Source organism: Promicromonospora kroppenstedtii, assembly GCF_044389675.1.
GTDB lineage: Bacteria > Actinomycetota > Actinomycetes > Actinomycetales > Cellulomonadaceae > Promicromonospora > Promicromonospora kroppenstedtii.
Map to the genome: position 1 here is coordinate 113246 of NZ_JBIRYI010000010.1, position 57671 is coordinate 170916.

Consider the following 57671-nt stretch of genomic DNA (forward strand, 5'->3'; position numbering starts at 1 on the left):
CGGCAAGGGCTGGCGCGCCCGCGTCGGCCTGGGCCCGCGCCCCGGCTCCGTCGACGTGCGGCACGGCCGCCCCGGCGTGATCGCCGACCCGGACGCCGCGATGGGCTGGTACATCATCTTCGGGTCGGTCCCGATCGTGGTGCTGGGCCTGCTGTTCCAGGACTACATCGAGACCACGCTGCGCAACCTGTGGATCACGGTGTTCACCCTCGCGTTCTTCGCGATCCTGCTGCTCCTGGCCGACATCTACGGCCGCCGGGAGCGCGAGCTGACCACCCTGACCGGCCGCAGCGCCATCGGCTTCGGCTTCGCCCAGGCCCTCGCGCTGGTGCCCGGCGTGTCCCGCTCCGGTGGCACCATCACCGCCGGCCTGGCCATGGGCTTCACGCGCAAGGCCGCCGCGGACTACTCGTTCCTGCTGGCCATCCCGGCGGTGCTGGGCTCGGGCTTCTACCAGCTCGTCAAGACTCTCGGCGAGCCGCTGCCCGCAGGATCGCCCGGCTGGGGCGCGATCCTGCTGGCGACGGTCGTCGCGTTCGGCGTGGGCTACGCGGTGATCATCGGGTTCCTCAAGATCATCGGCAACTACTCCTACAAGCCGTTCGTCTACTACCGGCTCGTGCTCGCGGGCGTGGTCGTGTACCTGCTCATGTCGGGCACGATCGACGCGACCGGCGGCGTCGCGTAGAACACACCGTCCGGCGCCCTGACATGGTCAGGGAGTGTCACAGGCTGCCGTTATCGTTGGTCGCGTGCACGCCTGGCCCACACCCCAAGTCCCGCAGCTTCCCGCCCCTGAGGCCGTCGCCCCGGTGCGGGTCCACGACTCGTCGACGGGTGAGCTCGTGGAGGCGGCGCCGGGACCCCGGGCGCGGCTGTACGCGTGCGGCATCACGCCGTACGACGCCACTCACATCGGGCACGCCAACACCTACGTGACGTTCGACCTGCTGGTGCGGGCCTGGCTCGACGCCGGCAAGGACGTCACCTACGCCTCGAACGTGACCGACGTCGACGACCCGCTGCTGGAGCGTGCCGCGGAGACGGGCATGGACTGGCGCGAGCTCGCCGCCTCCCAGATCGCCCTGTTCCGCGAGGACATGACGGCGCTGGGCGTGGTCCCGCCCGCCACCTGGACGGGCGCCGTCGAGTCGGCCCCCGACGTCGCGCGGGCCGTGGCCGCGATGCTGGAGTCGGGCGCGGCCTACCGTGTCTCGCTGGAGCCGGGCGCCGGTGGGTCGACGCCGGAGCTGGGCGACGTCTACGCCGACCTCACTGCCGACCCGCGCTTCGGCGCCGTCGCGCACCTGGACCGGGCCGAGGCCCTGGCCACGTTCGCCGAGCGCGGCGGCGACCCGGACCGCGAGGGCAAGAAGGACCCGCTGGACCCCCTGCTGTGGCGGCGCGAGCGGCCGGGCGAGCCGTCGTGGGACGGCGGCCCGCTCGGGTCGGGCCGGCCGGGCTGGCACATCGAGTGCGCGGTGATCGCACGCGACGGGCTCGGCCTGGCCGACGGCGAGCGGTTCGACGTGCAGGGCGGCGGGTCGGACCTGCTGTTCCCGCACCACGAGATGTCGACCTCGCACCTGCGCGTGCTGTCCGCCGCGGGCGACGGTGGCGAGGCGGCCGGCGCCCGCACGCACGTGCACGCCGGCCTGGTGGCCTACCAGGGCGAGAAGATGAGCAAGTCGCTCGGCAACCTCGTGCTCGTCTCCCGGCTGCGTGACGACGGCCACGACCCGATGGCGATCCGCCTGGCCCTGCTGGCGCACCACTACCGCACCGAGTGGGAGTGGGACGAGACGTCGCTGCCGGCGGGCGAGGCGCGGCTCGTGCGGTGGCGCGACGCGGTCTCGGGCAACGGTGGCCCGGCGGCCACGGAGACCCTTGCCGCGGTCCGCGCGGCCCTGGCCGACGACCTCGACGCACCGGCCGCGCTGGCCGCCGTCGACGCGTGGGCCGAGCGTTCCCTGGACCCGACCCGGGACACCTCGGCCGACGAGGAGGGCGCCCCCGGCATCATCGCCCGGACGGTGAACGCCCTGCTCGGAGTACGTCTCTGACCCGTCGGGAAGGCGATTTCGACGCGGTTTCGGTGAGGTAGGCCAGAACCGCGTCAAGCGCTTACCGGGTTAGTTTTGACCCCTGCTTCCGTTTGCATTTAACCCGGGGCAGGATGGGGAGCATGACGGAGTACGAGGAAGACTTCACGGGTGAGACCCGGGTCACCGTCACCACGACGCCCCGGTGCAGCACGCGATACCGAGTGGTACGTAACGGGCCGGGGTACGCTCCGGTCTACGACCGCGTCGAGGACGCCGCAAGGTGTCTCGAGACATGGGTGGGCTTCCACGGGCCGGACGCCGGAGTGCGGATCGAGCCCATCTCCAGCAGCGCGTGAGCGTCACGCCGACCTGAGAACGTCAATGGCCTGGGCCCGTCAGGGCTCAGGCCATCGTTCGTCCCGGTGGTGCCGGGGGCGAGGATGGCGCGGGCGGCCGGTGCCCTGGTCCAATGGACCATGGACGCAACAGAGCTTCGTGCCCGTCAGGCACCGCTGAAGGACAGGTATCGCGCCGAGCCTCGCGCGGCGGTCACCCCGCTGCGCGCCTCGGCGACATTCGCCGACGGCGGCATCACGGCCACCGTCGGGACCTGGGCAGGGCCCGTGCGTGCAGGGCTCCACAGCGCGACGGGCGGGGACGGGACGGACGCCTGCAGCGGCGACATGCTCCTTGAGGCCCTCGTCGCCTGCGCCGGCGTCACGCTCCGCAGCGTCGCGACGGTCATGGGCGTCACCATCCGGTCGGCCACGTTGACCGCGACCAGCTCGTTCGACGCACGGGGCACGCTGGGGCTGGACCGGGACGTGCCCGTCGGCGTCGCCCAGGTCACCATCGCGGCGGACCTCGAGACCGACGCCGACGACGCGACCCTGCAGCGGCTCGGCACGTTGGCGGAGCGGTACTGCGTCGTCGGCCAGAGTCTCCGCGTACCGCCGTCGATCGTCGCCCGCCGGGTTCCCGCTCGGGCATAGCCGGGGCCCGGGCGGCCGACCGGGGGGAGTCGTCCCGGAGCGTCAGAGCCGCTCGGGCCCGCTGTCCTTGCCGCCGCCGTCCCGGCGGCGCAGGTAACGCTCGAACTCGCGCGCGATGGCGTCGCCGGACGCCTCGGGCAGCTCGGCGGTGTCCTTGGCCTCCTCGAGCTGGGCAACGTACTCGGAGATCTCCGAGTCCTCCGACGCCAGCTCGTCCACGCCGTGCTGCCAGGCCGCCGCGTCGTCGGGCAGCTCGCCCATCGGGACGGTCTCGCCCAGGATCTCCTCCACGCGGGTGAGGATCGCGAGCGTCGCCTTGGGCGACGGCGGGTTGGCCACGTAGTGCGGCACGGCCGCCCACAGGCTCACCGACTGCAGGTTGCGCTCGGCGGCCTCGTGCTGCAGCACCCCGACGATGCCCGTGGGCCCCTGGTAGGTGTTGGCCTCGATGTCGAGGACGGACTGCAGGCCCACGCTGTCCGAGGTCGCGGTCATCGGGATGGGCCGGGTGTGCGGCACGTCGGCCAGGAGCGCACCGAGCGTGATCACGGTGCGGACCCCGAGCTCGTCGGCCACGCGCAGGAGCTCCTCGCAGTACTTGCGCCAGCGCATCGACGGCTCGACGCCGTGCACCAGCACCACCTTGCGCTCGCCCACCTGCGCGACCGAGATCGTCGTCGTCGGCCAGGTGATGGAGCGTTTCCCGTCGTCGTCCAACGAGATGTACGGGCGGTTGACCTGGAAGTCGTGGAACTCCTCCGGGTCGAGCTCCGTCACCTTCTCGGCGCCCCACACCTCGGCCAGGTGCGTCAGCGCCGTCGTGGCGGCGCTCCCCGCGTCGTTCCACCCTTCGAAGGCAGCCAGGAGCACGGTCTGGCGAGGCGAGGCCTGCTCCGGCTGCTCGTGATGCGCGTCGGTCATCCCCCCACCCTAGGGTGTGCGGCGCTCGACGTGACCAGGGGCACGGCCGCGTTCGCGGACGGGCGAATCAGAACACCGGGACGCCGGCACGCAGCGCACCGCGCACCTGGACCTCGACCCCGCGCCAGGTGCCGGACCAGAGCGTGTAGCCCGGGTTCAACATGCGCTGGTCGATGGCATGCTCCAGGCCCAGTGCCCGCGCGATGCTCTCGCCGTCGTCCAGGTGCCACGGCTGCAGGCACACACGCTCGGGCGTGACCGTCAGCACCTCGATCCAGTCCGCGCGGACGTGGCGCAGCAGGTCGATCACATCGCCAAGACGTTCTGTGACCGACTGCGAGGCAATGGGGTTCACGAGGCTCTCCGGGACACGGGATCGGACAGGTGGACTGACTGGTACCACCATGCGACGGACGCATGGGACGTGCCATCGGCAGCGCTCGGGACGTTTCGGTGATAGATACGTCCCTCAGGGGGTGACACGTGAGAAACCAAAGACTGGTCGCGGCGATGAGCCAGGCGGGCCTGAGCCAGGTACGGCTCGCGGCCGCTGTGGGCGTCGACCCGAAGACCGTGGAGCGCTGGGTGGCGCAGGGGCGTACCCCGCACCCGCGCCATCGCGTCGCGGTCTCCGACGCGCTGGGCTGCGACGTCGCGGCCCTGTGGGGCGACGTCGACCGCGCGGAGGCGGCCGCCCAGGAGATCGTGGGCGTGTACCCGGCGCGGCGCGCCGTGCCGTCCGGTACGTGGCGGGCGTTCCTCGCCGGCGTCGAGCAGCGGTTCGAGATGCACGCGTTCGCGGCGACGTTCCTGCCGGATCAGACGCTCGACCTGACCACCGAGATCGTCACCATGGCGGAGCGCGGCGTGCGGGTGCGGCTGCTGCTGGGCGACCCGGACGGCGAGGCCGTCGCGGTCCGCACCCGGGAGGAGGGCGGCACGGGCCTCGCCGGCCGGATCGCGCTGGTGCTGGCCTACCTGGCTCCCGCGCTCGGCACGCCGGGCGTCGAGGTGCGGCTGCACGACCAGACGCTGTACGCCACGACCTTCCGGTTCGACGACGACCTGCTGGTCAACACGCACGTCTGGGGCTCGCCCGCCGGGGCGAACCCGCTGCTGCACCTCAAGGACGGTCCCGAGGCGTCGATGGCGCCGGCCTACCAGGCAGGCTTCGAGCGGGTCTGGAACGCCGCGCCGCCGCTGACGGTCTGGCCGCGGACGGAGGACCCGGACAGGGAGTCGTGATGTCTCGGCGCGACTACTTCGACGACCCGGCCGCGCCGGCGGTGAACTCCGTGGTCCCCTCGGTCACGGTCGCCGTGCGCGACGACGGCGGCCGCCTGCTGCTCATCCACCGGACCGACAACGACCTGTGGGCGCTGCCGGGCGGGGGCATCGACCCGGGGGAGACGGTGCGGCAGGCCGGCGTCCGGGAGACCGAGGAGGAGACGGGATACCACGTGCGGATCACGGGCCTGGTCGGGATCTACACCGATCCCCGGCACGTGATCGTCTACTCGGACGGCGAGGTCCGCGCGCAGTTCTCCATCTGCATGCGCGCCACGGTTACCGGCGGCAGCGCGCGCATCTCGCGCGAGTCCAGCGAGGTCGTGTGGCAGCCCGTGGACAGGCTCGGTGAACTGGAGATCCACCCGTCGATGCGGCTGCGCATCGACCACGCGGTGGACAGCACGCGCACCGAGCCGTTCCTGACCTGACGCCGCTCCTTCAAGCGAGCCGCATACGGTCGTCGACCGTGGACACGATGTGCCGCAGCTGCGGCTCGGCGCGGTGGATGCTGCGTGAGACGAGGTGCCCCGGCGCGTAGCGGTCGTAGATGCACTCGAGGCGCTCGTCGATCGTGACGGTACGGCCCGTGGCCGAGGTGGTCATGTCGCAGTAGGTGAGCAGGTCGAGCAGCTCGCCGTCCGTGGGCGGCGGGAACTCACCTCGCAGGTGCGCGTCGAGGTGCCGCTCGCCCGCCTCCGTGAGGGCCGAGGTATGGTGCGCCACCAGGCTCGTCAGCGCGTCGGAGGCGCCGAGGCGGCGTAGGTAACGGGCGCCGTCGAGCTGGTGCAGGCCGGTGTCGCGGGCTGCGGCGGCGTAGCCGATGTCGTGCAGGTAGGCCGCCGTGACCAGCAGCTCGGGCAGGCCCAGGGCGTGGGCCACATGCTCCGCGCGCCGTCCCACGCCGAGCGAGTGGGCGAGGCGGTCGGTGCTCGGCTCGAAGACCTCCACGAGCAGAGCCTGCGCGCCCGCGGGACCGAGGTCCCGCGGGGTGGATCCTTGCATCGCTTCACCGTAGGGCGCGGGGCCGTGCACGGCGCGCCGGGCGGCGGCCCGCGCTGCGCTGCGTGCGGTGAAGAGGGCGGCCAGAGAAGGCGTTCTGGTCTCGATCATGTGCTCTCCCCCTGCGTCGTCGTCAGAGCTCTGGGCGACCCTTCGTGATCCACTCCCGCACGAGCGCCGTCGCCCGCCGGTGGCCGGCCAGCGCCTCCTCCCGGGTGGCGTGCAGCTCGGCGTGCTGCTCGGTGCAGTCGAGGCGCTCGTCCTCGGGGAGCACGCCGTCCGGGTCGAGCCGTTCGACGAACACCATCGTCTCGTAGATCAGCGGGGTGTGGTCGTGGTCGTCCTCGAGTGGTGCGGTGGTGTCGATCCCGGTCCAGACCGTGGACACGTGATAGATCCCGATGTGGTCGCGGGCGATGTGCGCGGACCCGGCCCCGAGCCGGAGCACCGACCACTGGTCCTGCGTGATCGGGTTGCCGTCGAGGTCGTAGTACATCCGCTGCGAGAGTCGCTCGAAGAAATCGGGTCCGAACACGGTCTTTCTCCCCCTTGGGCCGGTACCGGGACTCGGCGGCCGAAACCGTCGATCGTGGGCCAGCATCGCCCAGGATGTCGATACGCGCGCGGCGGAGGTGTGGTGGATCCGCTGGTCGGGGACGGATCGTGTGCGTCTGCCGGGGCGAGGGTGTTTTCCCAGCGCACAGGCCTGGAACTCCGTTATCGTCGCGGACCGTGACCAGGCGGCGGCAGGGGGACGGGACACGCGGGACGCTCGAGCACCTCACCGGGACGGTCCGCGAGCTGACGGCGCGCGGCGGGGCCGGTGCGGCCGGTACCGACGGCGCGCGGGGTGACAGCGCGCGCGGGGGCGGGCTGGACGGCTGGCGCGTCGCGGACTGGCATGCCGCGCTCCTCGACGTCCCGCTCGACGAGCGGGCGTACGCCGACCGGTTCCGCGTCTCGCGCGAGCGCGAGATCGAGCTGCTGTGGGACTGGTGGACGGCGCGGGACGCCGCCGTCGTCACACCGCGCACGGCCGGCTTCCTCGGGTACTACCTGCTCACGCTCGTCGCCATGCACTGCTCGGACCGGATGCGGTTCCACGACGACGCGCCCTGGGAGCTGGCGGTCGCCGGACGGCCTGCCGCGCAGGTCAGCGGCGCGCTCGTGGCCGACCCCGACGTGCGGCGCGCCCTGGCCGCGCTCCACGACCCGGGTGACCAGCGGGCTGGCGCCGGGCGCTCGGACGCCAGGCGGGCAGGCGGGACGTCCCGGGCGGCCGCGGAGTGGGCCGCCCTCGACCTGACGAGCCTGCGCTTCCACCGGCACGGCACCACCTCGATCATCCTCACCGGGCGGGTCGCGAAGCCGTCCCAGGGCCGCACGGCGACCTTCGCGCTGAAGTGCGTCATCCACCCGTACCTGACGATCCCGGCGATCGTCGACGCGACCCGCGGGTACCAGGCCGTGCACGGACAGCTGGACACCGACCAGCCGTCCCCGGCGGTGCCCGTCTGGGCCAGCCACGACAGCTGGATCCTCATGGACCTGGTGCGGGGCCGGACGCTGGGGGAGTACCTGGCCCACCGGGCAGCCGGGCAGCCCGCCCCGCCGGCCCGGGAGATCAACCGTCCCGTGGACACCCCGGCCCTGCGCGACCTGGGCAGCGCCCTGCTGAGCGCGCTCGCGGACCTCGAACGCCACAAGGGACGGCACGACGACCTCACGCCGTCCAACATCATCGTCCAGGACGAGCAGCCCGGGCAGGTGCGGCTGCGGTTCGTCGACCTGGGCGTCAACCACCTGCACGCCCGCTCCATCACCGGTCAGGGGCAGGGCGAGGGGGTGTTCGCGGCGCCCGAGGTGCGGCGCGACGGCGTCGGCCACCCGCTGGCCGACCTGTACTCGCTGGGCGCGCTGCTGATCGCGATCGCCGGGCTCCCGCACAACCCCGACGGCACGGTCCCCGACCAGTTCTACGTCGTGTCCGTCGGCCTGGCCCGGCTCCTGGAGGACCTGACCGACGCCGACCCCCGGCGCCGCCTGCTGGTCACGCCGGTCGACCCGGCGAGACCGCGGTTCGAGCAGATCGGCCGGGTGTTCGCCGACGAGGTCGCGATCCTCGAGCAGGACGGCCGCGAACGGCCCCGCACCACGCTGCAACGGCTGCGCGACCTGTCGCCGGGGGCCGGCACCGTGGCCCGCCAGCGACGCAAGCTCCAGGTGCGCACCGGCCAGGTGCGCGACGCCACGAGCGCCGCCCACCTGCGGCAGGCCCGCCGGCTGCAGCGCTGGGCCTGGCTCTTCGCCGTCCTGATCTGGTCCGCGACCGCCCTGGTCATCACGTGGTGGTCGCGCGACCTCGGACTGTCCTGGCAGGCCAAGTGGTTCGAGATGGCGGACGAGGTGTTCGGCCGCTCCGGGGCCGGCCTGGTCCTCCTCGACGACGTCCGCGCCGCCGACTACCCGATCCCCGACCCCTGGGGAAACCTGCCCGTACGGCTGGTGACGCTGACCTTCGCGCTGGTCTGCGCCCGGCTGTACCTCAACGTCTTCGCCGAGCTGAGCACCGTGTGGGCCCTGCCGCGCGACCGGCGGCACCGGCTGCGGGCCGTCACCGCGGAGGCCGGCCTGCGCTCCCTGGCCGTCCTGCCGCCCCTCTACGTGGTGCTGCCGACGCTCGTGGAACGCGACTGGTGGCCCCTGTTCACCTTCGTCGGCCACGTCACCTTCGCCGTGGTGGTCCAGGCATGCCTCTGGTTCGCCTGGGCCACCAACGCGCGTGCCCGTGCGGCAGGGCTCTCGTCCGTGCCCCGCGGCGAGATCGCCACGCTCGGCCGGCTGGCGGCCTGGCAGCCCACCGTGGCCGTCTACCTGGTCCCGATCATCGGCATCGGCACCCTGCTCTCCCTGGGGCTCGTGCAGGACGTGCTGGTCTACGCGTCGTTCGTCAGCCTGATCAACCTGGGCATCTTCTACCCGAAGAGCGCGGGTACCGACGCGCCGTACATCCGCGCGGGCATGAACCGGGCGGCGCTCGCGGCAGAGCGGCTGGAGCACCTGCAGCGTCGGGGTGTCTGAGCCGGCGAAGCGGATCAAGGGCGGTATCGGGTGATATGCCCGTTAGTTCCGTCACGGATCACACCGATCGGCGCGCGCAACACCTGTAGTCCGGGTGACGATGAACTAATGCTCAACCTGCGAAATCACCGGGTCATGCTCTCGGCCGTCGGTGCGCTCGTCGTCGCCGGCGCCGGCAGCGGCATCGCCTGGTCCGAGGCCGAGCGCACCAGCGATCCCGCTGACGTGCTGCTCGACGCCGTGGAGCACAGCGAGTCCACGATGCGCGACTACATCGACGTGATCAGCGGCCGGTTCGACGAGATCGAGGCCACGTCCGACACCGGCGAGAAGGAAGAGCTCGCCGCGGACCTCATGACCGACGTGCCCGACCTCGCCGAGGAGGCGCGGTCCGGGGTCCTCGGCGCCAAGGAGGAGGCCCGGGCGGTCTCGCTGCCCGACGGCGGCCGGCTCGACCTGGCCCGCGACGCCTACGTGGCGCACATGGACGCCTGGATCGCGGAGTACGACCGGGCGATCGTCGCCCCGGCGAGCGTCGTCGAGATCGAGCCCCGGGTGAACCAGACCTTCGACGAGGCGGTCGCGGCGTTCGACCGCACGGACCTGGACGCCGACCAGGAGGACCGGGCCGCGGAGCTGCTCGCGGACTGACCGAGCCTGCCGGCCGGCGGGAGCGCCCGGCTCAGGCCCGCCAGCTCATCGGAGACTGCGTGAGCGCCGCGTCCGCGACCCGCTTGGCGACGTCCGTGGTCAGGGCCGCGTACGACGAGTCGATCCACTCCTGCACCCCGTCCTGGCCGCCGTGCCGGTACTCGACGGCCTGGACGAGGCACTCCAGCTTGTCCGCGTCGCGGGCGCAGCGCGCCTCCGGCGTCTCCTGCGCCTCGAACTCGGTGACGGCGTCCAGGACGGTGGTGGCAGCGGCTTCCGGCAGGGGAACGACCTGGTCGCGCGTGACGGCCACGTTGTCCGGCTTGGTGAGATACGGCCTGGCCGTGTGGGGCAGATCCGTGATGCGGGTCTCCTGCGAGTCGTGCCACAGCGCGAGGTAGGCGGCGCGGGCCGGGTCGGCCCCCTCCTCGGCGGCCAGGAGGGCGGCGAGCTGAGCCACGCGCAGGCTGTGCTCGGCCACCGACTCCGGGTCGCGCACGCCGACCTGCCACCAGCCGGCGCGGCGCAGGCGCTTGAGCACGCCCATCTCGTAGGTGAAGGCTGCGATGCCGGAGGCGGCGGTGTGCGTCATGGCGCTATCGTCCGGCATCCGCCGCCCGTCCGTCTCCCGCCGGTTACCTGCCGTACGACGGAGGCACTTAGCATGTGCCGGTGCCCCGCGAATCCTCAGGTGCCCTGCCCGCCGCCGTCCTGTTCGACATGGACGGCACCCTCGTCGACTCCGAGGCCTACTGGATGCGCGCGGAGCACGAGATCGTCGTCGCCCACGGTGCGACCTGGACGCACGAGGACGCGCTGGGCGCCGTCGGGCAGGCGCTGCTCACCACGGGCGGCATGTTGCACGACGCCGGCGTCCCGCTGGAGCCGGCCGAGATCGTGGCCTGGCTCGTGGCTCGGGTCAACGAGCAGCTGCGGGAGGCCGTGCCGTGGCGCTCCGGCGTCCTGGAGCTGCTGGGGGACCTGCGCTCCGCCGACGTGCCCTGCGCCATCGTCACCATGTCCTATCGCAGCCAGGCCGAGGTCGTGGCCGACGGCGCGCCCGCCGGCACCTTCACCCACCTGGTCACCGGCGACGAGGTCACGCACGGCAAGCCGCACCCCGAGCCCTACCTGGCGGCAGCCGAGCTGTTCGGCGTGCGCGCCGAGGACTGCGTGGCGATCGAGGACTCGGGCCCCGGGATCACGTCCGCGCTCGCGTCGGGCGCCCGCACGCTCGGCGTGCCGGCCGAGGTGCCGGTGCCGCCGCGCCCGGGCCTGAGCCGAGCCACGTCGCTCAAGCAGATCGACCTGGAGGTGCTGCGCCGGATCGCGTCCGGTGAGGTCGTCGACCTGCTCGGCACAGGGGACCTGCCCGGCTGAGGTCGGCCTGCCGCGCAGGGGAGACCTGCGCGACTGCGCGGCGCGAGGCCGCGCGCCTCAGCCCGTGATGCCGAGCCGCAGCGCGACCGCGCCCTCCGGGACCTCCGGGGGCGTGCCACCGAACTCCGGGCAGATCGCCTGGTGCGCGCACCAGCCGCACAGCTTGGACTTCCGCGGCTTCCACTCGCCGGTCCGGGCGGCGTCCTCGATGCCGGACCAGATGGCCCGGATCTTCTGCTCGGTGTGCACCAGGTGCTCGGTCGTCGGCTCGCCGCGCAGCACCTGGCCGTCGCCCAGATACACGAGCTGGAGCATCTTGGGCAGCACCCCGCGCTCCCGCCACAGCACCAGCCCGTAGAACCGCATCTGGAACACGGCCGACGTCTCGTAGCCGGGTCGTGGCGACCTGCCCGTCTTGTAGTCGACCACGCGCAGCGCGCCGTCGGGCGCCACGTCCAGCCGGTCCACGATGCCGCGGAGCAGCGGGCCACCGTCGAGCTGCGACTCGACGAGCAGCTCACGCTCGGCGGGCTCCAGCCGGTTCGGGTTCTCCAGCGTGAAGTACGTGCCCAGCAGCGAGCCCGCCCCGGCCAGCCAGCCCGCGCGGTCCTGCCCGTCCGGGCCGATCCCGTCGGTGAACAGCCCCGCGTACCGCTCGTCCGCCTCCAGCAGCCGGTCCCACTCGCCCGGCAGCAGGTCGTGTGCCGCGGCCAGCGTGCGCTCGCCCAGCGGGGCGTCGTACAGCCGCTCCAGCACCGAGTGCACCAGCGTGCCGCGCGCTGCCGCGGCGGACGGCGGCTCGGGCAGCCGGTCCACCGTCCGGAACCGGAACAGCAGCGGGCACTGCATGAAGTCGTTGGCACGCGACGGGGACAGGGCCGGCGGTCGCGAGGGCGCGCGCACGGCGGTCGCGGCGTCGGCCGCCTCCGTGGTCGCGTCCGGCACCAGGCCCTGGGTCAGCTCCGTCGTCGTCATGCCCCAACCCTAGGGGCGGCCACCGACATCCCCCGGGAGTTGTCCACAGCGTGCCGTCACCCGCACGCCCCGCGGCCGGTTAGGTTTGTCCGGTGACCACCTCGGAGCCCGCCTCCACGCCCGCACCCGCCCCGGAACGTTCGAAGGGTTTCGTCATCGGACGCGTCGCCGGCGCACCCGTGATCGTCACGCGGTCCTGGTTCCTCGCGGCCCTCGTCCTGACCATCCTGTTCGTGCCCGCCATCGAGGCGCGTGCGCCGGGGCTCGGCGGGGGCGTCTACCTCGCCGCGTTCGTGTTCGTGCTGCTCCTGTTCGGGTCGGTCTTCCTGCACGAGGTCGCGCACGCGCTGGTCGCCAGGGCGCGCGGCCAGAACGTGACCGAGCTCGCCGTCACGCTCTGGGGCGGCCACACCGCCTATACCGGCGGACTCGGACGCCCGCTCGACGGCTTCCTGGTCGCCGTCGTCGGGCCGGTGACGAACCTGGTGCTCGCGGCCGGGTTCGGGTTCGCCTACCAGTTCGCGAGCCAGGCTTCGCCGGTGCAGAACCTGCCGACCGTCCTGCTGGGCCTGGCGGCCATCTCCAACGCCTTCGTCGGGGTGTTCAACCTGCTGCCGGGACTGCCGCTGGACGGCGGGCAGATCCTCGAGTCGCTGGTCTGGGCCGTCACGGGCAAGCGTTCGACGGGCACCATCGCGGCCGGCTGGGTGGGCCGTGTCGTCGCCGTCGGCGTGCTGCTCTGGGCGTTGGTGCTGCCGCTCGTGCTGGGCGCTCGGCCGAGCCTCACCAACGTCCTGTGGTCGGCCCTGATCGGCGCGTTCCTCTGGGCGGGGGCGGGCGCTGCCATCACCAACGGCCGCCGGCGGGAGGCCGTCGCGGCGCTGTCCGCGGCGGGGCTCGCGGTCCCCGCGCTCACCGTCTCGCTCGGCGCCACGCTCGCCGAGGCGCTGTCCGCGCGGACGGCCGCCGTTGCCGGCGGCATGCCCGACGCCGCGGCCCACCGCCTGGTCGTGGTGGGACAGGGCGGCGTCCCGGTCGCGGTGCTGGACGACGACGCCGTCGCCGCGGTGCCGCCCGCCGCGCAGCACACCACCCAGGTCGACGCCGTGGCGGTGCCGTTCGTGCGGGGCAGCGAGGTCGACCCACGGATGTCGGGGACCGACCTGCTGAACCACCTGGCCGCGCGGTCGGGCGGCGCCCGGCTGGTCCCGGTCGTCGAGCAAGGCCGGGTCACCGGGGTGCTCGACCTCGCCGACGTCGCCCGGGCGGTGCGGGGCACCTAGACTGGTCGGTCGTGACCACACCCACCGATGCCCCTACCGCCACCGGCGCCGAGCTGCGCCGCGGCCCGTTCCGAGTGGGCGACAAGGTCCAGCTGACCGACCCCAAGGGCCGCCTCCACACCATCACGCTGCAGCCCGGCGGCACCTTCCACACCCACAAGGGCTACTTCAAGCACGAGCAGATCATCGGGCAGCCAGAGGGCTCGGTGGTCGTCAACACGGCCGAGATCGAGTACCTCGCGCTGCGCCCGCTGCTGGCCGACTACGTGCTGTCGATGCCGCGCGGCGCCGCCGTCGTCTACCCCAAGGACGCCGGGCAGATCGTCGCCATGGCCGACATCTACCCGGGTGCCCGGGTGGTCGAGGCCGGCGTGGGCTCGGGCGCGCTGACCATGTCGCTGCTGCGCGCGGTCGGCGACGCCGGCCACGTGCACTCGATCGAGCGCCGCGAGGACTTCGCCGCGATCGCCCAGGGCAACGTGGAGACCTTCTTCGGCGGGCCGCACCCGGCGTGGAACCTGTCCGTGGGCGACCTCGCCGACGTGCTGCCCGAGGTGGCCGAGCCGGGCACCGTCGACCGCGTGGTGCTGGACATGCTTGCCCCGTGGGAGAACGTCGACGCCGTCGCGACCGCGCTCGCGCCCGGCGGCGTCCTTGTCTGCTATGTGGCCACCACGACCCAACTTTCGCGCACAGCAGAAGACCTCCGTGCGGACGGCCGGTTCGCCGAGCCCGCGGCCTTCGAGACGATGGTCCGCGGGTGGCACCTGGAGGGTCTCGCGGTCCGCCCCGAGCACCGGATGATCGGGCACACCGGCTTCCTCATCACGACCCGCCGCCTGGCCGACGGCGTGGTCCCGCCCGAGCGGAAACGGCGTCCTGCCAAGGGTGCTTACCCCGTGACGGCCGAGGCCGAGTGGTCGCCGGAGGAGCTCGGCGAGCGTGCGATATCGGACAAGAAGATCCGAAAGGTCCGACGTGACCTCGGTGTTGCACCCGACACGGAGAACCCCCCTCCCGCGTGAACGGGCTGTAACGATCGGGTACCCCGGACGTCTCAAACGGGTGTTCTTACTCCCGGAGTGTCAGTGACTGTGCTTAGAGTGCTGTTCTCGGAGGCGTTTGCGTCATATGGTCGCCTCCCGGGCCCTACGAGAGGGGATGTCATGACCGAGAACACGTCAGGATACAACCATCCCGAGCACGAGTCTTTGCCAAGCCGCGACTACGAGCGACAGATCGCCCTCCTCTCAGCAAAGAACGAACGCCTCGCGGAAGCCCTCCGCGCGGCGCGCGATCAGATAGTCGAGCTCAAGAAACAGCTCGACGACCTGGCCAAGCCACCGGGTACCTACGCCGTCTTCCTCGGAGCGCACTCCGACGGTTCGGTGGACATCTCGTCGGCCGGCCGCAAGATGCATGTCTCCGCCAGCCCCAGCCTGGACGTCACGCGGCTGCGGCCGGGCCAGGAGGTCAAGCTCAACGAGGCGATGACCGTGGTCGGCGCGGGCGAGTACGAGCGCACCGGTGAGCTGGTGACCGTCAAGGAGATGCTCGGCGGTGACCGCGTGCTCGTGGTGGGCCGTGCCGACGAGGAGCGCGTGGTGCGTCTCGCCGGCTCGGTCATGGACGCCCCGCTGCGCGTGGGGGACTCGCTCACGGTCGACACCCGCAGCGGCTTCGTGTTCGAGATCGTGCCCAAGTCCGAGGTCGAGGAGCTGGTCCTCGAGGAGGTCCCGGACATCGAGTACGAGGACATCGGTGGTCTCGGCCCGCAGATCGAGGCGATCCGCGACGCGGTCGAGCTGCCCTTCGCGCACCCCGACCTGTTCCGGGAGCACGGGCTGCGCCCGCCCAAGGGCGTGCTCCTGTACGGCCCGCCCGGCTGCGGAAAGACGCTCATCGCCAAGGCCGTGGCGCACTCGCTCGCCGGGATGGTGGCGCGGGCCAACGGGGGCAACCCCGAGGTGAAGAGCTTCTTCCTGAACGTCAAGGGTCCGGAGCTGCTCAACAAGTACGTCGGTGAGACCGAACGGCACATCCGCCTGATCTTCGCCCGCGCCCGGGAGAAGGCCAGCCAGGGGATGCCCGTCGTCGTCTTCTTCGACGAGATGGAGTCGCTGTTCCGCACCCGCGGCACCGGCCTCTCCTCGGACGTCGAGACCACGATCGTGCCCCAGCTCCTCGCCGAGATCGACGGCGTGGAGCGGCTCGACAACGTCATCGTGATCGGCGCCTCCAACCGCGAGGACATGATCGACCCGGCCATCCTGCGCCCGGGGCGGCTCGACGTGAAGATCAAGATCGAGCGGCCCGACGCCGAGGGGGCCAAGGAGGTCTTCGGCAAGTACCTCACCAAGGAGCTGCCGATCCACGCGGACGACCTGGCGGAGTACGGCAACAACGTCAGCGAGGCGCTGGACGGCATGATCACCTCGGTCGTGGAGCGGATGTACTCCGAGGACGAGGAGAACCAGTTCCTCGAGGTCACCTACGCCTCGGGGGACAAGGAGACCCTGTTCTTCAAGGACTTCAACTCGGGCGCCATGATCCAGAACGTGGTGGACCGGGCCAAGAAGAACGCGATCAAGGACTTCCTGGCCACGGGGCAGAAGGGCATCCGCGTGGAGCACCTGCTGACGGCCTGCGTCGACGAGTTCAAGGAGAACGAGGACCTCCCGAACACGACCAACCCCGACGACTGGGCGCGGATCAGCGGCAAGAAGGGCGAGCGCATCGTCTTCATCCGCACCATCGTGCAGAAGAAGGGCGAGGGCGCCACGCCCCGCACGATCGACACCGTCCAGAACACCGGCCAGTACCTCTGACCACACAACCCGGGCAGGTCCGCGTCCGTCGAACGGGCGCGGACCTGCCCGACCATCTGGACTACTCCGGCATAGGGTGGTGGACGTGAGCGTGCGTCGTGTGATGGGCATCGAGACCGAGTACGGAGTGCTGCAGCCTGGCCGGCCCCTGGCCAACCCCATGCTGCTGTCGAGCCAGGTGGTGACCACCTACCGGGCCATCTCCACCCGCGCCGAGGGGGCGGGCGGCAAGGCGCGCTGGGACTACGACGACGAGGACCCGCTGCAGGACGCGCGCGGGTTCCACCTCGACCGTGCCTCGGCGCAGCCCTCCATGCTGACCGACGACCCGGCGCGACCCGCGCCGTCCGGCCCCGTCACGGGGCAGGTGCCCGTCGTGGAACCCGGCCTGCCGGGCCGTGGCCGCCGCCGGCCGGGCTCGACCCAGGAGGTCGAGCGGCCCGCCGCCGACGAGTACGACGACCCGAGCGCCGCCAACGTGATCCTCACGAACGGCGCCCGTCTCTACGTGGACCACGCGCACCCCGAGTACTCCTCGCCCGAGGTCATGACGCCCGAGGACATCGTGCGCTGGGACGTCGCCGGCGAGCGGGTTATGCTCGCCGCGCTGCGGGAGCTGTCCGGCTTCCCCGGCAGCGAGGTCGTGCTCTACAAGAACAACGTCGACGGCAAGGGCGCCAGCTACGGCACCCACGAGAACTACCTCGTGGACCGCGCGCTGTCGTTCACCACGCTCGCCGAGCTCATCACCCCGTTCCTGGTCACGCGGCAGGTGTTCACCGGCTCGGGCCGGGTCGGCCTGGGCGCCACGAGCGGCACGCCCGGCTTCCAGATCTCGCAGCGCGCGGACTACATCGAGGCCGAGATCGGCCTGGAGACCACGCTGCGCCGTCCGATCGTCAACACGCGTGACGAGCCCCATGCCGACCGGCAGCGCTGGCGGCGCCTGCACCTGATCCTCGGCGACGCCAACCTGATGGAGGTCCCCACCTACCTCAAGACGGGCACGACGTCGCTGGTCCTGTGGGTGCTGGAGCACCTGGACGAGCTGGCCGAGGCCGGCGTGGACGCCCGCGGCGAGCTGGGTGCCCTGCGCCTGGCCTCGCCCGTCAGCGACGTCCAGAAGGTCTCGCGCGACCTCGACCTGACCGCGGCGCTCGACCTCGCCGACGGCCGCACCATGACGGCGCTCGAGCTCCAGGGCGAGGTCGCCGACGTCGTGCGGCGCTCTCTGAAGGTGCTCGGCACCGACCCGGAGTCGGACGCCGTGCTGGACCGCTGGGCCTCCGTGGTCGAGCGGCTCGGCACGGACCCGGCCGAGTGCGCGCGCGAGGTGGAGTGGGTCGCCAAGCTGCGTCTGCTGGACCGCCTGCGTTCGCGCGACAACCTCGAGTGGGACCACCCGCGCCTGCACGCGATGGACCTGCAGTGGTCCGACGTGCGTCCCGAGCGCGGCATCTACCACCGGCTGCTCGCCAAGGGTGCGGTGGACCGCATCGTCGACGAGGAGTCCGTCGCGCGTGCGGTCCAGCACCCGCCGGCGGACACCCGGGCCTACTTCCGGGGCGAGGTGATGGCGCGCTACGGCAGTCAGATCTCCGCCGCGAGCTGGGACTCGGTGATCTTCGACGTCGACGGTGCCCAGGCGCTGCAGCGCGTGCCGATGCTCGACCCGACGCGCGGCACCCGACGTCATATCGGCGCCCTGCTCGACGCGAGCCCCGACGCGGCGGCACTGCTCGCCGGACTCTCCGGGCGAAGGTGAGCTTCGATGTCGGTGTCTGCCTCTAGGGTCGAACCTAGGGTCAACACCAAGGCTCAGGGCCTAGGCTGCAAGACCAGCGTTACGTCAGAGAATCACCAGGAGGCGATCATGGCCGGTCAGGAAAGAATCAACCCGTCACACGAGGACCGCACTCCCGACGACGACGCCGACACCCCGGCTGCGGCCGCTGCGGCACCGCAGAAGGACGACGACGAGGTCGACGCCCTGCTCGAGGAGATCGACGAGGTGCTGGAGACCAACGCCGAGTCGTTCGTGCGCGGATTCGTCCAGAAGGGTGGGCAGTGAACCTGAACGCAGACAACTTCGCAGGACGACTCCCGGACGCCTTCCTGCGTCCGGGATCGTCGTCCTTCGTGGATTTCCTGGCCGAGTACGCCCCCGACCGCCTGCCCGGGAACCGGAGCGTGCCCGCGGGCGTGACCGACCCGGCGACCCTCTCCCCGCACGCCACCACGATCGTGGCGGTGACCTTCGACGGCGGCGTCCTGCTGGCCGGTGACCGGCGCGCCACTGCCGGCCCGATGATCGCCAGCCGCAGCATCGAGAAGGTGTTCCCGGCCGACGAGTACTCGGCGGTCGGCATCGCCGGTTCCGCCGGCATCGGCCTGGAGCTGGTCCGGCTGTTCCAGCTCGAGCTGGAGCACTACGAGAAGATCGAGGGCTCGCTGCTCTCGCTCACGGGCAAGGCGAACCGCCTGGCCACGATGCTGCGCGGCAACCTGCCCATGGCCATGCAGGGCCTGGCCGTCGTGCCGCTGTTCGCGGGCTACGACCTGGACAAGGGCACGGGCCGGATCTTCAGCTACGACGCCACCGGCGGGCGCTACGAGGAGCACGAGCACCACGGCGTGGGCTCGGGCTCCCTGTTCGCCCGGGGTGCGCTGAAGAAGCTGTGGCGGCGCGGGATGGACGCGGACGCCGCGGTCCAGGTCGCGGTCGAGGCGCTGTACGACGCCGCGGACGACGACTCGGCCACGGGCGGCCCGGACACCGTGCGGGGGATCTTCCCCGTGGTGGCCACCGTCTCCGTGGACGGCTACCAGCGGATCGAGGACGCGGAGATCTCCCGCGTGGCGGAGCAGATCGTGGCGCAGCGCCGCGAGAGGGGGTCGATCGCATGAACATGCCGTTCTACGTCTCGCCCGAGCAGCTGATGAAGGACCGGGCGGACTTCGCCCGCAAGGGCATCGCCCGGGGCCGGTCCGTGGTGGTGCTCGCCTACGACGGCGGCATCGCGTTCGCCACCGAGAACCCCTCGCGGGCGCTGCACAAGATCTCGGAGATCTACGACCGCATCGCGTTCGCGGCCGTGGGCAAGTACAACGAGTTCGAGAACCTGCGGGTCGCCGGCGTGCGGTACGCCGACATGCGCGGGTACTCGTACGACCGGTCCGACGTGACGGCCCGTGGCCTCGCCAATGCCTACGCGCAGACGCTCGGCACGGTCTTCATCACCGAGTCCAAGCCGCTCGAGGTCGAGATCGTCGTGGCGGAGGTGGGCGCCACGGCCGCCGACGACCAGATCTACCGGCTCACCTACGACGGCACCGTGGCCGACGAGCACGGCTTCGTCGTCATGGGCGGCCAGGCCGAGCAGCTCGGCCGCCGCGTCAAGGAGGGCTGGCGCGCCGACCTGACGCTGGGGGAGGCGCTGCGGCTCGCCGTGGCGGCGCTCGGCTCGGGTGACGGCTCCACGCCGCGCACCATCGAGGCGGCGCAGCTCGAGGTGGCGGTCCTGGAGCGCGACCGCCCGCGCCGGGCGTTCCGGCGGCTGAACCGGCAGGTCCTGGCCGATCTGCTGGCCGAGGGCGCCCCGGCGTCGTCGGACGAGGCTCCCGTGGACGACCTCCCGCCCGCGGACGACCTCGCGACCGGCTCGGCGACGCCGGGCCTGAGCACGGCGGACACCATTCCCCCGGAGAGTCCCGCGGACGAGCCCGCCGAGGACTCCCCGGCAGATGACTCCCCGGCGAAGGAGAAGCCGGACGAGGGGCCGGGCGCGACCGGCACCTCGCCCGGCGCCGACGAATAAACCAGGTTCCGCGAACGGGAGGGGAATCCATGGACCGCAGGATCTTCGGTCTCGAGACCGAGTACGGCGTCACGTGCGCCGCCGACGACGGGCGTGGCCTGTCGGCCGACGAGGTCGCCCGCTACCTGTTCCGGAAGGTGGTGGCGTGGGGCCGTTCCTCGAACGTGTTCCTGAGGAACGGCTCCCGCCTCTACCTCGACGTCGGCTCGCACCCCGAGTACGCGACGGCGGAGTGCGACGACGTGCGGCAGCTCGTCTCGTACGACCGGGGCGGCGAACGCATCCTGGAGGGCCTCGTGGCCGACGCGCAGCAGCGTCTGGAGCACGAGGACCTGCCTGGACGCATCCACCTGTTCAAGAACAACACCGACTCGGCGGGCAACTCCTACGGCTGCCACGAGAACTACCTGGTGCGGCGGTCCGGCGACTTCTCGCGGCTGTCCGACGTGCTGGTGCCGTTCCTGATCACCCGCCAGATCCTGGTCGGGGCGGGCAAGGTGCTCTCGACACCGCGCGGCGCGGTGTTCTGCCTCTCGCAGCGCGCCGACCACATCTGGGAGGCCGTCTCCAGCGCCACCACCCGGTCCCGGCCGATCATCAACACACGCGACGAGCCGCACGCGGACGCGGAGCTGTACCGCAGGCTGCACGTCATCGTGGGCGACTCGTCGATGGCGGAGCCCACCACGATGCTCAAGGTGGGCACCACCGACCTGGTGCTGCGCCTGGTCGAGGCAGGGGTCCCGATGCGGGACCTCACCCTGGAGAACCCCATCCGGGCCATCCGGGAGATCAGCCACGACCGCACGGGCAAGCACGCCGTGACGCTCGCCAACGGCCGGACCATGACCGCGATCGAGATCCAGTCGGAGTACTACGAGCGAGCCCGCGAGCTCGTGGAGGCCAACCTCGAGGTCACCCCGGTGGTCAAGCAGGTGCTCGACCTGTGGGAGCGTGGGCTGCGCGCCCTGCAGGCCGAGAACCTGTCCCTCGTGGACCGGGAGCTGGACTGGGTCATCAAGCTCAAGCTGATCAAGCGGTACCAGGAGAAGCACGACCTGGGGCTGGACGACCCCCGGATCGCCCGCCTCGACCTGGCCTACCACGACATCTCCCGCACGGAGGGCCTGTACAACCTGCTCGCCGCCCGCGGCATGGTGGAGCGGGTCACCACGGACCTGGAGGTCTTCGAGTCGACGGCGCTGCCGCCGCAGACCACCCGGGCCAAGCTGCGCGGTGACTTCGTACGGGCGGCGCAGGAGGCGCGGCGGGACTACACGGTCGACTGGGTGCACCTCAAGCTGAACGACCAGGCGCAGCGCACCGTGCTGTGCAAGGACCCGTTCAAGAGCGTGGACGACCGCGTGGAGCGGCTCATCGAGAGCATGTGAGCACCGAGCGCACGTGACGGTGCCCCGGGACCGGCCGCCGGCCGGTGACCGGGGCACCGCCGTTCCCGGACCGTTGTCGCAGCATGGGAGACTTACGCGAGTGAGCTCCTGGGTACGCGTCCTCGTCGGCGGTCTTGCGGCAGCCGCGGTGACCATGACCACGGCGTGCACGCCGGCATCGCTCCCGGTCGAGGTGGGCCCGGCCCCGACGTCCTCGGCGTCGCAGGCGCCGCTGCAGGTCACGGGCGGGAGCGACGCCCCGCCGACGCTCGAGTACGAGAAGCCGTTCGAGGTCGTGGAGCCGGGCTCGCGCATGGTCTGGCCCGGCACCGGCGACGTGCTGGAGCGGGACGACCCGGTGCTCCTGAACCTGTACGCGCAGGACGGCCGCGACGGAACGGAGCTGCAGAACACGTTCCGCACCGCGCCCGCGGCGTACACGATGACCGAGAAGTCGCTCGGCAACCACCTGTTCGCGGCGCTCGAGGGCCGCCGCGTCGGCACCCGCCTGGCGCTCATGGAGGAGCAGGACGGCGTCCCGGTGCTGCTGGTGGTCGACGTGCTGCCCGCCCGGGCGTCCGGCACGGAGGGCGTGCCGCCGGGCAAGGAGCTGCCGCAGGTGCGCCTGGACGACCTGGGCGCCCCGACCGTCCGCATCCCGCGTGGCGTCGATCCACCGACCGACCTCGTGGTGCACCCCTTGCTGCGCGGCTCCGGGCCGCAGGTGCGGGCCGGCCAGATCCTCACCGTGGAGTTCACCGCCGTCCGCTGGAGCGACGGCGAGGTGGTCGACACCACGTGGACCGAGGACACCCCGCCCCAGTCCGCCGAGATCGGCATCGGCCGGCTCGTCGACGGCTGGGACCAGGGGCTCCTGGAGCAAACCGTCGGGTCCCAGGTGATGCTCGTCGTCCCGCCGGGGAGCGGGTACGCCAACACCAGCAGCAGCCTCGCCGGCGAGACAATGGTGTACGTCGTCGACATCCTCGACGCGCACAAGGCCGTCGCCGAGGACGAGGAAGCACCGAAGAAGAAGGAGGGCTGATGTCCGTCGCGATCCGTGTGATCCCGTGCCTGGACGTCGACGCGGGCCGAGTGGTCAAGGGCGTCAACTTCGCCGACCTGCGGGACGCCGGCGACCCGGTCGAGCTCGCCGGCCGGTACGACGCCGAGGGCGCCGACGAGCTCACGTTCCTGGACGTGTCCGCCTCGTCGGGCGACCGGCAGACCATGGTCGACGTCGTGCGCCGTACCGCCGAGCAGGTCTTCGTGCCGCTCACGGTGGGCGGCGGTGTCCGCTCCACGGACGACGTCGACCGGCTGCTGCGCGCGGGCGCCGACAAGGTGGGTGTGAACACGGCCGCCATCGCGCGCCCGGAGCTGATCGCCGAGATCGCGCAGCGCTTCGGCTCGCAGGTGCTGACCCTGAGCGTCGACGCGCGCCGTGTCACCGGCGACGTGACCACCGCCTCGGGCTACGAGGTCACCACGCACGGCGGCCGTCGAGGTACCGGGATCGACGCCGTCGAGTGGGCCGAGACGGCCGCCCGGCTCGGCGCCGGCGAGATCCTGCTGAACTCGATGGACGCCGACGGCACCACGGCCGGGTTCGACCTGGAGATGCTGCACGCCGTGCGCGAGCGCGTGCACGTGCCCCTGGTCGCCTCGGGCGGCGCGGGCACGCCCGAGCACTTCGTCGAGGCGGCCCGGGCGGGCGCGGACGCCGTCCTGGCCGCGTCGGTCTTCCACTTCGGCAAGCTCACCGTGGGCCAGGTCAAGGACGCGATGCGCGCCGCCGGCCTCGACGTCCGCTGAGGCGCCACCCGGGACTTCCTTGACCTCGACCTGAGTTGAGGTCTTAGCGTCGGTGACGCCGAGGGGTGACGCCCTCGGCGTAAATCCGTCGAATCGATTCCCTCGCCATGAGAAAATTGCGGGGTCCCCCCAGGAAGCGAGGTCTTGCCGTGCCCCCAGAAGCCCCGCGACCCACCCCGATGGCCCTACAGGGCTCTCGTGTGCGCCGCTCGATCTCGGTCATGTGGCGCGGTATGCGCGCCCACCCCGGCATCTACGTGCTGGCCGTGGGCGCTTCCGGCCTCTTCGGCGCGCTCACCGTCGCCGTCAGCCGCGCGGTCGGCTGGGCCACCGACTCCGTCGTCGTTCCGGCCATCGGCGGCGACGAAGCCGCCCAGGACCGGGTCTGGCTCGCCGGCCTCGTGCTCGGCGCCGTCGCCCTCTCGCTCGCCCTGTCCGTCGCCGGCCGCCGCATCTGGGCCGGTTTCGGATTCGTCGGCATCCAGGCCGACCACCGCACCACCCTGACCCGGCAGTACCTGCGGCTGCCCGTCTCCTGGCACCGCTCGCACCCCGCCGGCCAGCTCCTGAACCACACCACCTCCGACACCGAGGCCGCCACCGGCGTCTTCAACCCGCTGCCGTTCGCGCTCGGCGTCGTGGTCATGATCGGCGTCTCCGTGGGTCTGCTGGTGGCGATCGACCCCTGGCTGGCGCTCGCCGCCCTCGCGATCATCCCGGTCACGATCGCCGTGAACGCCGTCTACCAGCGGCACATGTCCCCGGCCGTGACCCGGGCGCAGCGGCTGCGCGGCGACGTGGCCGACGTCGCCCACGAGAGCTTCGAGGCGGCGCTGCTGGTCAAGGCGCTCGGCACCGAGGACCGCGAGGAGGGCCGCTTCGGTGCCCGCACGCAGGAGCTGCGCGCCGCGAACGTGCGGGTCGGCATCGTCCGCTCGCTGTTCGACCCCGTGATCCAGACCCTGCCGTCGATCGGCACCCTCCTGGTGCTGGCCGTCGGCACCTGGCGGATCGCCGCGGGCGCCGTCGAACCGGGCGACCTGGTGACCGCCGCCTACCTGCTCACGATGATGACCGTGCCCGTGCAGGCGTTCGGCTGGGTGCTGGGCGAGCTGCCGCGCGCCCTGGTCGGCTACGAGCGCATCGCACAGGTCGCCGACGCGACCGGCGCCCTCGAGCACGGCGACGCCCGCCTGCCGCGGGACGCCGGCCGCACCGGCATGTCCGTGCGCCTGGCCGACGTCGGCGTCGACGTCCCCGCGATCAGCGGGGCCCGCGGCCGCTCGATCACGCTGCTCGACGGCGTGGACGTCGCGGTCGAGCCGGGCGCCACGGTCGCCGTCGTCGGCACCACCGGGGCGGGCAAGACCACCCTGGTGAGCCTGCTGGCCCGACTCTCCGATCCCACGCGCGGGCAGGTGCTGCTCGACGGCGTCGACGCCCGCACCCTCGCCGACGGTGAGATCCCGGGGCAGGTCGCACTCGTCACGCAGACCACGTTCATCTTCGAGGACACCGTGCGCGGCAACGTCACGCTCGCCGACCCGGGCACACCCGGCACGCCGTCCGACGACGAGGTGTGGGACGCCCTGCGGCTCGCCCGCCTGGACGAGACCGTGCGCGAGATGGCCGGTGGCCTCGACGCGCCCCTCGGCGAGCGTGGCGCCAACCTCTCCGGCGGGCAGCGGCAGCGCCTCGCCATCGCGCGTGCCCTTGTGCGGGCCCCGCGCCTGCTCGTGCTCGACGACGCGACCAGCGCCGTCGACCCCCGCGTGGAGCAGGAGATCCTGCGCGGCCTGGCCGCCGGGACGGGCACGACGGCCGGCGCCGAGGAACCTGCCGCCGCCGGACCCGGCACCACCGTGATCATGGTGGCGTACCGCATGTCGTCGGTGGCGCTCGCGGACCGCGTGGTCCACGTCGACGGCGGCCGCGTGGTCGACGTCGGGACGCACGACGAGCTCATGGCGCGCGACCCCGGCTACCGCGAGCTCGCCACGGCGTACGAGGCCGAGACCGAGCGCCGCGAGCAGGAACGGGCCGACGAGGCCGCCGCCGGAAAGCTGGACGACGAGCTGGAAGAGGTGTCCCGATGACCGCGGTGACCGACGAGCCCGACGTGGCCGACGTGCCCGAGGACCTGCTCGACGCCGACGGCGCGCGCATCGAGTCGGCCAGCGGCCTGGGTGTCCTCGCGACCCTGCGCCGTGGCATCGAGATCAGCCCGGAGATCACCAAGGGCCTCTGGATCACCCTGCTGCTGGCTTCGCTCGCGGCCGCCGGGCGCGTGGTGGTGCCGCTCGCGGTCCAGCAGACGATCGACGTGGGCGTGCTGGCCGACGGCGGTCCCGACGTCGGCCAGGTGGTCCTCCTCGCGTCGCTCGCGGCGGGAGCGCTGGTGCTGGCCGCGCTGTGCGCCGCGCTCGTCAACGTGCGCCTGTTCCGCTCGGCCGAGGCGGGCCTGGCGACGCTGCGCGTCAAGGCGTTCCGGCACGTGCACGACCTCTCGACGCTCACGCAGAACACGGAGCGCCGCGGCGCCCTGGTCTCGCGCGTGACCAACGACGTCGACACGGTCTCCCTGTTCGTGCAGTGGGGCGGCATCATGCTGCTCGTCAGCGTGCTGCAGGTGCTCGTGGCGACGGGCCTCATGCTCGTCTACTCGCCGATCCTGACGGCCGTGGTCTGGATCGCGTTCATCCCGATGTTCCTCGTGATCCGGTTCGGCCAGAAGTACGTCAACCGCGCGTACACGCTGGTGCGTGAGCGGGTCGGGGCGATGCTCGGCGCGATCTCCGAGTCGGTCGTCGGCGCCGAGACGGTGCGGGCCTACGGCGTGGCCGAGCGCACGGGGCGGCGCATCGGCGCCTCCGTCGAGGCGACCCGCACCGCGCAGGCCCGGTCCCAGATCCTGGTCGCGGCGACGTTCTCGTCGGGCGTGCTCATCTCCAACCTGGTGCTGGCCGTCGTGGTGGTCGTGGGCACGTTCCTCGGGGTGGGCGGCGGGCTGAGCGCGGGTGAGCTCGTGGCCTTCCTGTTCCTGGTGCAGCTCTTCACCGGTCCGGTGCAGATGGCCACCGAGATCCTCAACGAGCTGCAGAACGCCGTGGCCGGCTGGCGGCGCGTCATCGCCGTCATCGAGACGCCGGTGCAGGTGGCCGAGAAGCCGGGCGCGGCGACCCAGGAGCGCGGGCCGGCGCACGTGACGCTGCGTGACGTGCGGTTCGCCTACCCGGGCGGCCCCGAGGTGCTGCACGGCGTGACGCTCGACCTGCCGCCCCGCACCAAGGTGGCCGTCGTCGGGCAGACCGGCTCCGGCAAGACGACCATCGCCAAGCTCGTCACCCGGCTCATGGACCCGACGGCGGGCGCCGTGGAGCTGGACGGCACCGACCTGCGCGACCTGTCGTTCGCCTCGCTGCGCGAGCGCGTGGTGCTGGTGCCGCAGGAGGGCTTCCTGTTCGACGGCACGGTGCTGGACAACGCGGCCTACGGCCTGCGTGCCCCGCTCGAGACCGGCGACCACGAGGCGGACGGCGGGCACCGCGCCGCGGTCGAGCAGGCCTTCACCGAGCTCGGGCTGGCCGACTGGGTGGCCGACCTGCCCGACGGGCTGGACACGGCGGTCGGCCAGCGCGGCGAGGCGCTGTCGGCGGGGGAGCGGCAGCTCGTCGCGATCGCCCGCGCCTACCTCGCACAGCCCGACCTGCTGGTGCTCGACGAGGCGACGTCCGCCGTGGACCCGGCGACCGAGGTCCGGATCGCCCGCGCCCTGGACTCCCTGACCGCCGGCCGGTCCACGATCACCATCGCGCACCGGCTCTCCACGGCCGAGGCCTCCGACCTCGTCGTCGTGGTGGACCAGGGCCACGTCGCCGAGGTCGGCCCGCACGCCGAGCTGGCCGCCGCCGACGGCATCTACGCCCAGATGCACGCGAGCTGGGTCGCCCAGACCCGTTAGCCCGGCTCACGTTCCGGTACCGGATCCGGGCCGGCGGCGGACATCACACCGCCGTCGGCCCGCGACGTGGCAGGATTCTCAGGTGCCCGAAGTTCTCGACCCCACTCTCTCCGCCCGGCTCAAGCGGGACGACGCCGGCCTGGTCGCCGCCGTGGTCCAGCAGCACGACACGGGCGAGGTGCTCATGGTCGGCTGGATGGACGACGAAGCCCTGCGCCGCACCCTCACCGAGGGCCGCGTGACGTTCTGGTCCCGCAGCCGCCAGGAGTACTGGCGCAAGGGCGACACCTCCGGGCACGCCCAGTACGTCAAGGCCGCGAGCCTCGACTGTGACGGTGACGCCGTGCTGGTCCAGGTGGACCAGATCGGCGCGGCGTGCCACACGGGCACGCGCACCTGCTTCGAGGCCGGCGGCGACCTGGGCGCGGCGGTAGGCGTACCCGACCAGCGACACGAGGAGACCCGGTGACCCAGCTCGACACCCACGAGGCCCGCACGGCGACCGCACCCGCCGACCTGCCGTGGGGTCGCAGCTGGCCGAGCCTGCCGGAGTTCCGTGAGATGGCCGCCGACCGCCGGGTGATCCCGGTGGTCCGCCCCCTGCTGGCCGACGACGCCACGCCCGTCGGGCTCTACCGGACCCTCGCCCAGGGCCGGCCCGGCACGTTCATCCTGGAGTCGGCGGAGTCCGACGGCGTCTGGGCGCGCTGGTCGTTCGTCGGCGTCGCCTCGCGCGCGACCCTGACCAGCGACGGCGGCCAGGCCGTGTGGACCGGTGACGTGCCCGTCGGCATCCCGACCACCGGCGACGTCGTCGACGTGGTCGAGGCGGCGCTCGCGGCGTTGCGCACGCCCGGCGTGGCCAACCTGCCGCCGCTGACCGGCGGCCTGGCCGGCGTGCTCGGCTGGGACATCGTGCGGCACTGGGAGCCCACGCTCCCCGCCACGGCCCCGGACGAGACGGGCGCCCCCGAGCTCGCGCTGTGCCTCGCCACGGACCTCGCGGTCGTGGACCACCGGGAGGGCACGGTCTGGCTGGTCGCCAACGCGATCAACGCCGACGCCACCGACGAGCGCGTCGACGAGGCCTACGCGGACGCCGTCGCCCGGCTGGACGCCATGGAGGCCCGGCTCGCGGCCGGCGGCCCGCGGGTCACGTCCGTCGTCGTCGAGGACGCGCCCGAGCCGGAGCTCGAGTTCCGGTCCACGCGCGAGGAGTTCGAGGACGCCGTGCTCGCCGGCAAGGAGGCGATCCGCGACGGCGAGGTGTTCCAGGTGGTGCTGTCGCAGCGCCTCGACCTGGACTGCCCCGCAGATCCGCTGGACGTCTACCGGGCACTGCGCACCATCAACCCCAGCCCGTACATGTACTACTTCCACCTGGCCAAGCCCGACGGCGCCGAGTTCGCCGTGGTGGGCTCCAGCCCGGAGACCCTCGTGAAGGTGGACGACGGCCACGTCACCACCTACCCGATCGCCGGCTCCCGACCGCGTGGCGCCCACCCCGAGGAGGATGCCGAGCTGGGCGAGGAGCTCCTGGCAGACCCCAAGGAGCGGGCCGAGCACATCATGCTGGTGGACCTGTCGCGCAACGACATGGTCAAGGTGTGCGAGCCGACCAGCGTCGAGGTGGTCGAGTTCATGAAGGTGCGCCGGTTCAGCCACATCATGCACATGTGCTCCACCGTGGTGGGCCGCCTGCGGGAGGGTTTCGGCGCCCTGGACGCCCTGCGGGCGACCTTCCCGGCGGGCACGCTGTCCGGGGCGCCCAAGCCTCGGGCGATCGCCCTGATCGACGAGCTGGAGCCCGCCTCCCGCGGCATCTACGGCGGCGTCTGCGGTTACTTCGACTTCGGCGGCAACATGGACATGGCCATCGCGATCCGCACCGCGTACATCGCGGACGGCCGCGCCAGCGTGCAGGCCGGCGGCGGCATCGTGGCCGACTCGGTGCCCGCCCTGGAGTACGCGGAGTCGCGCAACAAGGCGGCCGCGGCGGTCCGCGCCGTCCAGCTGGCCTCCCGGCTCGCGCCGCTGCGCACGGTGACGACGCGGACCGGAGGCGACAAGTGACCCGCACCCGTACCGTCCTCGCGCTGCTCGTGCTGGGCGCGCTCACCTTCGGCACGGGCTCGCCGACCTGGATCACCACGACGGTGGCCACGGCGCTCGAGCCCGAGGTGGCGGTCGCCGCGTCGGGCACCTCGGCCGCGCCCGGCGTCGGCGCGGGCGCCCTCGTGCTGCTCGCGGCAGGCATCGCGTGCGCGCTGACCGGGCGGGTGGCCCGGTACGTCGCCCTCGTGGTCGCGGCCGCGGCCGGCGTGCTCGTGGTGACCAGCACGCTCGTCGTCGTCGGCGACCCGACCCCCGCCGCGACCAACGCGGCGTCTGCCACGAGCGGCGTCACCGAGCTGACCTCGCCCGTCGTGCTGACCGCCTGGCCGTGGGCCGCGGTCGCGACGGGCGTGCTCGCCGTCGTCGTCGCGGTCTGGGCCGGCATCGCCGCCCGGGGCTGGACGGCGACGTCGGCCCGCCACGAGCGGGCGGGGCAGGGCGCGGCGGCGACCGCCGCCGGGACCGCGGGCGAGGCGGGCACTGCCGGCCCCGCGGCCGGTCCTGACACCGCCCCCGAGGCGGCCGGGCCGGGCGCCGCCAGCGACCCGGCCGGCAGCACCGAGGACGACACCGACGACGAGATCGACCCCCACGACGCCTGGGACGCGCTGTCCCGGGGCGACGACCCGACGGGCCGCTGACCCGGCCGGGAACGGTTAGGCTGGGCGCGTACCGCACGACACGAAAGGCATCAAACCTGCGATGACCGAGAACAAGCCTGAGATCGCCTACCTCCCGCCGGGCGTCCCGCCGACCAACCACGGCCACACGGTCGCGGCGTGGGTCACGATGGTCGGGATCACGCTGGGCGTGCTGATCTCCTCGTGGGGCGTCGTGGTGGCCCAGTCCTGGTCGTCGTGGCTGGTCCTGTTCGTGCTCGGCTTCGTCGTGGTCGGCGCCTCGCTGATCATCGGCCTGGTGCTGCGCAACCTGGGCCTGGGCCAGAAGACGGTCCAGCGGTAACCGGTGCCATGACCGCCCTGGAGATGGCCGCACCGTCCGCCGCCTACCCCCGCAACAACCTGGGGGTCTGGTCGCTCGTGCTGGGCATCGCGTCGATCGTGCTGTTCCTGGGTGTCCTCACGGGCATCCCCGCGATCATCGTCGGCAACCAGGGCCGCCGCGCCGTCCGCGCGGGCGAGGCCAACAACGAGGGGACGGCGCTGGCCGGCGTCGTGCTGGGCTGGCTGTCCCTCGCGGTCCTCGTATTCGTCATCGGCCTCGTCATCGTCCGCTTCCTGGCCGGTGGGCCCCATTCCTGAGACCGCCGTCCGGCCGGCGACGGCACCCGCGCTGCGGGCGCCGCTGCTGGCCGGGGCGGCCGTCGGGGCGGCGACCCTCCTGGTGGCGCTCCGCGACCCGCACGTGCCGGGCTCCTACGGGTTCTGTCCGCTGCTGGAGCTGACCGGCCTGGCCTGCCCGCTGTGCGGCGGGCTGCGTGCCACGCACGACCTGGCGCACCTCGACCTGGCAGGCGCCTGGTCCGCCAACGCGCTGTGGACCGTCACGGCCCCGGTGGTCGTCGTCGTGTGGCTCGCCTGGCTCGTGGCCGCTGCCCGCGGACGCCCGTTCCGCGGCCTGTCGAGCACCGGCGGCTGGGTCACGCTCGGGGTCGCGCTCGCGTTCCTCGTGGCGCGGAACCTGCCGTGGCTGCAGCCCTGGCTGACCCCCTGGCTCTGATCCCCGCGCTGATCAGGCGCTCCGCCGGGGAGGGTGCGCCGCGCCCGGGCCGGGATCTGACGGGCCGTCGTCTCACGGGCCGGGAGTGGTCAGGACCACACCTTGGATCCGCCTACCATGGCCATGGGGCACAGGTCCCAGCAGGCGCGCGGTGCGTCGTCAGCCGCACGAACGAGGCCGCCTGCCGAGGGCAGAGCAAGGGCACGGGGAGGCTCATTACATGTCGGTCCTGGAGGACATCGTCGCGGGGGTTCGTGAGGACCTCGCGGAGCGTGAGGCACGTGTGCCTCTCGACGCGCTCAAGGAGCGCGCCAACGCCGTGCCCGGTGCCCTCGAGTGCCTCGGCCGGCTCAAGCAGGCGGACGCCGTCTCCGTGATCGCCGAGGTGAAGCGCTCGAGCCCGAGCAAGGGATCCCTGGCCCCGATCGCCGACCCGGCGGCCCTGGCCGTCGAGTACGAGTCCGGCGGGGCCTCGGCGATCTCGGTGCTCACCGAGCAGCGCCGGTTCCACGGCTCGCTGGCCGATCTGGACGCCGTGCGCGGCCGGGTGGACGTGCCGGTGCTGCGCAAGGACTTCGTCGTGACGCCGTACCAGGTGTGGGAGGCCCGCGCGCACGGGGCCGACCTCGTCCTGATCATCGTGGCCGCCCTGGAGCAGACCGTGCTGGAGTCGCTGGTGGAGCGCGTGCACTCGCTCGGCATGACGGCCCTCGTGGAGACGCACAACCTCGAGGAGGTGCGCCGGGCGGTCGACGCCGGGGCGCGCGTCGTGGGTGTCAACCACCGCAACCTCAAGACCCTCGAGCTGGACCGCGGCCTGTTCCGCAGCCTCGCCGAGTACATCCCGGACGACGTGATCAAGATCGCCGAGTCCGGCATCCGTGGCCCGCACGACGTGATGGAGATGGCCCGGGCCGGGGCGGACGGCGTCCTGGTGGGCGAGGCCCTCGTGACCGACGGCGCCCCGCGCGCCTCGGTGGCGGACCTCGTCGCCGCGGGCTCGCACCCGTCGCTGCGGTCCGTGCGGCCGGCCTGAAGGGATCCCAGATGAGCGACGTGAAGCTTTCCGACGTCTCCGGCCCGTACTTCGGTCAGTACGGCGGTCGCTTCGTGCCCGAGGCGCTGATCGCCGCGCTGGAGGAGCTGGACACCGAGTTCCGCAAGGCGGCCGACGACCCCGAGTTCGCGGCGGAGCTGCAGCGCCTGCACCGGGAGTACACCGGCCGGCCCAGCCCGCTGACCGAGGTGCCGCGGTTCGCGGCGCACGCGGGCGGCGAGCACGGTGGCGTGCGGGTGTTCCTCAAGCGCGAGGACCTCAACCACACCGGCTCTCACAAGATCAACAACGTGCTCGGCCAGGCGCTGCTGGTCAAGCGCATGGGCAAGAAGCGCCTCATCGCCGAGACCGGGGCAGGCCAGCACGGCGTCGCCACCGCGACCGCGGCCGCCCTGATGGACCTCGAGTGCGTGATCTACATGGGCGAGGAGGACACGCGGCGCCAGGCGCTGAACGTGGCGCGCATGCGCCTGCTCGGCGCCGAGGTGGTGCCCGTCAAGATCGGCTCGCGCACCCTCAAGGACGCGATCAACGAGGCGCTGCGCGACTGGGTCGCCAACGTCGAGACCACGCACTACCTGCTGGGCACCGTCACGGGCCCGCACCCGTTCCCCGAGATGGTGCGCCAGTTCCACCGCATCATCGGCGAGGAGGCGCGTGAGCAGATGCTGGAGCGCACCGGCCGCCTGCCCGACGTCGTGGCGGCATGCGTGGGCGGCGGGTCCAACGCGCTGGGCATCTTCAACGCGTTCCTCGACGAGAAGAGCGTCGAGCTGCGCGGCTTCGAGGCCGGTGGCGAGGGCATCGAGTCGGGCCGTCACGCTGCCCGGTTCAGCGGCGGCGCGCTGGGCGTGCTGCACGGCGCGCGCTCCTACCTGCTGCAGGACGACGACGGCCAGACGCTGCCGAGCCACTCGGTCTCCGCGGGCCTCGACTACCCGAGCGTCGGCCCCGCGCACGCCTGGCTGCACGACCTGGGCCGGGCCACCTACGAGCCCGTGACCGACGACGAGGCCATGGAGGCGTTCCGCCTGCTGTGCCGCACGGAGGGCATCATCCCGGCCATCGAGTCGGCGCACGCCCTCGCGGGCGCGCTGCGGATCGGCCAGGCCGCCGCGGCCGAGGGGCGCACCGGGCCGGACGGCCAGCCGCTCCTGCTGCTGGTGAACCTGTCGGGCCGCGGGGACAAGGACGTGGCGACGGCCGCGCGCTGGTTCGGGCTGCTGGACGGCGCCGACAACGTGGCCGCGGAAGAGCTCGAGCGGCAGGAGGGCCGGGGATGAGCACGCTGACCGAGCCGGCGACGGGACCCCACACCGGGTCCCGCAGCGCCGACCTGATCGCCCGCCTGCGCGAGCAGGAGAACCGGGCCGCCCTGGTGGGCTACCTGCCGGTGGGCTACCCGACGGTCGACCGGTCGATCGAGGCGCTCAAGACCCTCGTCGACCACGGCGTCGACCTGATCGAGCTCGGCGTCCCGTACACCGACCCCGTCCTCGACGGCCCGGTGATCCAGGCCGCGGCGCAGGGCGCGCTCGACGCGGGCGCCCGCGTGCGGGACGTGTTCCGCGTGGTGCGTGAGCTGAGCGACTACGCGCCACACGTGCCCGTGCTGGTCATGACGTACTGGAACCCGGTGCTCAAGTACGGCCCGGACGCGTTCGCGCGCGACCTGGCGGCCGCGGGCGGCGCCGGGCTCATCACGCCCGACCTCATCCCGGACGAGGGCGCCGACTGGATCGAGGCCAGCGAGAGGCACGGGCTGGACCGTGTGTTCCTCGTGGCCCCCAGCTCGACGCCGGAACGGCTGCGGCTCACGGTCGGCCAGTCGCGCGGCTTCGTGTACGCGGCCTCGCTCATGGGCGTCACGGGTGTGCGCAACGAGGTGGGCTCGCGCGCCGAGCAGCTCGTGGCCGACACACGCGCCGCGGGCGCGCCCAACGTCTGCGTGGGCCTGGGCGTCTCCACGGGGGCGCAGGCCGCCGAGGTGGGCCGGTTCGCCGACGGCGTCATCGTCGGCTCCGCCCTGGTGCGCCCGCTCCTGTCCGACGGCCCGCTGCCGGACGACGAGTGGGCGGTCCGTCTCACGGATCTGGCCGGGGTGACGGAGGACCTCGCGGCCGGGGTACGGTCGGCTCGCGCCTCGGCGCCCGCCGACACCCCCGCCGGTGCGAAGACCACCTCCGGAGAGGCCCTGTGACGCTGCTGACCGCACTGCCGGCCGCTCTGCACGAGCTGCCCGCCGCGCTGTCAGCACTGCCGCAGGCGCCCGCCCCCTCCCAGATCCCGAGCCCTGGCGAGCACACCTGGTACCTCGGCATCTTCCCGGTGCGCGCGTACGCGCTGGCGATCCTCGCGGGGATCGTCATCGCCGTCTGGATGACCGCCCGGCGCTGGAAGGCGCGCGGGGGCAATCCGGACGACGTCCTGGAGATCGCGTTCTGGGCGGTGCCGTTCGGCATCGTCGGCGGCCGGATCTACCACGTGCTGTCGTCCCCGGAGCGGTACTTCGGCGAGAACTTCTCGGGCGGGGGCGACCCCGTCACGGCGCTCTACGTCTGGGAGGGCGGCCTCGGCATCTGGGGTGCCGTCGCGCTCGGCGCCGTCGGCGCCTGGATCGGCTGCCGCCGACAGGGCGTACGGCTGTCGTCGTTCGCCGACGCCGTCGCGCCGGGCCTCCTCGTCGCGCAGGCCGTCGGCCGCCTCGGCAACTGGTTCAACCAGGAGCTGTACGGCCGGCCCACGGAGCTGCCCTGGGGCCTGCACATCGACGCCGAGTACCTGGTGCCCAACCCGGCCACCGGCGTGGCGTACCCGGAGGGCACGCTGTTCCACCCGACCTTCCTGTACGAACTCCTGTGGAATCTCCTGATGGCCGGAGTTCTGCTGTTTCTAGACCGTCGGTTCAGGTTGGGTCATGGGCGGGTATTCTGGGCGTACGTCCTGCTCTACACTCTCGGACGGGTCTGGATCGAGATGCTCCGCATCGACGATGCGGAGCAGGTGCTGGGGCTCCGCCTCAACGTCTGGACCTCGATCCTCCTGGGCCTAGCGGCCCTGGTGGTCTCGATCGTGCTGGCTCGCAAGTTCCCCACCAGGGAAGAGTCCGTACGGCTGCGACCCGAGGACGACGAACCACCGGCCGGCCCACGGGTCGAGCCGGAGCCTGACCCAGGAGTCGAAGGGACCGGCGAGGCCGAGGCCGAGCCGGAGGAAGGCAAGACAGCAGCACAGGAGGAGTCCGACGCGGACGCCTCCGTGCGCACCTGAGGGGCACGACCGCCGGGACCACCGGACGACGAGCCCTGAGACCGACCGGGCCGCCGTCGTCCCGGACCACCCGCAAGGACTGCGCTCGGCTGCGGCCGAGTGCCTGTGAGGACCCATGACCAAGCCGTTGCCGACACAGAGGGTTGGGCTGCCGACGCAGACGTTTGAAGGCGGCCTCTACGACCCGGCGGCCGAGCACGACGCGTGCGGCGTCGCCTTCGTGGCGACCCTGCGCGGAACGCCCGGACGCGACATCGTCGATGCCGGGCTCACCGCCCTGCTGAACCTCGACCACCGCGGCGCGGTGGGGGCGGAGGAGGACAGCGGCGACGGCGCCGGCATCCTCACCCAGATCCCCGACGCGTTCGTCCGCGACGTCGTCGGGGTGGACCTGCCGCCCGCCGGGATGTACGCGATCGGGACGGCGTTCCTGCCGACCGACGAGGCCGAGCGGGACGCCATGGTGGCCCGCGTCGAGGCGCTGGCCGCCGAGGAGAAGCTCGACGTGCTCGCGTGGCGCGACGTGCCGGTGGACGCCGGCATCGTCGGCCCGACGGCGCGCGCCTCCATGCCGGTGTTCCGCCAGATCGTGGTGGCCGACCCGTCGCGCGGCCTGTCCGGCATCGACCTGGACCGCCGCTGCTACCGCCTGCGCAAGCGGGCGGAGAACGAGGTCGGGCTCTACTTCGCCTCGCTCAGCGCCCGCACCCTGACGTACAAGGGCATGCTGACGACGGCGCAGCTCGAGCCGTTCTTCCCCGACCTGTCGGACCCGCGGTACGCCACGGAGCTGGCGCTGGTCCACTCGCGGTTCTCCACCAACACGTTCCCGTCGTGGCCCCTGGCGCAGCCGTTCCGGCTGCTGGCCCACAACGGCGAGATCAACACCGTGCGCGGCAACCGCAACTGGGTCGCGGCGCGCGAGGGCACCATGGAGTCCGACCTGCTCGGTGACCTGGCGCCCCTGCAGCCGGTCTGCTCGCCCGGCGCGAGCGACTCGGCGAGCTTCGACGAGGTGCTGGAGCTGCTGCACCTGTCGGGGCGGTCGCTGCCGCACTCGGTGCTGATGATGGTGCCGGAGGCCTGGGAGAACAACCCCGGCATGGACCCCGCGCTGCGGGCGTTCTACCAGTACAACGCGAACCTCATCGAGCCGTGGGACGGCCCCGCCTCCCTCACGTTCACCGACGGCACCCTGATCGGCGCCGTGCTCGACCGTAACGGCCTGCGCCCCGGGCGCTGGTGGGTCACCGAGGACGGGCTGGTCGTGCTGGCCTCCGAGGCCGGCGTGCTCGACATCGACCCGGCCACGGTGGTCCGCAAGGGCCGCCTGGAGCCGGGCAAGATGTTCCTCGTCGACACCGGCTCCGGCCGCATCGTCGAGGACGAGGAGGTCAAGTCCGGCCTCGCCGCGATGCACCCCTACGGGGACTGGATCCGCGAGCACTCCGTCTACCTCGACGAGCTGCCCGACCGCGAGCACGTGGCGCACAGCCCGGCGTCGGTCCGGCGCCGGCAGCGGGCCTTCGGCTACACCGAGGAAGAGCTCAAGATCATCCTGTCGCCGATGGCGACCACCGGCGGCGAGCCGCTCGGCGCCATGGGTTCCGACACGCCCGTCGCGGTGCTCTCGCAGCGGCCTCGGCTCCTCTTCGACTACTTCACGCAGATGTTCGCGCAGGTGACCAACCCGCCGCTGGACGCGATCCGCGAGGAGCTGGTCACGGCCATCGGCAGCGCCATCGGCCCGGAGCCGAACCTGCTGGCCGACCTGCCGGAGCACGCGCGCAAGCTGGTGCTCGGCTTCCCGGTGCTGGACAACGACCAGCTCGCCAAGGTCGTGCACGTCGAGCGCGACCGGGAGCTGGAGGGCCTGTTCCAGGCCGAGACCGTCCAGGGCCTGTACGACGTCTCGGGCGGCGGCGCCGCGCTGCTGGCCCGGCTCGAGGCGATCTTCGCCGACGTCGACCGGTACGTGGAGCAGGGCGCGAGCTTCCTCGTGCTCTCCGACCGCGACGCCAACTCGGAGCTCGCCCCGATCCCGTCGCTGCTGCTGACCAGCGCCGTGCACCACCACCTGGTGCGCAAGCACACCCGCAACCGGGTCTCGCTGGTGGTCGAGGCCGGCGACGTGCGCGAGGTGCACCACGTCGCGCTGCTGATCGGCTACGGCGCGGCCGCGGTGAACCCGTACCTCGCCATGGAGACGGTCGAGGACCTGGCCCGCCGTGGCTACCTGGACGTCACGCCCGAGCAGGCCGTGGCCAACCTCATCAAGGCGCTCGGCAAGGGCGTGCTCAAGGTGATGTCCAAGATGGGCATCTCCACGATCATGTCCTACCGCGGCGCGCAGATCTTCGAGGCCGTGGGCCTGTCCCACGACCTGGTCGAGGACTACTTCACCGGCACCACGTCGCGTCTCGGCGGCATCGGGCTGGACGTCATCGCGGCCGAGGTCGCGGCCCGGCACGCCGAGGCGTACCCGCCGTCCGGCAACAAGAAGCCGGGGGAGCGCCTGACCACCGGCGGTGAGTACCAGTGGCGGCGCGACGGCGAGGACCACCTCTTCGACCCGGAGACGGTGTTCCGCCTGCAGCACGCCACGCGCTCGGGCCGGATGGACATCTTCCGGCAGTACACGCGGCGCGTGGACGAGCAGTCCAACCGCCTCATGACACTGCGCGGCCTGCTGCGCTTCAGCCCTGACCGCGAGCCGGTGCCGATCGACGAGGTCCAGCCGGTCAGCGAGATCGTCAAGCTGTTCAACACGGGCGCCATGTCCTACGGCTCCATCTCGGCCGAGGCGCACGAGACCCTCGCGATCGCGATGAACCGCCTCGGCGGCCGCTCCAACACGGGCGAGGGCGGCGAGGACCCGGAGCGTCTGTACGACGACGAGCGCCGCTCGCGCGTCAAGCAGATCGCCTCGGGCCGGTTCGGCGTGACGTCGGAGTACCTGACGCAGGCCACCGACATCCAGCTCAAGCTCGCCCAGGGCGCCAAGCCCGGTGAGGGCGGTCAGCTGCCCGGGAACAAGGTCTACCCGTGGGTCGCCAAGACGCGGCACTCGACGCCCGGCGTGGGTCTCATCTCGCCGCCGCCGCACCACGACATCTACTCGATCGAGGACCTGGCCCAGCTGATCCACGACGCGAAGAACGCGAACCCGTCGGCGCGCGTCCACGTGAAGCTGGTCAGCGAGTTCGGGGTGGGGACGGTGGCGACAGGGGTCTCGAAGGCGCACGCGGACGTCGTGCTCATCTCGGGGCACGACGGCGGCACGGGCGCCTCGCCGCTCACGTCGCTCAAGCACGCCGGCACGCCCTGGGAGATCGGGCTGGCCGAGACCCAGCAGACCCTCGTGCTGAACGACCTGCGCGACCGCATCGTGGTGCAGGTCGACGGCCAGATGAAGACGGGCCGTGACGTGATCGTCGCGGCGCTGCTCGGCGCCGAGGAGTTCGGTTTCGCGACCGCGCCCATGGTGGTGTCGGGCTGCATCATGATGCGCGTGTGTCACCTGGACACGTGTCCCGTGGGCGTGGCCACGCAGAACCCCGAGCTGCGCAGCCGGTTCACCGGCAAGCCGGAGTTCGTCGTGAACTTCTTCGAGTTCATCGCGCAGGAGGTGCGCGAGCACCTCGCGGCGCTGGGCTTCCGGAGCCTCGAGGAGGCCGTCGGCCAGGTGCAGGTGCTCGACACCCGCAAGGCCGTGGACCACTGGAAGGCGCAGGGCCTGGACCTCACGCCGGTGCTGGCCCGTCCGCAGCTCAAGGAGGGCTCGTCCCTGCGCCACACCACCGCGCAGGACCACGGCCTGGCCCGCGCGCTGGACAACCAGCTCATCGCGGCCGCCGGCCCGGCGCTGGAGCGCGGCGAGCCCGTGCGGATCGAGCTGCCGGTGCGCAACGTGAACCGCACGGTCGGCACCATGCTCGGCCACGAGGTGACCAAGCGGTACCGCGGCGCGGGCCTGCCCGACGACACGATCGAGGTGACCCTGACCGGGTCGGCCGGCCAGTCGCTCGGCGCGTTCCTGCCGCGCGGCATCACGCTCCGCCTGTTCGGCGACGCCAACGACTACGTGGGCAAGGGCCTGTCCGGCGGCCGCGTCGCGGTGCGGCCCGACAAGGCGGCCGTCCTGGGCGGCGCCGACGTCATCGCGGGCAACGTGATCGGCTACGGTGCCACGTCCGGCGAGGTCTTCCTGCGCGGACGCGTGGGGGAGCGGTTCGGCGTGCGCAACTCCGGCGCCACCCTGGTGGCCGAGGGCGTGGGCGACCACGCCTGCGAGTACATGACGGGCGGCACCGTGCTGGTGCTCGGCCCCACGGGCCGCAACGTCGGCGCCGGCATGTCCGGTGGCACCGCGTTCTTCCTGGACCTGCGGGTCTCGCGGGTCAACCAGGTGGCGCTGGAGGCGGGCGACCTCGCCGTCGGCGTCCTGGACGACGCCGACTGGGAGACCGTGCGCGGCCTGCTGGAGCGGCACCACGCCGAGACCGGGTCGGCCGTCGCGGCCGAGCTGCTCGCGGACCCGGAGGCGGCACGCGGTCGGTTCAGCCGCCTGCTGCCCCCCGGCTGGGCGCGCGTGCGCCTGGCCCTCGCCGAGGCGGAGGCCGCCGGCACCGACATCTCGGGCGCGTCCGAGTGGGACCCGTCCGTGTGGAACCAGATCATGGAGGTGGCTCGTGGCTGACCCCAGAGGATTTCTGAAGGTCCGGGACCGGGAGCTCCCGGCCAACCGTCCGGTCGAGGTGCGCCTGCGGGACTGGAAGGACACCCACGCCCACCGCACGGAGGGGCAGCCGTTCCTCAAGGAGCAGGCCGGCCGCTGCATGGACTGCGGCGTGCCGTTCTGCCACCAGGGCTGCCCGCTCGGCAACCTGATCCCCGACTGGAACGACCTCGTCTGGCGCGGCCAGTGGGCCGACGCGATCGACCGCCTGCACGCCACGAACAACTTCCCGGAGTTCACCGGGCGGGTGTGCCCGGCGCCGTGCGAGTCGTCCTGCGTGCTGAGCATCAACCAGCCCGCGGTGACGATCAAGAACGTCGAGGTCTCGATCATCGACGAGGCGTTCGCCCGCGGGCTGGTCACGCCGCACGTCCCGGAGCGCCTCACGGGCTCCACGGTCGCCGTCGTCGGCTCCGGCCCGGCGGGCCTGGCCGCGGCCCAGCAGCTCACGCGCGCCGGCCACACCGTCGTCGTGTACGAGCGGGACGACGCGATCGGCGGGCTGCTGCGCTACGGCATCCCGGACTTCAAGCTGGAGAAGCTGCACATCGACCGCCGCCTGGCGCAGATGGAGGCCGAGGGCACCCGGTTCCGTGCCGGCGTGACGATCGGCGAGGACATCAGCTGGGACGCCCTGCGCCGGCGGTTCGACGCCGTCGTGGTCGCCACCGGTGCGACGGTGCCGCGGGAGCTGCCCGTGGCGGGCCGCGACCTGGCCGGCATCCACTTCGCGATGGACTACCTGACGCCCGCCAACAAGGCGGTCGCCGCCGGTACCCCGGACGTGCTGCCCGAGGGCGCGCCGACCGCGGCCGGCAAGCACGTGGTCATCATCGGCGGCGGCGACACCGGCTCGGACTGCCTCGGCACCGCGCTGCGCCAGGGCGCCGCGAGCGTCACCACGCTCGCGATCGGCAAGAAGCCGCCGGTCGAGCGGCCGGCCCACCAGCCGTGGCCCACCGACCCGATCCTGTTCGAGGTCTCGACCTCGCACGAGGAGGGCGGCGAGCGCACGTACCTGGCCTCCACGGTCGAGTTCCTGGCCGACGCCGACGGCAACGTCCGGGCGCTGCGGGTCGCCGAGACCGAGTACCTTCCCGACGGACGTCGGGCGCCGAAGCCGGGCACCGAGCACGAGATCCCCGCGGACCTGGTGCTCGTGGCCATGGGCTTCACCGGCCCCGAGACCGGTGTGCTCGAGGAGCAGACCGGCATCGAGGTCACCGAGCGTGGCCTGGTGGCCCGCGGCGACGACTACGCCGCGAGCCTCCCGGGCGTGTTCGTCGCCGGCGACGCCGGCCGCGGGCAGTCGCTCATCGTGTGGGCCATCGCGGAGGGCCGCGCCGCGGCCGCCGCGGCCGACACCTACCTTCAGGGCAGCACCGAGCTGCCCGCCCCGGTGCGCCCGCGCACGCTCGCGCTGCGATCGTGACCCGAGAACTTCACCGGGAGTTGTACACCCCCACAGGGCGCACAGGCGCCCACCATGCCTAGGCTGGAGACATGCGCAGAGCCAAGATCGTGTGCACCATCGGACCCGCCACGGAGAGCCCGGAGAAACTCCGGGAACTCGTTGACGCCGGCATGAACGTGGCGCGGATCAACCGCAGCCACGGCGAGCAGGAGGCGCACGCGGCGGTCTACCGGAACGTGCGAGAGGCCGCCAAGGCGGCAGGAAAGTCGGTCGCCGTACTGGTCGACCTGCAGGGACCCAAGATCCGGCTCGGCCGGTTCGCGGGAGACGAAAAGCATTTCTTGAACAAGGGCGACACCTTCACCATCACGACCGAGGACATCCTCGGCAACCGTGAGATCGTCTCGACTACCCACAAGGGCCTGGCCCAGGACGCCCAGGTGGGCGACCCGCTGCTGATCGACGACGGCAAGGTGCGCGTGCGCGTCACCGCCGTCGAGGGCCCCCGGGTCATCACCGAGGTCGAGGTCCCCGGACCCGTCTCGAACAACAAGGGCATCAACCTGCCCGGCGTCGCCGTGTCGGTGCCGGCCCTGTCCGACAAGGACGAGTCGGACCTGCGCTGGGCGCTGGCCCTGGGGGCCGACTTCATCGCGCTGTCGTTCGTGCGGTCCGCCAAGGACTACGAGGACGTCCGCCGCGTGATGGAGGAGGAGGGCCGCACGGTCCCCGTCATCGCCAAGATCGAGAAGCCGCAGGCCGTGGAGAACCTCGCCGAGGTCATCGCCGCGTTCGACGGCGTCATGGTGGCGCGTGGCGACCTCGCGGTCGAGATGCCGCTGGAGCAGGTGCCGCTGGTGCAGAAGCGCATCGTCGAGATGGCGCGCCGCAACGCCAAGCCGGTCATCGTGGCCACGCAGGTGCTGGAGTCGATGACCACGTCGCCGACGCCGACCCGCGCCGAGGCCTCGGACTGCGCCAACGCGGTGCTCGACGGGGCCGACGCGGTCATGCTGTCCGGCGAGACCTCGGTGGGCGACTACCCGATCATCACGGTGCAGACCATGGCCCGGATCATCGAGGCCACGGAGGAGGCCGGCCGGGAGCGCATCGCGCCGCTCGGCTCGACGCCGCACACGCGTGGTGGCGCCATCACCCGTGCCGCCGCCGAGATCGGCGAGACGCTCGGGGTCAAGTACCTCGTGACGTTCACGCAGTCCGGTGACTCCGCACGCCGGATGTCCCGCCTGCGCTCGTCGATCCCGCTGCTCGCGTTCACCCCGGAGCAGGACGTCGCCAACACGCTCGCCCTGACGTGGGGCACCAACGAGTACCTGGTGCCGAAGGTCGACACCGTCGACGCCATGGTGGCCCAGGTGGACCTGACCCTGCAGGACCAGGGTCTGGCCGAGAAGGGCGACACGGTCGTGGTGGTCTCGGGCGCGCCGGTCGGCGTGCCGGGCACGACCAACTCGATCCTGGTGCACCGCATCGGCTCGCAGGCGGACGGCCGCAGCCAGGTCTGACCTGACTCCGGCACACGTCAGACGCCCCCGCAGGTGTCAGACGCACAGGTCGCTTCGGTGACCCGTACGTCTGACACGTGCGGGGGCGTCTGACACGTTCGCACCGACCTGCGCGAGATGTCGCTATTGTTCCGGCGTGACCCGCGCCTCCTTCCCCTGGTCCCGCATCGGCTTCGCCGTCCTCGTGGTGGTCTCGCTCGGCCTCGGCTGGTGGGGTCTGATGCTCGACACCACGCACGTGCCCGGCCGGACCTGGTACGACGTCGTCTACCACGACCTGCAGCTCTTCGTGATGGGCGCCGACCCGGCCAGCGAAGGGGGCGGGCTCTCCTGGCAGCTCCAGGTCGCCCGGTTCCTCGCGCCGGGCACCGCCGTCTACGCGCTGTTCGAGGCGGCGCGCGCCCTGTTCACCGGGGAGATCCGCCGGTTCAGGGAACGGCGCGCCCGCGGGCACGCGATCGTGGTGGGGCAGACCGACGCCGCCGACACGGTCGCCGCCGCCCTCGAGGCCGCGGGACACCGCGTGCTGCGCACGGCCGACGCCGCCGGCCTGGCCGGCGTCGGGCTGACCGGCGCGACCGTGCTGTACGCGTGCGGTGACGACACCGCCGAGGCGACCGCGAACGTGCTCACCGTCGCCGAGGCGGAGGCCGCCGTCCGCCGCGCGGGCAGCGGGCCGGAGCGGCTGTACGCCCACGTCAGCGACCCCGACCTGGGCGTCGCGCTGCAGGCACGGCACCTGAGCTGTGCTGAACCGGGTGTGGACTTCTTCACGCTCGACGTGATCGCCGCCCAGGCCCTCGCCGTGCGTGAGGTGCGTCGGATCCTGGACGCCCCGGGCGGCCCGACGCCGGTGACGCACCTGGTGGTGGTCGGGTCGGGCGAGTTCGCCAAGGCGCTGGTGGTGGGTCTGGCCCGCGAGTGGGAGCTGGCCGGCGAGGGCCTGCGGCTGGTGGTCGACCTGACGGCGGACGACGCCGACCACGTGGCCGGCGAGCTCCGGGCGCGCTGGTCGCCCGTGGCCCGGCGGATCGAGCTGCGGGCCGTGCCCGTGCTCGGCACGGGCAGCGCCGCCGCCCCCGACGCGGTGTACGTGTGCCACGCGTCCGACGGCGCCTCTCTGCGGGTGGCGCTCACGGCGACGACACTGTGGCACGGCGGGCCCGGCTCGCTCGTGCTCCTGCTGGACGGCCTGGCCGGCCTGACGGGCGCGTTCGGCACCGAGGCGTCCCGGGTGCTCGACAACCTGGACGGCCGCCTGCGCACCGTGACCACCCGCGACCTGCTCGCCGACGTCGAGCGCGTGGAGGCCCGCGCGCACGACGACATGTACGAGCGCATCGCGCGGTCCGTGCACCACGTCTACCTGCGCAACCAGCTCGAGCGCGGCGTCGGCTGGGGCGAGGTCCCCGCGATGGTGCGCTGGGAGGACCTGCCGGACGCCCTGCGGGCCTCCAACCGTGGCTGGGTCGTGGGACTGCCCGCGCGGCTGGCCCGGATGGGCGCCACGATCGCGCCACGCGACGGGGCCCCCGAGGTGGTGTTCGAGGGCGCCGAGCTGGACCGGCTCGCCGAGGCCGAGCACGAGCTGTGGGAGTCCGTGCGCGTGGCGCAGGGCTGGCGCAGCGGCCCCGTGCGGGACGACGACGCCCGCGTGCACCCGATGATCGGCGTGCCGTGGTCCGAGCTGCCCGAGTCGAACCGCGAGAAGGACCGCGACGTGGTGCGGCTGCTGCCCGAGATCCTGGCGGAGTTCGGGCTGGAGGTCGTGCGGTACGACGCGCCGCGGGTGCCGGAGCTCTCCGTCGGGGTCTGAACCACTGGTGCCGGGTGTGGGACTCGAACCCACACGCCCTCGCGGGCAGCGCTTTTTGAGAGCGCCGCGTCTGCCTGTTCCGCCAACCCGGCCTTGCGGGACACGAAGTATGTCCCGGCGCACATCGAACCACACCGCTGTGCTGGGACCCAAGCCCAGGTGTGCGACGTAGGATGTCCTTCGTGACCGACGAGAACACCGAGAAGCTTTCCCTGGATCTGCCCCCGCTGGTCGATGCCGAGCCGGAGGCCGCTCCCGCACACCCCTCCCGCCGCGCCGTCGTGGCGGAGGATGAGGCCCTGATCCGCATGGACGTCGTGGAGACCCTGCGCGAGGCGGGCTTCGACGTCGTGGGTGAGGCCGGTGACGGCGAGACCGCCGTCAACCTGGCCATCGAGCTCAAGCCCGACGTCGTCGTGATGGACGTCAAGATGCCCGAGCTGGACGGCATCTCGGCCGCCGAGCGCATCGGCAAGGCCCACGCCGCGCCTGTGGTGCTGCTCACGGCGTTCTCGCAGACGGAGCTCGTCGAGCGCGCCCGCGACGCCGGCGCCATGGCGTACGTGGTCAAGCCCTTCACCCCGGCCGACCTGCTGCCCGCCGTCGAGATCGCGATCTCGCGGTACTCGCAGATCGGCGCGCTGGAGGCCGAGGTCGCGGACCTGACCGAGCGCTTCGAGACCCGCAAGCGCGTGGACCGGGCCAAGGGCCTCCTCATGACCAAGATGGGCCTGTCGGAGCCGGAGTCGTTCCGCTGGATCCAGAAGACGTCGATGGACCGCCGCCTCACCATGCGCGAGGTCGCCGACGCCGTCATCGAGCAGGTCGGCGCCTGAGCCGCACCCGCTGACGCCCGTTCCGGGCACTGTCCGGAGCGGGTGAAATTTGAGGCCGCATGTTCTCTGCCGGCCCGGGCAGTACTAGTGTCTGCGCGGGGCCGAAGGTGAACTCCGGTTCCCAGACGCCCGGGAGGAGACAAGCGTGCGCACTGTGCTCGACATACACCTGGCGCGGGAGGCCGACCTGCCTGCCGTCGCGGCGTTGGCCACGGTCGCGCGCGACGACTCGCCCGCCGGGGCCCAGCTCGGCGCCCAGGAGCTCGACCGGCTGCTGGAGCACCTGAGCGTGCTCATCGCGGCCGGCGGCCACGTGCTGGTCGCTGAGCAGGACGGCCGCGTCGTCGGCGTCGTCCTGGGCCGGGTCGTGGCGGCCTACCTCTTCGCGGAGCGCGCCAGCCTGTACCTGGACATGCTGTTCGTCTCGCCGCAGGCGCGCCGGCACGGCGTGGGGCACGCCCTGCTGCGCGCTGCCGCCGACCTCGCGGCCGAGCACGACTGCCACGACATCTACTCCGCGCCCGTCCCGGGCAACCGGGGCGTCCAGCGGTTCCTCGCCCGGCTCGGGTTCGCCCCGGCCGCGGGACACCGCGTGGCGTCCGTCGCGGCGCTCCAGCGCCGCCTGGCGGAGGCCCCGGTGCGGGACGGCGGCCACGGCCGGCGGTTCGCACCCCGCGGAGGCATCGAGGACCTCATCGCGCGGCGCCGGCGGGCCCGGTCCGTCATGGAGTCCGGTCCCATCGACATGCGGTCGGTGGGCGGCGGCGCCCCCTCGCGCCGCCACCACCCGGCCAAGGCGGGCTGAGGCTCAGGCTCCGGCTCAGGCTCTGCTCTCGGGTCGCCTGAGCCTGCGGCTCCGCTCCGGGCGGGTGCCTCGTTCCTCGGCCCCCACCCTGCGCTGCACCTCCGGCTCAGGCTCTGCTCTCGGGTCGCCTGAGCCTGCGGTTCCGCTCCGGGCGGGTGCCTCGTTCCTCGGCCCCCACCCTGCGCTGCACCTCCGGCTCAGCCGAGGATCATGCAGGTCAGGCGTGCCGTGCACACGCGCTTGCCGGCCTCGTCGGTGATCACGATCTCGTAGGACGCCGTCGAGCGGCCCAGGTGGATCGCGGTCGCCGTGCCCGTGACGTAGCCCTCGCGGGCCCCGCGGTGGTGCGTCGCGCTCACCTCGATGCCGACCGTCTTCTTGCCCGGTCCGGCGTGCGCCTGCGCGGCCAGCGAGCCGAGCGTCTCGGCGAGAACCACCGACGCGCCGCCGTGCAGCAGGCCCGCGGGCTGGGTGTTGCCCTTCACCGGGATGCGGCCCACGGCCCGGTCCGGCGCGAGCTCCAGCAGCTCCATCTCCATGCGCTCGAAGAGCGTGCCCGCGGTCTCCGCGCCGGCGTACATGGCCTTCCAGTCGATCTCGGCCCCGGAAGCCGCGTCGGATGGCGTCACGGAAGCGCTCGTGTCAGTCATGCGAGCTATGTTGTCAGGCGTGACCTCCACCGCGCCAAGTCGTACTCCGGGTACGCCGTCCTCAGGCCGCCCCCGTCTCCTGCTGATCGACGGCCATTCCATGGCCTATCGGGCCTTCTACGCGCTGCCCGACACCCTCGCGACCAGCTCAGGACAGATCACCAACGCCGTCTACGGCTTCACGTCCATGCTGACGAACCTGCTCCGCGACGAGCAGCCCACGCACATGGCGGTCGCGTTCGACGCCGGCCGGGTCACGTTCCGCACGGAGCGGTTCCCCGACTACAAGGGCACGCGCGACGCCACGCCGGACGCGTTCAAGGGGCAGGTGCCGCTGATCAAGGAGGTGCTCGACACCCTCCGGATCAGCTCCATCGAGCTGCCCGGCATCGAGGCCGACGACATCCTGGCGACCCTGTCCACGCAGGCCAAGGCGGCAGGCATGGAGGTGCTGGTCTGCTCCGGTGACCGCGACACGCTGCAGCTCGTCAACGGCGACGTCACCGTCCTGTACCCCAAGAAGGGCGTCTCCGAGCTGGCCCGGATGGACCCGGCGGCCGTCGAGGAGAAGTACGGCGTCCCGCCCGAGCGCTACCCCGACCTCGCCGCGCTCGTCGGCGAGACCAGCGACAACCTGCCCGGCGTGCCCGGCGTCGGGCCCAAGACCGCCGCCAAGTGGATCACCGCGCACGGCGGCCTCGCCGCCCTGCTGGACGCGGCCGACGAGGTCAAGGGCAAGGCGGGCGAGAACCTGCGCACCCACATCGACCAGGTGCGGGTCAACCGCGAGCTCAACGCCCTGCTGACCGACGTCGAGCTGCCCCTGGGCGTGGCCGACCTGGAGCTGGCCGGCTTCGACCGCGAGGCCGTGCACCTCGTGTCCGACACCCTGCAGTTCGGCCAGCTCCGCGACCGGCTCCTGGCCGTCGACCCGGCCGGTGTGGCCGCCGAGGAGGCGCCGACGCGCGGCGCCGTCGAGCTCGACCTGGCCGACGTCGCCCCGGGCGCCCTCGGAACGTGGCTCGCCGCCCGCACCGGGCGCGTGGGCGTCGAGGTGTCCGGCAAGACCGCGCTCGGCGGAGGCGGCGACGCCTGGGCCGTAGCCGTCGCGCAGCCCGGCGGTGAGGCCGCCTACGTCGACCTCACCCAGCTCGGGCCCGACGACGAGAAGGCGCTCGCGGCCTGGCTCGCCGACGCGGACGCGCCCAAGGTGCTGCACGGGGCCAAGGCCGCCGCGCACATGCTCGCCACGCGCGGCCTGGAGCTCGACGGCGTCGTCTTCGACACGGAGCTGGCCGCCTACCTCTGCTACCCCGACCAGCGTGGTTACGACCTGGGCGACCTCGCGGTGCGGCACCTGGGCCGCGAGCTCAAGGTCGCGGAGCCCGAGGGCGCGCAGGGCGCGCTGGACCTGTCGCTGGAGGGCGACGCCGAGGGCCAGGCGGAGGCCGTGCGCGCGCAGGGCGTCGCCGACCTCGCGACGGCGCTGGAGGGCGAGCTCGCCGACCGCGACGCCACGCACCTGCTGGACGACGTCGAGCTGCCGCTCTCGGGCGTGCTCGCCCGCATGGAGCGTGTCGGCATCGCCGCCGACACCGAGTACCTGACCGGCCTGGAGAAGCAGTTCGCCCAGGGGGTGGCCGACGCCGCCGCCGACGCGTACGCCGTCATCGACCGCGAGGTGAACCTCGGCAGCCCCAAGCAGCTGCAGGAGGTGCTGTTCGACCAGCTCGGCATGCCGAAGACCAAGAAGATCAAGACCGGGTACACCACCGACGCGGCCAGCCTGCAGGACCTGTTCGTCAAGACGGAGCACCCGTTCCTGGCGCACCTGCTGGCCCACCGCGACGTCTCCCGGCTGCGCACCACCGTCGAAGGGCTGCTCAGGTCGGTGGCGCCGGACGGTCGCATCCACACGACGTTCCAGCAGACGATCGCCGCCACGGGCCGCCTCAGCTCGACCGACCCGAACCTGCAGAACATCCCGATCCGCACCGAGGCCGGGCGGCAGATCCGCCGCGCGTTCCGGGTGGGCGAGGGCTACGAGAGCCTGCTGACCGCGGACTACAGCCAGATCGAGATGCGGATCATGGCCCACCTGTCGGGCGACGAGGGCCTGATCGCGGCGTTCAACTCGGGGGAGGACCTCCACCGCTACGTGGGCTCGCGCGTGTTCGAGGTCGACCCGGCCGACGTGACGCCCGAGATGCGCTCCAAGATCAAGGCCATGTCGTACGGCCTGGCCTACGGCCTGAGCGCGTTCGGCCTCTCGCAGCAACTGAACATCGCCACGGGCGAGGCGCAGACGCTCATGGACGACTACTTCGAGCGCTTCGGCGGCGTGCGCGACTACCTGTCGGGCGTGGTCGAGGAGGCGCGGGCCACCGGGTACACCGCGACGATCCTCGGCCGCCGCCGCTACCTCCCCGACCTGACGAGCGACAACCGGCAGCGCCGGCAGATGGCCGAGCGCATGGCGCTGAACGCCCCCATCCAGGGCAGCGCCGCCGACATCATCAAGCTCGCGATGCTGCGCGTGCAGAAGGCGCTCGACGAGCGGGAGCTCTCCTCCCGCCTGCTGCTCCAGGTGCACGACGAGCTCGTGCTCGAGGTCTTCCCCGGCGAGCGCGAGGCCGCGGAGGAGCTGCTGCGCAGCGAGATGGGCGCGGCCTACGAGCTCACCGTCCCGCTGGACGTCTCGGTGGGTACGGGCGCGACGTGGCACGAGGCCGGCCACTGAGATCCTGCCCGCGAGGCAGGACCAGGGCGAGACAGGATCCCAGCGGGCCTGTCTCGCCCTGGTCCCACCGCGCCAGGTTCTACTGCGCAGGCTCCGTCACGAAGATCGCCGTGCCCGGGAGGTAGCGGCCGCGTTCCGGCCCCCAGCCGCCCCAGACCTGGTCATTCCACTCCGGCCACTCCGGCTCGACCAGGTCGGTCAGCCGCAGGCCCGCGGTGACGACGTCGCGCACGTGGTCGCCGATCGTGCGGTGGTACTCCGCGTACAGGACCCGGCCCGCGGCGTCGGCCTCGACGTAGGGGCGCCGGTCGAAGTACGACCGGTTGGCCGTCAGGCCGTGCCGCGTCGGGTCGTCGGGGAACGCCCAGCGCAGCGGGTGGGTCACGGAGAACACCCACCGGCCGCCGGGCCGCAGCACGCGGGCGGCCTCGCGGTGCACCCGCACGGCGTCGGGCACGAAGGGCAGTGCGCCGAACGACGTGAAGACGACGTCGAACGAGCGGTCCGCGAAGGGCAGGGCCCGTGCGTCGGTCTGCACGCGCGGCACGACGACGCCGGTCGCGGCGTCCAGGCGCGCAGCCCCCGCCAGCATCCCCGCGGAGAGATCGGTCGCGACCACCCGCGCGCCGCGCGACGCGAGCCAGCGCGAGCAGTGCGCGGCCCCGGCGCCGATCTCCAGCACGTCGCGCCCGGCGACGTCGCCCAGCAGGCCGGCCTCCGCCTCGGTCAGGCCCTCGGGTCCCCAGCGGAAGCCGGCGTCGCCGAGGAAGTCGCGGTGCTCGTCGAGGTACTCGACCGCGTTGGCGTCCCACCAGCCGCGGGCGGCACGGCCGCCGTCGTCGGACACGTCGCGGTAGCCGAAGGACACGGGCTCGTCGGTGCTCACGGGCCCATCATCCCCGCTCCCACGGCGGGGTGAAGCCCCGGCCAATTACCACATTCACAGCGGTAACAAAAGGGTCACGATTGGATTGCAGGTGCGGGAGCGAAATACGGAAGCAACGAAAGGGCTCCTAAGGTCAGCCCCAAAGTCTGCGCCCCGTCGCGTCCGAACCCGGATGCGCCGGAGCGCCCGAGGAAGGAGAGTGCCATGCGTCGACGCGCTACGCGCCTCGCGGGCGGCGTCACCTTGGTGACCGCGGCCGCGGTCGCGCTGAGTGGTTGTGTCGCCAGCGAGCGGGACGCCGAGGGCAGCGGCGAGGGAAGCGGAAAGGACACGTTCGTGTTCGCCGCCTCCGCCGACCCGGGCTCGCTCGACCCCGCGTTCGCCAGTGACGGCGAGTCGTTCCGGGTCGCACGCCAGATCTTCGAGGGCCTCGTCGGGGTCGAGCCGGGCACGGCCGACCCCGCCCCGCTGCTGGCGGAGAGCTGGGACATCAGCGACGACGGTCTCGAGTACACCTTCCACCTCAAGGAAGGCGTGAAGTTCCAGGACGACACCGACTTCGACGCCGAGGCCGTGTGCTTCAACTTCGACCGGTGGGCCAACTGGACGGGCCTGGCCGCGTCCGAGTCGCTGTCCTACTACTACACGCACGTGTTCGGTGGGCAGGGCGACAACGGCAAGTACGACTCGTGCGAGGCGTCCGACGCCGCGACCGCGGTCGTCAAGCTGAAGAGCCCGCTGCCGGAGCTGGTCCCGGCGCTCTCGCTGCCGTCGTTCTCCATGCAGTCGCCGACGGCGCTCGAGGAGTTCAAGGCGGACGAGGTCGGCGGCGCCGAGGACGCTCCCGAGCTGTCCGAGTACGCCACCGGCCACCCGGTCGGCACCGGCCCGTACGAGTTCGGCGAGTGGAAGGCCGGCGAGTCGGTCACCCTCAAGGCCTTCGACGGCTACTGGGGCGAGTTCGGCGACGTCAAGAACATCGTCTTCACGGTGATCGCCGAGGGCACCGCGCGCCGCCAGGCGCTCGAGGCCGGTGACATCGACGGCTACGACCTGGTCGCGCCCGCCGACGTCGACGCGCTCAAGGACGGTGGCTACCAGGTCCTGAACCGCGACCCGTTCAACATCCTGTACCTGGGCATGAACCAGAAGCAGAAGCCGTTCGACGACCCGAAGGTGCGTCAGGCGATCGCCCACGCGATCGACAAGGAGGCGCTGGTCGCCGCCGCGCTGCCCGAGGGCACCGAGGTCGCCACGCAGTTCGTCCCCTCCACAGTCTCGGGCTACAGCGACGACGTCGCCACGTACGAGTTCGACCAGGAGAAGGCCAAGGAGCTCCTCAAGGAGGCCGGCCAGGAGAACCTCGAGCTCGAGTTCAACTACCCGACCGACGTCTCCCGGCCGTACATGCCGGACGCCGCGGCCATCTACGAGGCCATCTCGGCCGACCTCGAGGAGGTCGGCATCACGGTCAAGGCGACGCCGGAGCCGTGGAGCCCCACCTACCTCGACACCATCCAGGGCAGCGACAAGCACGGGCTGCACCTGCTCGGCTGGACGGGTGACTACAACGACACCTACAACTTCATCGGTACCTTCTTCGGCGCGGAGTCGGCCGAGTGGGGCTTCAACGACGAGTCGCTGTTCAAGGCTCTCGGCGACGCCCGCTACGCGCCGGTCGACCAGCAGGAGGCCCAGTACAAGGCCGCGAACGAGGCCGTGATGGAGTTCCTGCCGGGCGTGCCGCTGGCCAGCCCCGTGCCGTCGCTCGCGTTCACCGAGCAGGTCCAGGGCTACCCGGTCTCGCCGGTGCAGGACGAGGTCTACAACGTCATCACGTTCACGGAGTAAGTGACCGGGATGACATACCTAGGGCGCATCACGCCTTAGGGTGAATTGCTCAGGTCGGGGCGCGGCGCCTGCCGCGCCCCGACCGCTGTCCGTGACACTCGAGTTACCCCACGAGGGATACGTATGCTCCGCCTCATCGTGCAGCGGCTGCTGCTCCTGATACCGCTGCTGCTAGGGCTGTCGGTGCTGTTGTTCGCGTGGGTCCGGGCGCTGCCCGGTGGCCCCGCGACCGCCCTGCTGGGCGAGCGGGCCACACCAGAGGCCGTCGCTCGCATCAACACCCTGTACGGGTTCGACCAGCCCGTCCACGTGCAGTACTTCAAGTACCTCGGCCGCCTGCTGCAGGGAGACTTCGGCGTCTCCACGCGGACCGGCCGCCCGGTGCTCGACGAGTTCCTGACCCGGTTCCCGGCGACGATCGAGCTGACGATCGTGGCCCTGATCATCGCGATCGGCATCGGCATCCCGCTGGGCTACATCGCGGCGCGCCGCGCGGGCTCGTTCATCGACCACTCGTCGGTCGTCGTCTCGCTGATCGGCGTGACGGTGCCGGTGTTCTTCCTCGCGTTCATCCTCAAGTACGTCTTCGCCGTCGAGCTGGGCTGGTTCCCGTCCACGGGCAGGCAGGACCCGACGATGATCGCGACGCACCCGACGAACTTCTACGTGCTGGACGGACTGCTCACCGGTGAGTGGGACGCCGCATGGGACGCGCTGGTGCACCTGATCCTGCCGGGCATCGCGCTCGGCACCATCCCGCTGGCGATCGTGGCGCGCATGACGCGTGCCGCCGTGTCCGAGGTGCAGAACGCCGACTACGTGCGCACCGCCCGGGCCAAGGGCATCCGGGCCTCCCGCCTGCGCGGCGAGCACATCCTGCGCAACTCGATGCTCCCGGTGCTCACGACCATCGGCCTGCAGGTCGGCCTGCTGCTGTCGGGCGCGGTGCTCACCGAGACCGTCTTCGCGTTCAGCGGCATCGGCTCGTTCCTCGCCGAGGCCGTGTTCAACGCCGACTACCCCGTCATGCAGGGCTTCGTCCTGATGATCGCCATCGTGTACGCCCTCGTGAACCTGTTCGTCGACGTGTCGTACGGGCTGATCGACCCCCGGCTGAGGAGGCAGCAGTGAGTGCCAACGAGCTCCCAGTGACCGACGGCGCGGCGGCCGAGCCGCTGCACAGGTCCATCCACGGCGACGGCCCCGGCGGCGCCGACCACGCGGGCGAGGGCGTCTGGGCGCGTGCCTGGCGCACGCTGCGCAAGAACCCGGTGGCCATCGCCGGCTTCGTGATCGTCGCGGTCTTCGTGCTGGTGGCGCTGTTCGCGCCGCTGCTCGCGCCCTACGGGCCCACCGAGCTGCCGGGCCGCGCCGAGGTGCGCCCGACGATGATCCCCGGGCCGTCGGCCGAGTACCCCCTGGGTCTGGACCGCTACGGCGGCGACGTGCTCAGCAAGCTGATCTGGGGCGCACGCGCCTCGCTGCTCGTCGGCGTGCTGTCCACGCTGTTCGGCCTGGCCGGCGGCATGGCGCTGGGCCTCCTCGCGGGCTGGTTCGGCAAGTGGGTCGACTTCGGCGCGATGCGCCTGGTGGACCTCATGCTGTCCGTGCCGTCGCTGCTCCTGGCCGTGTCGATCGCCGCGATCGCGGGCCAGTCGTCGATGTCGGTGATCGTCGCCATCGGTGTGGTGCAGATCCCGATCTTCGCCCGGCTGCTGCGCGGCTCGATGCTCGCGCAGCGCGGGCAGGACTACGTGCTGGCGGCGTCCGCGCTGGGCCTGAGCCGGCGCTCGGTGACGATGAGCCACGTGCTGCCCAACAGCGTGGGCCCCGTCATCGTGCAGGCGACGCTGACGCTGGCCACCGCCGTGATCGAGGCCGCAGCGCTCTCCTTCCTCGGCCTGGGCGGCGGCGAGCCGTCCACCGCGGAGTGGGGGCGCATGCTCACGGCCGCGCAGCAGGAGCTCGCGGTCGCGCCGCGGCTGGCGATCCTGCCCGGTATCTGCATCGCCGTGACGGCTCTCGGCTTCACCCTCGTGGGCGAGAGCCTGCGCGAGGCCCTCGACCCCCGGAACAGGACCCGACGATGACCGACATCGCTGACAACAAGACCCCGGACGGCCCCGTGGGCGGCCCGGTCGAATCGCCGGCCGATGCCCAGGCGGACGCCTCGGCGGCGGACGTCGTGCTGCGGGTCGAGAACCTGGCCGTCGACTTCCGGACCGAGAACGGGCCCGCGCGCGCCGTCTCGAACGCGAACCTGACCGTCCGGCGCGGCCAGACCGTCGCGATCGTGGGCGAGTCGGGCTCGGGCAAGACCACCCTCGCCATGGCGGTCCTGGGCCTGCTGGCCAGCAACGGGTCGGTGGCCGAGGGACACATCTGGTTCAAGGACGAGGACCTCGGCCACGTGTCCGCGCAGCGCATGGCGCAGCTGCGCGGCACCGAGCTGGGCCTGGTGCCGCAGGACCCGATGACCAACCTCGACCCGATCATGCGGATCGGGCAGCAGATCGACGAGGGCCTGATCGACAACGGGCTCCGGACGCGGCGAGACGCGCGCACGCGCACGGTCGAGCTGCTCGACGAGGTCGGCCTGCCCGACGCCGCGCGCCGCGCCGGCCAGTACCCTCACGAGTTCTCGGGCGGCATGCGCCAGCGCGCGCTCATCGCGATGGGCCTCGCCGGCCGGCCGGCCCTGCTGGTCGCCGACGAGCCGACGTCGGCCCTCGACGTCACCGTGCAGCGGGGCATCCTGGACCAGCTCGCCGGGCTGACGCAGGAGCTCGGCACCGCGGTGCTGCTCATCACGCACGACCTGGGCCTCGCGGCCGAGCGGGCCGACATCGTCGTGGTCATGTACCACGGCGAGATCGTGGAGCAGGGCCCGGCCCGCCAGGTCCTGACCGCGCCGAAGCACGACTACACCAAGCGCCTCATGGCGGCGGCCCCGTCGCTCGCCTCGCGGCGCATCGAGATCGCGCGCGAGCGCGGCCTCGAGGACGTGCTCGACGACGCCCTCCTGGCCCCGGGCGAGGATGCGGCCGCCGGCCCGGTGGCCGAGTCCGACCCGCTCGTCCAGGTCAAGGACGTGAGCAAGGTCTTCACGATCCGTGGCAGCGGCCTGCTGTCCCGCAGCAAGGACTTCACCGCCGTGGACGGCGTGAGCCTCGACATCCCGCGCGGCTCCACCGTGGCCGTGGTGGGGGAGTCGGGCTCGGGCAAGTCCACCCTCGCGCGGATGATCCTGGACATCGAGAAGCCCACGACGGGCACCATCACGTTCGACGGCGGCCTGGTGGGCGCAGGCGGGCACAAGGACCAGATCGCGTACCGGCGCCGGGTGCAGCCCGTGTTCCAGGACCCGTACTCGTCGCTGGACCCGCTGTACTCGGTGTTCCGCGCGATCGAGGAGCCGCTGCGCGCCCACGACTACGGGGACGCGGCCGCCCGTCGCGCCCGTGTCGAGGAGCTCGCCGAGCAGGTGGCGCTGAGCAAGGGCCAGCTGCAGCGGTTCCCGGCCGAGCTGTCCGGCGGCCAGCGGCAGCGTGTGGCGATCGCCCGTGCGCTGGCGCTGTCGCCCGAGCTGGTGGTGTGCGACGAGGCGGTCTCCGCGCTCGACGTCGTGGTCCAGGCGCAGATCCTGCAGCTGCTCGCCGGGCTGCAGGACGAGCTGGGGCTGACCTACCTGTTCATCACGCACGACCTCGCCGTCGTGCGGCAGATCGCGGACCGCGTGCTGGTGATGCAGCAGGGTCGCGTGGTCGAGGAGGGGACCGTCGACACGGTCTTCGACTCGCCGGCCACCGACTACACGCGGACCCTGCTCGACGCGATCCCGGGCAAGGACCTGGAGCTCGCTCTCTGAGGGCTGGTTCCCGAGCCGGTCGGCGGGTCGGGGTGGCGTCGGGCCGTGCGGCCCGCGCCACCCTGGCTCGCGTTGACCAGCCCGCTGCCGCGCCACTAGGATGACTGGCGGTGCCGTGCGCCTTCCGGTGACCTACCGGCACCTCACGAGCACCGCACAAGCAGAGCTCAACAGACCCTGTCCGTACTACGCCATGTCCGCATCGGAGCATCGAACTCAATGACCATCTCCACCCCTGCGAAGTCCGCCCCCCAGGTTGCCGTCAACGACATCGGCACCGAGGAGGACTTCCTTGCTGCCATCGACGCCACCATCAAGTACTTCAACGATGGTGACATCGTCGAAGGCACGATCGTCAAGGTGGACCGTGACGAGGTCCTTCTCGACATCGGCTACAAGACCGAGGGTGTCATCCCGTCCCGGGAGCTCTCGATCAAGCACGACGTCGACCCTGGCGAGGTCGTCGCCGTCGGCGACGCCGTCGAGGCACTTGTTCTCCAGAAGGAGGACAAGGAAGGCCGTCTGATCCTGTCCAAGAAGCGCGCCCAGTACGAGCGCGCCTGGGGCACGATCGAGAAGATCAAGGAAGAGGACGGCGTCGTCACCGGCACCGTCATCGAGGTCGTCAAGGGCGGCCTCATCCTGGACATCGGCCTCCGCGGCTTCCTCCCCGCCTCCCTCGTGGAGATGCGTCGTGTCCGCGACCTCCAGCCGTACGTCGGCAAGGAGATCGAGGCCAAGATCATCGAGCTCGACAAGAACCGGAACAACGTCGTGCTGTCGCGCCGTGCCTGGCTCGAGCAGACGCAGTCCGAGGTTCGCTCCACCTTCCTGCAGACCCTGCAGAAGGGCCAGGTGCGCCCCGGTGTCGTCTCCTCGATCGTCAACTTCGGTGCGTTCGTGGACCTCGGCGGCGTCGACGGTCTGGTGCACGTCTCCGAGCTGTCCTGGAAGCACATCGACCACCCGTCGGAGGTCGTCGAGGTGGG

50 protein-coding genes, 1 tRNA gene and 1 pseudogene (2 of these 52 running past the window's edge) are annotated in these 57671 nt (G+C 72.3%); 43 read left to right on the plus strand and 9 right to left on the minus strand.

What is annotated here, in order from left to right; genetic code table 11:
- The 4 genes from ACH47X_RS17015 to ACH47X_RS17030 form a co-directional block, all read left to right on the plus strand.
- Positions 1-688 carry the 3' portion of an undecaprenyl-diphosphate phosphatase gene (locus ACH47X_RS17015; RefSeq protein ID WP_142036315.1) on the plus strand. It extends 233 nt beyond the left edge of the window, so the window shows 688 of its 921 coding nt (coding positions 234-921); its start codon lies off the left edge, out of view; it ends in the stop codon at positions 686-688.
- A 64-nt stretch (positions 689-752) separates the two neighbouring features.
- The gene (mshC, locus tag ACH47X_RS17020) at positions 753-2063 is read left to right on the plus strand and encodes a cysteine--1-D-myo-inosityl 2-amino-2-deoxy-alpha-D-glucopyranoside ligase (protein ID WP_397405745.1); all 1311 of its coding nucleotides are present in this window, start codon (positions 753-755) and stop codon (positions 2061-2063) included.
- 122 nt (positions 2064-2185) lie between these two features.
- On the plus strand, positions 2186-2401 hold the full coding sequence (locus ACH47X_RS17025; protein WP_020014712.1) for a hypothetical protein: 216 nt from the start codon (positions 2186-2188) through the stop codon (positions 2399-2401).
- A gap of 120 nt (positions 2402-2521) precedes the next feature.
- On the plus strand, positions 2522-3037 hold the full coding sequence (locus ACH47X_RS17030) for an OsmC family protein (protein WP_397405746.1): 516 nt from the start codon (positions 2522-2524) through the stop codon (positions 3035-3037).
- A gap of 42 nt (positions 3038-3079) precedes the next feature.
- On the opposite strand, the gene ACH47X_RS17035 is transcribed toward ACH47X_RS17030, so the two are convergent.
- Together ACH47X_RS17035 and ACH47X_RS17040 are read right to left on the minus strand one after the other, a co-directional pair.
- Positions 3080-3958, minus strand: coding sequence for a PAC2 family protein (locus ACH47X_RS17035; RefSeq protein ID WP_020014713.1), 879 nt, complete (start codon positions 3956-3958; stop codon positions 3080-3082).
- A gap of 67 nt (positions 3959-4025) precedes the next feature.
- Positions 4026-4313 (minus strand): hypothetical protein, encoded by a 288-nt coding sequence (locus ACH47X_RS17040; RefSeq protein ID WP_182616890.1) that lies wholly within the window; start codon positions 4311-4313, stop codon positions 4026-4028.
- A 128-nt stretch (positions 4314-4441) separates the two neighbouring features.
- Between ACH47X_RS17040 and ACH47X_RS17045 the strand changes: the two genes are divergently transcribed.
- Together ACH47X_RS17045 and ACH47X_RS17050 are read left to right on the plus strand one after the other, a co-directional pair.
- Entirely contained in the window at positions 4442-5203 is a 762-nt protein-coding gene (locus ACH47X_RS17045; RefSeq protein ID WP_142036309.1) for a helix-turn-helix domain-containing protein, read from the plus strand.
- Positions 5203-5676 (plus strand): NUDIX hydrolase, encoded by a 474-nt coding sequence (locus tag ACH47X_RS17050; protein ID WP_142036306.1) that lies wholly within the window; start codon positions 5203-5205, stop codon positions 5674-5676. Before ACH47X_RS17045 ends, ACH47X_RS17050 begins: the two co-directional genes overlap by 1 nt.
- A gap of 10 nt (positions 5677-5686) precedes the next feature.
- Here the strand turns inward: ACH47X_RS17050 and ACH47X_RS17055 are convergent, their stop codons facing one another.
- A complete protein-coding gene (locus ACH47X_RS17055) occupies positions 5687-6358 on the minus strand; it encodes an HDIG domain-containing metalloprotein (RefSeq protein ID WP_397405747.1) in 672 nt (223 codons plus the stop codon).
- A 22-nt stretch (positions 6359-6380) separates the two neighbouring features.
- A complete protein-coding gene (locus ACH47X_RS17060) occupies positions 6381-6782 on the minus strand; it encodes a hypothetical protein (protein ID WP_397405748.1) in 402 nt (133 codons plus the stop codon).
- A 197-nt stretch (positions 6783-6979) separates the two neighbouring features.
- Between ACH47X_RS17060 and ACH47X_RS17065 the strand changes: the two genes are divergently transcribed.
- Positions 6980-9328, plus strand: coding sequence for a hypothetical protein (locus ACH47X_RS17065; RefSeq protein ID WP_397405749.1), 2349 nt, complete (start codon positions 6980-6982; stop codon positions 9326-9328).
- Positions 9329-9436: 108 nt separating this feature from the next.
- Positions 9437-9979, plus strand: coding sequence for a hypothetical protein (locus ACH47X_RS17070; RefSeq protein ID WP_397405750.1), 543 nt, complete (start codon positions 9437-9439; stop codon positions 9977-9979).
- A gap of 31 nt (positions 9980-10010) precedes the next feature.
- Here ACH47X_RS17070 and ACH47X_RS17075 read toward each other — a convergent pair whose 3' ends face one another.
- The gene (locus ACH47X_RS17075) at positions 10011-10571 is read right to left on the minus strand and encodes an HD family hydrolase (protein ID WP_397405751.1); all 561 of its coding nucleotides are present in this window, start codon (positions 10569-10571) and stop codon (positions 10011-10013) included.
- Between the two features lie 80 nt (positions 10572-10651).
- Between ACH47X_RS17075 and ACH47X_RS17080 the strand changes: the two genes are divergently transcribed.
- The gene (locus ACH47X_RS17080) at positions 10652-11359 is read left to right on the plus strand and encodes an HAD family hydrolase (RefSeq protein WP_397405752.1); all 708 of its coding nucleotides are present in this window, start codon (positions 10652-10654) and stop codon (positions 11357-11359) included.
- A 57-nt stretch (positions 11360-11416) separates the two neighbouring features.
- On the opposite strand, the gene ACH47X_RS17085 is transcribed toward ACH47X_RS17080, so the two are convergent.
- Entirely contained in the window at positions 11417-12334 is a 918-nt protein-coding gene (locus tag ACH47X_RS17085; RefSeq protein WP_397405753.1) for a RecB family exonuclease, read from the minus strand.
- 92 nt (positions 12335-12426) lie between these two features.
- Between ACH47X_RS17085 and ACH47X_RS17090 the strand changes: the two genes are divergently transcribed.
- The 26 genes and pseudogenes from ACH47X_RS17090 to ACH47X_RS17215 all read left to right on the plus strand — a co-directional run bounded on the left by ACH47X_RS17090 (position 12427) and on the right by ACH47X_RS17215 (position 45046).
- Positions 12427-13617, plus strand: a complete 1191-nt coding sequence (locus ACH47X_RS17090) for a site-2 protease family protein (RefSeq protein WP_397405754.1) — start codon at positions 12427-12429, stop codon at positions 13615-13617.
- Between the two features lie 11 nt (positions 13618-13628).
- Positions 13629-14642 (plus strand): tRNA (adenine-N1)-methyltransferase, encoded by a 1014-nt coding sequence (locus tag ACH47X_RS17095; protein WP_026365570.1) that lies wholly within the window; start codon positions 13629-13631, stop codon positions 14640-14642.
- 141 nt (positions 14643-14783) lie between these two features.
- Positions 14784-16445 carry a proteasome ATPase gene (gene arc, locus ACH47X_RS17100; protein WP_142036266.1) on the plus strand — a complete coding sequence of 554 codons (1662 nt, stop codon included), beginning with the start codon at positions 14784-14786 and terminating at the stop codon, positions 16443-16445.
- 103 nt (positions 16446-16548) lie between these two features.
- The gene (gene dop / locus ACH47X_RS17105) at positions 16549-18210 is read left to right on the plus strand and encodes a depupylase/deamidase Dop (RefSeq protein ID WP_397405854.1); all 1662 of its coding nucleotides are present in this window, start codon (positions 16549-16551) and stop codon (positions 18208-18210) included.
- Between the two features lie 108 nt (positions 18211-18318).
- Entirely contained in the window at positions 18319-18516 is a 198-nt protein-coding gene (locus ACH47X_RS17110; protein ID WP_036959325.1) for a ubiquitin-like protein Pup, read from the plus strand.
- Complete coding sequence (prcB, locus tag ACH47X_RS17115) at positions 18513-19352, plus strand: proteasome subunit beta (protein WP_397405755.1); 840 nt, start codon at positions 18513-18515, stop codon at positions 19350-19352. The genes ACH47X_RS17110 and prcB overlap by 4 nt, the downstream gene beginning before the upstream one ends.
- Positions 19349-20047: pseudogene (gene prcA, locus ACH47X_RS17120) on the plus strand (proteasome subunit alpha); the annotation flags it as partial. The gene prcB and the pseudogene prcA, both read left to right, overlap by 4 nt.
- 245 nt (positions 20048-20292) lie before the next feature.
- The gene (pafA, locus tag ACH47X_RS17125; RefSeq protein ID WP_020014731.1) at positions 20293-21654 is read left to right on the plus strand and encodes a Pup--protein ligase; all 1362 of its coding nucleotides are present in this window, start codon (positions 20293-20295) and stop codon (positions 21652-21654) included.
- A 100-nt stretch (positions 21655-21754) separates the two neighbouring features.
- Positions 21755-22699: an FKBP-type peptidyl-prolyl cis-trans isomerase gene (locus tag ACH47X_RS17130; protein ID WP_397405756.1), complete on the plus strand. Its 945-nt coding sequence runs from the start codon at positions 21755-21757 to the stop codon at positions 22697-22699.
- Positions 22699-23469: an imidazole glycerol phosphate synthase subunit HisF gene (hisF, locus tag ACH47X_RS17135; protein ID WP_397405757.1), complete on the plus strand. Its 771-nt coding sequence runs from the start codon at positions 22699-22701 to the stop codon at positions 23467-23469. Before ACH47X_RS17130 ends, hisF begins: the two co-directional genes overlap by 1 nt.
- Positions 23470-23690: 221 nt before the next feature.
- Positions 23691-25565, plus strand: coding sequence for an ABC transporter ATP-binding protein (locus tag ACH47X_RS17140; RefSeq protein WP_397405855.1), 1875 nt, complete (start codon positions 23691-23693; stop codon positions 25563-25565).
- Positions 25562-27430 (plus strand): ABC transporter ATP-binding protein, encoded by a 1869-nt coding sequence (locus ACH47X_RS17145; protein WP_397405758.1) that lies wholly within the window; start codon positions 25562-25564, stop codon positions 27428-27430. The genes ACH47X_RS17140 and ACH47X_RS17145 overlap by 4 nt, the downstream gene beginning before the upstream one ends.
- Before the next feature lie 82 nt (positions 27431-27512).
- Positions 27513-27899, plus strand: a complete 387-nt coding sequence (hisI, locus tag ACH47X_RS17150) for a phosphoribosyl-AMP cyclohydrolase (RefSeq protein ID WP_397405759.1) — start codon at positions 27513-27515, stop codon at positions 27897-27899.
- Positions 27896-29503: an anthranilate synthase component I gene (locus tag ACH47X_RS17155; protein WP_397405760.1), complete on the plus strand. Its 1608-nt coding sequence runs from the start codon at positions 27896-27898 to the stop codon at positions 29501-29503. Before hisI ends, ACH47X_RS17155 begins: the two co-directional genes overlap by 4 nt.
- Positions 29500-30186: a Trp biosynthesis-associated membrane protein gene (locus ACH47X_RS17160; RefSeq protein WP_397405761.1), complete on the plus strand. Its 687-nt coding sequence runs from the start codon at positions 29500-29502 to the stop codon at positions 30184-30186. Before ACH47X_RS17155 ends, ACH47X_RS17160 begins: the two co-directional genes overlap by 4 nt.
- 61 nt (positions 30187-30247) lie before the next feature.
- On the plus strand, positions 30248-30508 hold the full coding sequence (locus ACH47X_RS17165; RefSeq protein WP_020014739.1) for an HGxxPAAW family protein: 261 nt from the start codon (positions 30248-30250) through the stop codon (positions 30506-30508).
- A gap of 8 nt (positions 30509-30516) precedes the next feature.
- Positions 30517-30807 carry a DUF4190 domain-containing protein gene (locus tag ACH47X_RS17170; protein WP_397405762.1) on the plus strand — a complete coding sequence of 97 codons (291 nt, stop codon included), beginning with the start codon at positions 30517-30519 and terminating at the stop codon, positions 30805-30807.
- Complete coding sequence (locus ACH47X_RS17175; RefSeq protein ID WP_397405763.1) at positions 30791-31225, plus strand: DUF2752 domain-containing protein; 435 nt, start codon at positions 30791-30793, stop codon at positions 31223-31225. The genes ACH47X_RS17170 and ACH47X_RS17175 overlap by 17 nt, the downstream gene beginning before the upstream one ends.
- 220 nt (positions 31226-31445) lie before the next feature.
- On the plus strand, positions 31446-32261 hold the full coding sequence (gene trpC / locus ACH47X_RS17180; RefSeq protein ID WP_020014742.1) for an indole-3-glycerol phosphate synthase TrpC: 816 nt from the start codon (positions 31446-31448) through the stop codon (positions 32259-32261).
- An 11-nt stretch (positions 32262-32272) separates the two neighbouring features.
- Positions 32273-33565 carry a tryptophan synthase subunit beta gene (gene trpB / locus ACH47X_RS17185; RefSeq protein WP_397405764.1) on the plus strand — a complete coding sequence of 431 codons (1293 nt, stop codon included), beginning with the start codon at positions 32273-32275 and terminating at the stop codon, positions 33563-33565.
- Positions 33562-34482, plus strand: a complete 921-nt coding sequence (gene trpA, locus ACH47X_RS17190; protein WP_397405765.1) for a tryptophan synthase subunit alpha — start codon at positions 33562-33564, stop codon at positions 34480-34482. The genes trpB and trpA overlap by 4 nt, the downstream gene beginning before the upstream one ends.
- Entirely contained in the window at positions 34479-35552 is a 1074-nt protein-coding gene (gene lgt / locus ACH47X_RS17195; RefSeq protein ID WP_397405766.1) for a prolipoprotein diacylglyceryl transferase, read from the plus strand. The genes trpA and lgt overlap by 4 nt, the downstream gene beginning before the upstream one ends.
- A gap of 115 nt (positions 35553-35667) precedes the next feature.
- Positions 35668-40251, plus strand: a complete 4584-nt coding sequence (gltB, locus tag ACH47X_RS17200) for a glutamate synthase large subunit (RefSeq protein ID WP_397405767.1) — start codon at positions 35668-35670, stop codon at positions 40249-40251.
- Positions 40244-41722 (plus strand): glutamate synthase subunit beta, encoded by a 1479-nt coding sequence (locus tag ACH47X_RS17205; RefSeq protein ID WP_397405768.1) that lies wholly within the window; start codon positions 40244-40246, stop codon positions 41720-41722. Before gltB ends, ACH47X_RS17205 begins: the two co-directional genes overlap by 8 nt.
- A 71-nt stretch (positions 41723-41793) precedes the next feature.
- Positions 41794-43230 carry a pyruvate kinase gene (gene pyk, locus ACH47X_RS17210; RefSeq protein ID WP_036963023.1) on the plus strand — a complete coding sequence of 479 codons (1437 nt, stop codon included), beginning with the start codon at positions 41794-41796 and terminating at the stop codon, positions 43228-43230.
- 136 nt (positions 43231-43366) lie between these two features.
- Positions 43367-45046 carry a RyR domain-containing protein gene (locus tag ACH47X_RS17215; protein ID WP_397405769.1) on the plus strand — a complete coding sequence of 560 codons (1680 nt, stop codon included), beginning with the start codon at positions 43367-43369 and terminating at the stop codon, positions 45044-45046.
- Between the two features lie 5 nt (positions 45047-45051).
- Here the strand turns inward: ACH47X_RS17215 and ACH47X_RS17220 are convergent.
- Positions 45052-45138 (minus strand) — tRNA-Leu (locus ACH47X_RS17220).
- Positions 45139-45219: 81 nt separating this feature from the next.
- Here ACH47X_RS17220 and ACH47X_RS17225 point away from each other — a divergent pair.
- Both ACH47X_RS17225 and ACH47X_RS17230 read left to right on the plus strand, forming a co-directional pair.
- Entirely contained in the window at positions 45220-45882 is a 663-nt protein-coding gene (locus tag ACH47X_RS17225) for an ANTAR domain-containing response regulator (protein ID WP_020014751.1), read from the plus strand.
- Positions 45883-46027: 145 nt separating this feature from the next.
- Positions 46028-46687, plus strand: coding sequence for a GNAT family N-acetyltransferase (locus ACH47X_RS17230; protein WP_200836051.1), 660 nt, complete (start codon positions 46028-46030; stop codon positions 46685-46687).
- A gap of 197 nt (positions 46688-46884) precedes the next feature.
- Here the strand turns inward: ACH47X_RS17230 and ACH47X_RS17235 are convergent, their stop codons facing one another.
- Positions 46885-47268, minus strand: a complete 384-nt coding sequence (locus tag ACH47X_RS17235; RefSeq protein WP_142042489.1) for a PaaI family thioesterase — start codon at positions 47266-47268, stop codon at positions 46885-46887.
- 169 nt (positions 47269-47437) lie between these two features.
- Here ACH47X_RS17235 and polA point away from each other — a divergent pair, with 169 nt between their 5' ends.
- The gene (gene polA / locus ACH47X_RS17240) at positions 47438-50077 is read left to right on the plus strand and encodes a DNA polymerase I (RefSeq protein WP_397405770.1); all 2640 of its coding nucleotides are present in this window, start codon (positions 47438-47440) and stop codon (positions 50075-50077) included.
- A gap of 79 nt (positions 50078-50156) precedes the next feature.
- On the opposite strand, the gene ACH47X_RS17245 is transcribed toward polA, so the two are convergent.
- The gene (locus tag ACH47X_RS17245) at positions 50157-50963 is read right to left on the minus strand and encodes a class I SAM-dependent methyltransferase (protein WP_397405771.1); all 807 of its coding nucleotides are present in this window, start codon (positions 50961-50963) and stop codon (positions 50157-50159) included.
- A 204-nt stretch (positions 50964-51167) separates the two neighbouring features.
- On the opposite strand from ACH47X_RS17245, the gene ACH47X_RS17250 reads away from it, so the two are divergent.
- The 5 genes from ACH47X_RS17250 to rpsA all read left to right on the plus strand — a co-directional run.
- Complete coding sequence (locus ACH47X_RS17250; RefSeq protein ID WP_036963013.1) at positions 51168-52814, plus strand: ABC transporter substrate-binding protein; 1647 nt, start codon at positions 51168-51170, stop codon at positions 52812-52814.
- Positions 52815-52937: 123 nt separating this feature from the next.
- Positions 52938-53945, plus strand: coding sequence for an ABC transporter permease (locus ACH47X_RS17255; RefSeq protein ID WP_020014757.1), 1008 nt, complete (start codon positions 52938-52940; stop codon positions 53943-53945).
- 56 nt (positions 53946-54001) lie between these two features.
- Entirely contained in the window at positions 54002-54904 is a 903-nt protein-coding gene (locus ACH47X_RS17260; RefSeq protein WP_397405856.1) for an ABC transporter permease, read from the plus strand.
- Positions 54901-56682, plus strand: a complete 1782-nt coding sequence (locus ACH47X_RS17265) for a dipeptide ABC transporter ATP-binding protein (RefSeq protein ID WP_397405772.1) — start codon at positions 54901-54903, stop codon at positions 56680-56682. Before ACH47X_RS17260 ends, ACH47X_RS17265 begins: the two co-directional genes overlap by 4 nt.
- Positions 56683-56901: 219 nt before the next feature.
- Positions 56902-57671 carry the 5' portion of a 30S ribosomal protein S1 gene (rpsA, locus tag ACH47X_RS17270; RefSeq protein ID WP_020014760.1) on the plus strand. Its footprint extends 706 nt past the window's final position, so 770 of the gene's 1476 nt are visible here — the first part of the coding sequence; it begins with the start codon at positions 56902-56904; the stop codon falls past the right edge of the window.

What these genes read in the sequence shown, in the direction of transcription:
- ACH47X_RS17025 (WP_020014712.1), top strand. Translation starts at nt 2,186, where the DNA reads ATGACGGAGTACGAGGAAGACTTCACGGGTGAGACCCGGGTCACCGTC.
- ACH47X_RS17030 (WP_397405746.1), top strand. Translation starts at nt 2,522, where the DNA reads ATGGACGCAACAGAGCTTCGTGCCCGTCAGGCACCGCTGAAGGACAGG.
- ACH47X_RS17035 (WP_020014713.1), bottom strand. Translation starts at nt 3,958, where the DNA reads ATGACCGACGCGCATCACGAGCAGCCGGAGCAGGCCTCGCCTCGCCAG.
- ACH47X_RS17050 (WP_142036306.1), top strand. Translation starts at nt 5,203, where the DNA reads ATGTCTCGGCGCGACTACTTCGACGACCCGGCCGCGCCGGCGGTGAAC.
- ACH47X_RS17055 (WP_397405747.1), bottom strand. Translation starts at nt 6,358, where the DNA reads ATGATCGAGACCAGAACGCCTTCTCTGGCCGCCCTCTTCACCGCACGC.
- ACH47X_RS17070 (WP_397405750.1), top strand. Translation starts at nt 9,437, where the DNA reads ATGCTCAACCTGCGAAATCACCGGGTCATGCTCTCGGCCGTCGGTGCG.
- ACH47X_RS17075 (WP_397405751.1), bottom strand. Translation starts at nt 10,571, where the DNA reads ATGACGCACACCGCCGCCTCCGGCATCGCAGCCTTCACCTACGAGATG.
- ACH47X_RS17085 (WP_397405753.1), bottom strand. Translation starts at nt 12,334, where the DNA reads ATGACGACGACGGAGCTGACCCAGGGCCTGGTGCCGGACGCGACCACG.
- arc (WP_142036266.1), top strand. Translation starts at nt 14,784, where the DNA reads ATGACCGAGAACACGTCAGGATACAACCATCCCGAGCACGAGTCTTTG.
- dop (WP_397405854.1), top strand. Translation starts at nt 16,549, where the DNA reads ATGGGCATCGAGACCGAGTACGGAGTGCTGCAGCCTGGCCGGCCCCTG.
- ACH47X_RS17110 (WP_036959325.1), top strand. Translation starts at nt 18,319, where the DNA reads ATGGCCGGTCAGGAAAGAATCAACCCGTCACACGAGGACCGCACTCCC.
- pafA (WP_020014731.1), top strand. Translation starts at nt 20,293, where the DNA reads ATGGACCGCAGGATCTTCGGTCTCGAGACCGAGTACGGCGTCACGTGC.
- hisF (WP_397405757.1), top strand. Translation starts at nt 22,699, where the DNA reads ATGTCCGTCGCGATCCGTGTGATCCCGTGCCTGGACGTCGACGCGGGC.
- ACH47X_RS17140 (WP_397405855.1), top strand. Translation starts at nt 23,691, where the DNA reads ATGTGGCGCGGTATGCGCGCCCACCCCGGCATCTACGTGCTGGCCGTG.
- ACH47X_RS17145 (WP_397405758.1), top strand. Translation starts at nt 25,562, where the DNA reads ATGACCGCGGTGACCGACGAGCCCGACGTGGCCGACGTGCCCGAGGAC.
- ACH47X_RS17165 (WP_020014739.1), top strand. Translation starts at nt 30,248, where the DNA reads ATGACCGAGAACAAGCCTGAGATCGCCTACCTCCCGCCGGGCGTCCCG.
- ACH47X_RS17170 (WP_397405762.1), top strand. Translation starts at nt 30,517, where the DNA reads ATGACCGCCCTGGAGATGGCCGCACCGTCCGCCGCCTACCCCCGCAAC.
- trpC (WP_020014742.1), top strand. Translation starts at nt 31,446, where the DNA reads ATGTCGGTCCTGGAGGACATCGTCGCGGGGGTTCGTGAGGACCTCGCG.
- trpB (WP_397405764.1), top strand. Translation starts at nt 32,273, where the DNA reads ATGAGCGACGTGAAGCTTTCCGACGTCTCCGGCCCGTACTTCGGTCAG.
- trpA (WP_397405765.1), top strand. Translation starts at nt 33,562, where the DNA reads ATGAGCACGCTGACCGAGCCGGCGACGGGACCCCACACCGGGTCCCGC.
- gltB (WP_397405767.1), top strand. Translation starts at nt 35,668, where the DNA reads ATGACCAAGCCGTTGCCGACACAGAGGGTTGGGCTGCCGACGCAGACG.
- pyk (WP_036963023.1), top strand. Translation starts at nt 41,794, where the DNA reads ATGCGCAGAGCCAAGATCGTGTGCACCATCGGACCCGCCACGGAGAGC.
- ACH47X_RS17225 (WP_020014751.1), top strand. Translation starts at nt 45,220, where the DNA reads ATGTCCTTCGTGACCGACGAGAACACCGAGAAGCTTTCCCTGGATCTG.
- ACH47X_RS17235 (WP_142042489.1), bottom strand. Translation starts at nt 47,268, where the DNA reads ATGTACGCCGGCGCGGAGACCGCGGGCACGCTCTTCGAGCGCATGGAG.
- polA (WP_397405770.1), top strand. Translation starts at nt 47,438, where the DNA reads ATGGCCTATCGGGCCTTCTACGCGCTGCCCGACACCCTCGCGACCAGC.
- ACH47X_RS17250 (WP_036963013.1), top strand. Translation starts at nt 51,168, where the DNA reads ATGCGTCGACGCGCTACGCGCCTCGCGGGCGGCGTCACCTTGGTGACC.
- ACH47X_RS17255 (WP_020014757.1), top strand. Translation starts at nt 52,938, where the DNA reads ATGCTCCGCCTCATCGTGCAGCGGCTGCTGCTCCTGATACCGCTGCTG.
- ACH47X_RS17265 (WP_397405772.1), top strand. Translation starts at nt 54,901, where the DNA reads ATGACCGACATCGCTGACAACAAGACCCCGGACGGCCCCGTGGGCGGC.